This window comes from Bifidobacterium sp. ESL0800 (assembly GCF_029395355.1).
GTDB lineage: Bacteria > Actinomycetota > Actinomycetes > Actinomycetales > Bifidobacteriaceae > Bifidobacterium.
In genome coordinates this window covers 1,441,791-1,499,461 of sequence record NZ_CP113913.1, presented here as the reverse complement: position 1 = coordinate 1,499,461, position 57,671 = coordinate 1,441,791, and the positions used below count along the sequence as shown (strand labels likewise).

48 protein-coding genes, 1 tRNA gene and 2 pseudogenes (2 of these 51 cut by a window edge) are annotated in these 57,671 nt (G+C 57.7%); 28 read left to right on the top strand and 23 right to left on the bottom strand.

What is annotated here, in order from left to right; all coding sequences use genetic code 11:
* Positions 1-680, top strand: partial view of a lysophospholipid acyltransferase family protein gene (locus tag OZX75_RS05905; protein ID WP_277145740.1) — the 3' portion only. It extends 208 nt beyond the left edge of the window; the window shows 680 of its 888 coding nt (coding positions 209-888); its start codon lies off the left edge, out of view; the stop codon is at positions 678-680.
* Positions 681-758: 78 nt separating this feature from the next.
* Here OZX75_RS05905 and OZX75_RS05900 read toward each other — a convergent pair whose 3' ends face one another.
* Positions 759-1,079, bottom strand: coding sequence for a hypothetical protein (locus OZX75_RS05900; protein WP_277145739.1), 321 nt, complete (start codon positions 1,077-1,079; stop codon positions 759-761).
* Between the two features lie 375 nt (positions 1,080-1,454).
* On the opposite strand from OZX75_RS05900, the gene OZX75_RS05895 reads away from it, so the two are divergent.
* The 3 genes from OZX75_RS05895 to OZX75_RS05885 all read left to right on the top strand — a co-directional run bounded on the left by OZX75_RS05895 (position 1,455) and on the right by OZX75_RS05885 (position 4,283).
* Positions 1,455-2,453, top strand: coding sequence for an NAD(P)H-dependent glycerol-3-phosphate dehydrogenase (locus tag OZX75_RS05895; protein WP_277145738.1), 999 nt, complete (start codon positions 1,455-1,457; stop codon positions 2,451-2,453).
* 343 nt (positions 2,454-2,796) lie between these two features.
* Positions 2,797-2,961, top strand: coding sequence for a hypothetical protein (locus OZX75_RS05890; RefSeq protein ID WP_277145737.1), 165 nt, complete (start codon positions 2,797-2,799; stop codon positions 2,959-2,961).
* Between the two features lie 164 nt (positions 2,962-3,125).
* A complete protein-coding gene (locus tag OZX75_RS05885; protein ID WP_277145736.1) occupies positions 3,126-4,283 on the top strand; it encodes a D-alanine--D-alanine ligase family protein in 1,158 nt (385 codons plus the stop codon).
* Between the two features lie 50 nt (positions 4,284-4,333).
* Here OZX75_RS05885 and OZX75_RS05880 read toward each other — a convergent pair whose 3' ends face one another.
* Positions 4,334-5,110, bottom strand: a complete 777-nt coding sequence (locus OZX75_RS05880; RefSeq protein ID WP_277145735.1) for a hypothetical protein — start codon at positions 5,108-5,110, stop codon at positions 4,334-4,336.
* On the opposite strand from OZX75_RS05880, the gene OZX75_RS05875 reads away from it, so the two are divergent.
* Positions 5,098-6,165 (top strand): CPBP family intramembrane glutamic endopeptidase, encoded by a 1,068-nt coding sequence (locus OZX75_RS05875; RefSeq protein WP_277145734.1) that lies wholly within the window; start codon positions 5,098-5,100, stop codon positions 6,163-6,165. The genes OZX75_RS05880 and OZX75_RS05875 overlap by 13 nt on opposite strands.
* Before the next feature lie 398 nt (positions 6,166-6,563).
* Here the strand turns inward: OZX75_RS05875 and OZX75_RS05870 are convergent, their stop codons facing one another.
* Positions 6,564-7,316 carry a mechanosensitive ion channel family protein gene (locus OZX75_RS05870; RefSeq protein WP_277145733.1) on the bottom strand — a complete coding sequence of 251 codons (753 nt, stop codon included), beginning with the start codon at positions 7,314-7,316 and terminating at the stop codon, positions 6,564-6,566.
* A 55-nt stretch (positions 7,317-7,371) separates the two neighbouring features.
* Entirely contained in the window at positions 7,372-8,136 is a 765-nt protein-coding gene (locus OZX75_RS05865) for a TetR/AcrR family transcriptional regulator (protein WP_277145732.1), read from the bottom strand.
* Positions 8,137-8,456: 320 nt separating this feature from the next.
* On the opposite strand from OZX75_RS05865, the gene OZX75_RS05860 reads away from it, so the two are divergent.
* The 11 genes from OZX75_RS05860 to rsmD all read left to right on the top strand — a co-directional run bounded on the left by OZX75_RS05860 (position 8,457) and on the right by rsmD (position 24,769).
* On the top strand, positions 8,457-9,800 hold the full coding sequence (locus tag OZX75_RS05860; RefSeq protein WP_277145731.1) for a lactonase family protein: 1,344 nt from the start codon (positions 8,457-8,459) through the stop codon (positions 9,798-9,800).
* A gap of 735 nt (positions 9,801-10,535) precedes the next feature.
* Positions 10,536-10,730 (top strand): 50S ribosomal protein L28, encoded by a 195-nt coding sequence (gene rpmB, locus OZX75_RS05855; protein WP_277145730.1) that lies wholly within the window; start codon positions 10,536-10,538, stop codon positions 10,728-10,730.
* 326 nt (positions 10,731-11,056) lie between these two features.
* Positions 11,057-11,965, top strand: coding sequence for a glycyl-radical enzyme activating protein (locus OZX75_RS05850; RefSeq protein WP_277145729.1), 909 nt, complete (start codon positions 11,057-11,059; stop codon positions 11,963-11,965).
* A gap of 191 nt (positions 11,966-12,156) precedes the next feature.
* Positions 12,157-12,903: a DeoR/GlpR family DNA-binding transcription regulator gene (locus tag OZX75_RS05845; protein WP_277145728.1), complete on the top strand. Its 747-nt coding sequence runs from the start codon at positions 12,157-12,159 to the stop codon at positions 12,901-12,903.
* A 346-nt stretch (positions 12,904-13,249) separates the two neighbouring features.
* Positions 13,250-15,676 (top strand): glycyl radical protein, encoded by a 2,427-nt coding sequence (locus tag OZX75_RS05840; protein ID WP_277145727.1) that lies wholly within the window; start codon positions 13,250-13,252, stop codon positions 15,674-15,676.
* 51 nt (positions 15,677-15,727) lie between these two features.
* Positions 15,728-16,405, top strand: a complete 678-nt coding sequence (locus OZX75_RS05835; RefSeq protein ID WP_277145726.1) for a transaldolase family protein — start codon at positions 15,728-15,730, stop codon at positions 16,403-16,405.
* Positions 16,406-16,662: 257 nt separating this feature from the next.
* Positions 16,663-17,688 (top strand): ROK family protein, encoded by a 1,026-nt coding sequence (locus OZX75_RS05830; RefSeq protein WP_277145725.1) that lies wholly within the window; start codon positions 16,663-16,665, stop codon positions 17,686-17,688.
* Positions 17,689-17,693: 5 nt separating this feature from the next.
* Positions 17,694-18,899 carry a PTS transporter subunit EIIC gene (locus tag OZX75_RS05825; protein WP_277145724.1) on the top strand — a complete coding sequence of 402 codons (1,206 nt, stop codon included), beginning with the start codon at positions 17,694-17,696 and terminating at the stop codon, positions 18,897-18,899.
* A 417-nt stretch (positions 18,900-19,316) separates the two neighbouring features.
* Complete coding sequence (locus tag OZX75_RS05820) at positions 19,317-20,813, top strand: MFS transporter (protein WP_277145723.1); 1,497 nt, start codon at positions 19,317-19,319, stop codon at positions 20,811-20,813.
* Between the two features lie 273 nt (positions 20,814-21,086).
* A complete protein-coding gene (locus OZX75_RS05815) occupies positions 21,087-23,963 on the top strand; it encodes an ATP-dependent DNA helicase RecG (RefSeq protein ID WP_277145722.1) in 2,877 nt (958 codons plus the stop codon).
* Positions 23,964-24,193: 230 nt separating this feature from the next.
* On the top strand, positions 24,194-24,769 hold the full coding sequence (rsmD, locus tag OZX75_RS05810; RefSeq protein WP_277145721.1) for a 16S rRNA (guanine(966)-N(2))-methyltransferase RsmD: 576 nt from the start codon (positions 24,194-24,196) through the stop codon (positions 24,767-24,769).
* Between the two features lie 33 nt (positions 24,770-24,802).
* Here the strand turns inward: rsmD and trmD are convergent, their stop codons facing one another.
* From trmD to rpsP, 4 genes are all read right to left on the bottom strand, one after another.
* Positions 24,803-25,909 carry a tRNA (guanine(37)-N(1))-methyltransferase gene (trmD, locus tag OZX75_RS05805; RefSeq protein WP_277145720.1) on the bottom strand — a complete coding sequence of 369 codons (1,107 nt, stop codon included), beginning with the start codon at positions 25,907-25,909 and terminating at the stop codon, positions 24,803-24,805.
* 338 nt (positions 25,910-26,247) lie between these two features.
* Positions 26,248-26,898 carry a ribosome maturation factor RimM gene (gene rimM / locus OZX75_RS05800; RefSeq protein WP_277147455.1) on the bottom strand — a complete coding sequence of 217 codons (651 nt, stop codon included), beginning with the start codon at positions 26,896-26,898 and terminating at the stop codon, positions 26,248-26,250.
* 14 nt (positions 26,899-26,912) lie between these two features.
* Positions 26,913-27,146 carry an RNA-binding protein gene (locus OZX75_RS05795; protein ID WP_277145719.1) on the bottom strand — a complete coding sequence of 78 codons (234 nt, stop codon included), beginning with the start codon at positions 27,144-27,146 and terminating at the stop codon, positions 26,913-26,915.
* Positions 27,147-27,148: 2 nt separating this feature from the next.
* Positions 27,149-27,631 carry a 30S ribosomal protein S16 gene (gene rpsP, locus OZX75_RS05790; protein WP_277145718.1) on the bottom strand — a complete coding sequence of 161 codons (483 nt, stop codon included), beginning with the start codon at positions 27,629-27,631 and terminating at the stop codon, positions 27,149-27,151.
* Between the two features lie 276 nt (positions 27,632-27,907).
* Here rpsP and OZX75_RS05785 point away from each other — a divergent pair, with 276 nt between their 5' ends.
* Complete coding sequence (locus tag OZX75_RS05785; protein ID WP_277145717.1) at positions 27,908-29,107, top strand: ADP-ribosylglycohydrolase family protein; 1,200 nt, start codon at positions 27,908-27,910, stop codon at positions 29,105-29,107.
* Positions 29,100-30,071: a PfkB family carbohydrate kinase gene (locus OZX75_RS05780; protein WP_277145716.1), complete on the top strand. Its 972-nt coding sequence runs from the start codon at positions 29,100-29,102 to the stop codon at positions 30,069-30,071. Before OZX75_RS05785 ends, OZX75_RS05780 begins: the two co-directional genes overlap by 8 nt.
* Positions 30,072-30,354: 283 nt before the next feature.
* Here the strand turns inward: OZX75_RS05780 and OZX75_RS05775 are convergent, their stop codons facing one another.
* From OZX75_RS05775 to cysS, 5 genes are all read right to left on the bottom strand, one after another.
* The gene (locus OZX75_RS05775; protein WP_277145715.1) at positions 30,355-30,585 is read right to left on the bottom strand and encodes a type II toxin -antitoxin system TacA 1-like antitoxin; all 231 of its coding nucleotides are present in this window, start codon (positions 30,583-30,585) and stop codon (positions 30,355-30,357) included.
* Between the two features lie 281 nt (positions 30,586-30,866).
* Positions 30,867-32,009, bottom strand: coding sequence for an endonuclease/exonuclease/phosphatase family protein (locus OZX75_RS05770; RefSeq protein ID WP_277145714.1), 1,143 nt, complete (start codon positions 32,007-32,009; stop codon positions 30,867-30,869).
* A gap of 101 nt (positions 32,010-32,110) precedes the next feature.
* A complete protein-coding gene (gene ffh / locus OZX75_RS05765; protein ID WP_277145713.1) occupies positions 32,111-33,772 on the bottom strand; it encodes a signal recognition particle protein in 1,662 nt (553 codons plus the stop codon).
* A 122-nt stretch (positions 33,773-33,894) separates the two neighbouring features.
* A complete protein-coding gene (locus tag OZX75_RS05760; protein ID WP_277145712.1) occupies positions 33,895-35,985 on the bottom strand; it encodes a BspA family leucine-rich repeat surface protein in 2,091 nt (696 codons plus the stop codon).
* Positions 35,986-36,593: 608 nt separating this feature from the next.
* The gene (cysS, locus tag OZX75_RS05755) at positions 36,594-38,579 is read right to left on the bottom strand and encodes a cysteine--tRNA ligase (protein ID WP_277145711.1); all 1,986 of its coding nucleotides are present in this window, start codon (positions 38,577-38,579) and stop codon (positions 36,594-36,596) included.
* A gap of 102 nt (positions 38,580-38,681) precedes the next feature.
* Here cysS and OZX75_RS05750 point away from each other — a divergent pair, with 102 nt between their 5' ends.
* The 3 genes and pseudogenes from OZX75_RS05750 to OZX75_RS08670 form a co-directional block, all read left to right on the top strand.
* Entirely contained in the window at positions 38,682-39,404 is a 723-nt protein-coding gene (locus OZX75_RS05750) for a type 1 glutamine amidotransferase (RefSeq protein ID WP_277145710.1), read from the top strand.
* Between the two features lie 206 nt (positions 39,405-39,610).
* Positions 39,611-40,682, top strand: a pseudogene (locus OZX75_RS08675) (ABC-F family ATP-binding cassette domain-containing protein); the annotation flags it as partial.
* A 95-nt stretch (positions 40,683-40,777) separates the two neighbouring features.
* Positions 40,778-41,863, top strand: a pseudogene (locus tag OZX75_RS08670) (ATP-binding cassette domain-containing protein); the annotation flags it as partial.
* Positions 41,864-42,018: 155 nt separating this feature from the next.
* Here the strand turns inward: OZX75_RS08670 and ilvN are convergent.
* The 7 genes from ilvN to coaD all read right to left on the bottom strand — a co-directional run bounded on the left by ilvN (position 42,019) and on the right by coaD (position 48,117).
* A complete protein-coding gene (gene ilvN, locus OZX75_RS05740) occupies positions 42,019-42,573 on the bottom strand; it encodes an acetolactate synthase small subunit (RefSeq protein WP_277145708.1) in 555 nt (184 codons plus the stop codon).
* A 21-nt stretch (positions 42,574-42,594) separates the two neighbouring features.
* Positions 42,595-44,553, bottom strand: a complete 1,959-nt coding sequence (locus OZX75_RS05735) for an acetolactate synthase large subunit (RefSeq protein WP_277145707.1) — start codon at positions 44,551-44,553, stop codon at positions 42,595-42,597.
* Between the two features lie 220 nt (positions 44,554-44,773).
* A complete protein-coding gene (gene rnc / locus OZX75_RS05730; protein WP_277145706.1) occupies positions 44,774-45,559 on the bottom strand; it encodes a ribonuclease III in 786 nt (261 codons plus the stop codon).
* Between the two features lie 227 nt (positions 45,560-45,786).
* Complete coding sequence (gene rpmF / locus OZX75_RS05725) at positions 45,787-45,981, bottom strand: 50S ribosomal protein L32 (protein WP_277142447.1); 195 nt, start codon at positions 45,979-45,981, stop codon at positions 45,787-45,789.
* A gap of 72 nt (positions 45,982-46,053) precedes the next feature.
* Entirely contained in the window at positions 46,054-46,677 is a 624-nt protein-coding gene (locus tag OZX75_RS05720; RefSeq protein ID WP_277145705.1) for a YceD family protein, read from the bottom strand.
* Positions 46,678-46,735: 58 nt separating this feature from the next.
* Positions 46,736-47,626, bottom strand: a complete 891-nt coding sequence (locus tag OZX75_RS05715) for a cell division protein (protein ID WP_277145704.1) — start codon at positions 47,624-47,626, stop codon at positions 46,736-46,738.
* Complete coding sequence (gene coaD, locus OZX75_RS05710) at positions 47,623-48,117, bottom strand: pantetheine-phosphate adenylyltransferase (protein ID WP_277145703.1); 495 nt, start codon at positions 48,115-48,117, stop codon at positions 47,623-47,625. Before coaD ends, OZX75_RS05715 begins: the two co-directional genes overlap by 4 nt.
* A 287-nt stretch (positions 48,118-48,404) precedes the next feature.
* Here coaD and OZX75_RS05705 point away from each other — a divergent pair, with 287 nt between their 5' ends.
* Positions 48,405-48,683, top strand: coding sequence for a DUF3039 domain-containing protein (locus OZX75_RS05705; RefSeq protein ID WP_277147453.1), 279 nt, complete (start codon positions 48,405-48,407; stop codon positions 48,681-48,683).
* Between the two features lie 307 nt (positions 48,684-48,990).
* On the opposite strand, the gene OZX75_RS05700 is transcribed toward OZX75_RS05705, so the two are convergent.
* The gene (locus OZX75_RS05700) at positions 48,991-50,313 is read right to left on the bottom strand and encodes a nicotinate phosphoribosyltransferase (RefSeq protein WP_277145702.1); all 1,323 of its coding nucleotides are present in this window, start codon (positions 50,311-50,313) and stop codon (positions 48,991-48,993) included.
* Positions 50,314-50,794: 481 nt separating this feature from the next.
* Here OZX75_RS05700 and OZX75_RS05695 point away from each other — a divergent pair, with 481 nt between their 5' ends.
* From OZX75_RS05695 to OZX75_RS05685, 3 genes are all read left to right on the top strand, one after another.
* On the top strand, positions 50,795-51,433 hold the full coding sequence (locus OZX75_RS05695) for a Pr6Pr family membrane protein (protein ID WP_277145701.1): 639 nt from the start codon (positions 50,795-50,797) through the stop codon (positions 51,431-51,433).
* A 220-nt stretch (positions 51,434-51,653) separates the two neighbouring features.
* A complete protein-coding gene (rph, locus tag OZX75_RS05690; RefSeq protein ID WP_277145700.1) occupies positions 51,654-52,418 on the top strand; it encodes a ribonuclease PH in 765 nt (254 codons plus the stop codon).
* Positions 52,419-52,594: 176 nt separating this feature from the next.
* Positions 52,595-53,269, top strand: coding sequence for a non-canonical purine NTP pyrophosphatase (locus tag OZX75_RS05685; protein WP_277145699.1), 675 nt, complete (start codon positions 52,595-52,597; stop codon positions 53,267-53,269).
* 261 nt (positions 53,270-53,530) lie between these two features.
* Here the strand turns inward: OZX75_RS05685 and OZX75_RS05680 are convergent, their stop codons facing one another.
* Complete coding sequence (locus OZX75_RS05680) at positions 53,531-54,532, bottom strand: AEC family transporter (RefSeq protein ID WP_277145698.1); 1,002 nt, start codon at positions 54,530-54,532, stop codon at positions 53,531-53,533.
* A 393-nt stretch (positions 54,533-54,925) separates the two neighbouring features.
* Between OZX75_RS05680 and OZX75_RS05675 the strand changes: the two genes are divergently transcribed.
* From OZX75_RS05675 to OZX75_RS05665, 3 genes are all read left to right on the top strand, one after another.
* Positions 54,926-55,414, top strand: coding sequence for a GNAT family N-acetyltransferase (locus tag OZX75_RS05675; RefSeq protein ID WP_277145697.1), 489 nt, complete (start codon positions 54,926-54,928; stop codon positions 55,412-55,414).
* A gap of 266 nt (positions 55,415-55,680) precedes the next feature.
* Positions 55,681-55,762 (top strand) — tRNA-Leu (locus OZX75_RS05670).
* 355 nt (positions 55,763-56,117) lie between these two features.
* Positions 56,118-56,594 carry a flavodoxin gene (locus OZX75_RS05665; protein ID WP_277145696.1) on the top strand — a complete coding sequence of 159 codons (477 nt, stop codon included), beginning with the start codon at positions 56,118-56,120 and terminating at the stop codon, positions 56,592-56,594.
* Between the two features lie 231 nt (positions 56,595-56,825).
* On the opposite strand, the gene OZX75_RS05660 is transcribed toward OZX75_RS05665, so the two are convergent.
* Positions 56,826-57,671, bottom strand: partial view of a 2,3-butanediol dehydrogenase gene (locus tag OZX75_RS05660; RefSeq protein ID WP_277145695.1) — the 3' portion only. Its footprint extends 219 nt past the window's final position; only the last 846 of its 1,065 coding nucleotides appear in the window; its start codon lies off the right edge, out of view; it ends in the stop codon at positions 56,826-56,828.

The following is a 57,671-nucleotide window of genomic DNA, read 5'->3' as shown; positions in this document are numbered from 1 at the left end:
CGCACAGCAAGGTCTACGCGTGGGGGCTCGAGCGTGTTCCGGAAACCGGCCCGTTCATTACGGCGGCCACGCACGTCACGATGTATGACGTTTTTATTCCGATGGACGCGCTGTTCCATATGGGTCGTCGCCCGCGCTATATGGCCAAGGCCGAGATGGCGCACTGGCCGGTGATCGGGCGTTGGTTCCAGCTGGTGGGTATGCAGCCCGTGCCGCGCCGCAGTGGCAAGGCCATCGAGATCGAAAAGGAATCCATCGACATCATCACCTCGGGCCGTCCGCTCACTGTCTGGCCGGAAGGCACGCTCTCGCGTGACCCGCTCAAATGGCCGATGAGCCTCAAGGACGGCGTCGGCATCATCGCGCTCGAATCCTCGCGCCGGCTCGGCCGCCAGGTGCCGCTCTATTGCGCGGTGACGTGGGGTGCGGCGAGCATCAACCATTGGTGGCCGTGGCCGCGCAAGAACGTAGTGATGTGCTACGACGCCGCGCTGGATTATGGCGACCTGCTCAAGGACGCCGAAACGTGGGGCGCCGAGCCGCCGATGGAGCTGGTCACGGAACTCACCACGCGTATCCGCGAGAGGATGGAGCAGATCATGGCCGAGATTCGCGGCGAGCAGCCGCCGGCCGAGGGCTATTGGGACTTTCGGACGATGAGCCGCAAACCACGTCGCTGATTTCGCAGAGCGTGGTGCTGGCGTATCGTTTCGCGTGCAGGTGCTGTCATGGAATCGCCCGATATGACCGTGATGGCATCAACGTGGTGTATCGGTCGGGCGTAGATGTTGCCAGTAATCTATCAACGTGGTGTATCGGTTCTGTTGCCAATGATGGTGCACCTGTGATGCAGGCGGGCTATTCCCGGTATAAGCAGAGTGCCAGTACTGTGTCTCATTCGTCTCATTCGTCTCGATTGTCTCACCCATCTCACCCACCTCAATCGTCTCACCCATCTCACCCACCTCAATCGTCTCACCCATCTCACCCACCTCAATCGTCTCACCCATCTCACCCACCTCAATCGTCTTAATCACCTCACTCGCCTCAACTGTCTTCATTTCTCCGATATCAGCCATCTTGGTGCCGCCAACCCCTGCCTTTTTTGATGAATTGCCGTCGATTTGCCCTAAAAAGACCCTCTTGGTGCACCAAGAAGGCGAATTTCGATGAATATTTGTGAATTTTGCTTGAAAATGGGTATCTTGGTGCCACCAACATCCCCATCTGAATGAGGAATGAGGGTTGCGCGAAACGGGGAAGGGGCGGTTGCGTGCATATGAAGGAGGAAATGTGGGGTCTGTGGGCCGCGCGAGGTACGGATTGATGAAATTACATGGGTTGCGGCACAATGGTTAGGTTCTTGAAGGCGGTGGCATCCGAAGGATTGGTATGGCCCTTGATAGGTGATTGACGCTATTATGGGTTGCATCGTGGATGCGAAGGAGCAGATTATGAAGACGACAGTACTTGGGGCAGGCGCTTGGGGGACGGCGTTCGGCCAGGTGCTCGCGGATGCGGGCAATGACGTGATGATGTGGGCGCGTGAGCCGGAAATCGTGAAAGGCATACGCGACAACCACTGCAACGAAATGCGCCTTCCCAGCGTCAAGCGACTTCCAGATAGCATGACCGCCACCGGCGATCGGGCGGAAGCAGTGAAGGGCGCCCAGATTGTGGTGGTCGCCATCGCGGCCCAGCACGCGCGTGAGGCACTGGAGCTTTTCGCGCCGCTCATCGACTCCAAGGCCATCGTGGTTTCACTGATGAAGGGGATCGAGCGAACCACTGGCAAGCGTATGGACGAAGTGGTGTGTGAGGCGTTGGGCGACCTGCCGGCTGAGCGTTTCGTCGCGATTTCCGGGCCGAACCTGAGCAAAGAGGTAGCCGACCGCGAGCCCGGTGCCACAGTGGTGGCGTGCGAAAGCATCGACAATGCCAAGATCGTGGCGCAGGCCTGCCAGACCCCCTATTTCAAGGCGTTCGTCACCACGGACGTCATCGGTGTGGAAATGTGCGGATCGCTCAAGAACGTCGTGGCGCTCGCGGTGGGCATGGCCCGAGGTGCGGGATACGGCGAGAACACGGCGGCGATGATCGAGACGCGCGGCCTGGCGGAACTTGCCGCGCTGGGCAAGGCCTCGCATGCCGAGGACAAGACGTTCCACGGCCTTGCCGGCGTTGGCGATCTGATCGCCACCTGCGGATCGCCCTTGAGCCGTAACTACACCTTCGGCGCAAATCTTGGGAAGGGTATGAGCGTCGAGGAGGCCACCAAAGTCAGCAACGGTGTGGCCGAAGGCGTGCCGACAACGGAGGCCGTGGTGCGTATGGGCGCGGAGCTTGGCGTGCCGACCCCGCTCGCCAGCGCGATGAACAAGGTACTCAAACAGGGGCTGACCTGCGAGCAGATGCTGTCCGAGCTCGTCAAGGGTGATATCACGGAAGAGTGACGTCCCGCGCCGCAGAGCGCATAATCAGCTTGAGATAAACCCCGGCCCCGATGCTTACTTGCAAAGCACCGGGGCCTGTGGCATAAACAGAAGGAACCGTAACTGTCCCTTATCGGTTGCAGCCTCATCAAATAAAGCTTTATCGGCCACCAAATTCTGATGAGTCGTCCTGCCACAACCAACACAATCAGTATATCACTGACGAGATATATGTATTGCGCGGTAGGATGAGTTTGTCCTCAAGTTCCCTCGTCCGGATCTTGTGCGACCGTATGGCTTTCCGGCCGTATTGTCCCCGCCGCGCCCATCGTGGCGTGGTATGAAAAGAAAGATAGGTATTACTATGCCTACTCGTAACAAGGGTTTTGACGGCCCTGAAATCATCCAGTCCTTCGCGCTGATTGCAGCTGCGTTGGCGGCCAGGGCGGATAACGTCGTGGCTGATGTGCTGCTCGTGACCTTAACCGGTTGCGTAGTGGTGACATGCTGGAAGCATCGACGGAAATAGTCGTTGAAGCCTGCCTGGCCTGGAGAGATTCGGGCCAGGCGTTTCTGTGTTTGAACCAATATCTGCACCGGGTTTGTGAATGAGAGGCACTGACATCGGAGTGTCGTTTATGCGCCGTGTACGCTTGGGATTCAGATTCGATTTCTTAACAAAAGCGAGGGAATATGCGTAAGCAGCGCGTGGTGGTTTTGTACGGCGGCAGGGCGGATGAACATTCGATTTCCTGCATTTCCACCGCAGGGGTCTTGAAGGCCATGGACACCGAGCGTTTCGAGCCCATTCCCATCGGCATCACCAAAGCCGGCGAATGGGTGATGGGCGGCACTGACCCGCGCGATTTTGACCTTTCCGACGGCGCGATGCCCACCGTCGAAGCGTCCGATGCCGACGGCGCTACCAGCACAGTCAAGCCGGTGGTTCTCGACATGTCCCGTGGCAACAACGGTTTCTACGTGCGCGAATCGGACGGAACCCTGACTTCGCTCGGCTATGTGGACGCGGTATTCCCCGTTTTGCACGGTCCGTACGGCGAGGACGGCACGGTGCAGGGCTTGCTTGAGATGATGGGAGTGCCATACGTCGGCTGTGGCGTCTTCGCCTCGGCCGCCTGCATGGACAAGGCGTTCACGAAGATTGTGCTTTCCCAGGCCGGCATTCCCGTGGCTCCCGGGGTCACGTTCGACACCCGTGATTTCAGCGAGGCCAACGAGTTCAAAGACGACGCCGCCGAGGCGATGAAACGCATCGAGGCCGCCAAGCTGCGCTACCCGTTGTTCGTCAAGCCGTCGCGCGCCGGGTCGAGCTTCGGCGTCACCAAGCTGGAACGCGAGGGAGACGCCGGGGAGCTTGCCGCTGCGCTGTTCGAGGCTTCGCACCACGACTGGAAGGTGCTGGTGGAGCAGGGCATCGACGGGCGCGAGATCGAATGCGCCGTGCTCAATCCCGTGGCCGGCGAGGAGCCGAAGTCGGCGCTGCCCGGTGAGATCGTGCTCGACCATCGTGCCGCCGGCGGCGACCAGTTCTACGATTTCGACAGCAAATACACCGATTCCGAGGCGTCGCACGTCGAGGTCCCGGCGGACCTGCCGCAAGAAACGCTGAAGCGCGCGCAGCAGATTGCGGTTCGTGCGTTCAAGGCCGTCGACGGGGCGGGACTTTCGCGGGTCGATACGTTCGTCACGAAGAGCGGCGAGGTGATGGTCAACGAAATCAACACCATGCCGGGCTTCACGCCGATTTCGATGTATCCGAAGGCTTGGGAGGCGACCGGAGTGGGCTATACCGAGCTGATTACCCGGCTCATCGAAGGCGTGTTGCGGTAAGTCGATACATTATAAATTGATAAATTTGACGTATTTTTGATAGTCTCGTTTCATGAATCTTTCATTATGTCGTTTATATAATGAGGGAACATAGGTAGGTTGGTTAATAATCCGAGAGGGTATGTAACGCAATATGAACGACGATAACCGTTCTGAAGAAGAGACTCCGCAATCGGGAACGCACGAAGAATCCGGTTCGTCGCGGCCTTCGCAATATCAGCCGCAATCGGCTTATCGCGCCTTGAACTCGCAGGCCCCGCAGCCGCAATCTTCTCAATCACAGCAGTACTACCCGCAGGCTCAGGCATCCCAGACATTTCAGGCTCAGCCATCCGCGTCTCAGTATCAAGTTCAGCCTCACGGCCCCGATCTTCAGACCCGGCCGTACCCGCAGGATCAGCCGCAGGCGTACCAGCCATATCAAACGCAAGTTGGCGGCCAGCAATCGCAGTACCAGCCAGATCAAGGTCAGCCTCAGTACCGGCCCGGCCAACAATACCAAGGTTGGCAGGGCCAGCCGTACAATCCTCAAGATCAGCAGTCTCAGCCGCAGTCCGGTTATCAGCAATCCCTGTACCAGATGTATCAAGGCCAGCCTCAGTACCGGCAATCAGGCCAGTATCCTTCGCAACAATACCAGCCGTACCAGCAAGACCGGCCATACCAGCAGCCGCAATATCAGGCCTATCAATACCCCTCGTACCAGCCGCAGCAGTTTGGGCCGCAGCCTCAATACCAACCCCAGTATCAGCAGCAATTCCGACCCTGCACAGGCTACCAATACCCGATGCAGCCTCAAATGCAGCCTCAATATATGCAGCAGCCATCTTCACCGTTCGCGCACCCGGGTTCCAACGGCTATTGGCACCAGCCCAATCCGGCGTGGCAGGCGCCGATGTACCGCTGGATCGGCGTTGTGCGCAAGCGGTTCTCGAATATCGGGTATGCCTTGGATCTGGTCGTTGTGGTCTGGTATGCGATGACGATGATCGTCGGGGAAGTGGCGAGAGCGTTCGTCGACCCGGCGAAGCTGCCCATGTGGGCGCAATTGCTGATGGGCAACGGTCCGCTGTACGCCATCGCGATCCCGCTTTCCCTGCTGGTTTTCCGCACGATACCCAAGGTGAAACGCAAGACGAGCGATATGGGCGTGGGCATGTTCCTGGCGCTGATGGCGATATCGTTCCCGCTGGCGGATATCGGCAATATCATCGGCAACATCCTTTCGGGCCTGCTTTCGCATGATCAGGCGCAAAGCAGCATCAACGAACTCATCGAAAACCTCGACCCGATCAGCATCCTGCTGTTCACGGTGATCATCGCCCCGATTTTCGAAGAATGGCTGTTCCGCCGGCTGCTGATCGACCGGATGCAGCAATATGGCGAGAAAACCGCGATTCTGGTCTCCGCCTTTGCCTTCGGCCTGTTCCACGGCAACCTGTTCCAGTTCTTCTATGCCTTCGGTTTCGGCCTGCTGCTGGCCTACGTCTACGTGCGCACCGGCAAGCTGCGCTATACCATCGCCATGCACATGACGTTCAATTTCTTCGGCGGGTTCCTGCCGCAAGTGACCCTCCTGACGATGAGCAAATCCGTGAGGACCGCCGTCAACGCGGACATCGTCGGTGGAATGAAGAAGGCGTTCGCCTCGGGTCAAGGCGGTGAAGTCACGCCGTTCCTGGCCTATCTGGTATTCGACGTCGTGATGTTCATCCTCGGCATCGTCGTCGCGATTATCGAACGCAAGAAACTCGTGTTTTACCGGGCGCCCGAGGAATTGCCCAGAGGCACCCGAGCCAAGACGGTGCTCGGCAATCCGGGCGTCATCATTTTCATCGTGATCTCGGTACTCCTGATGATCGCGGCGCTGTTCAACGCGTAATCGCAGATTGTGCCCGCGAATGTGCATCTGGTTCGGATATACAGAGATAATCACGAAATGACGTCGAAAAGTGTGATTATCTCTGCGCTTGTTTCGGATATGCAGAGATAATCACGGAATGGTGCCGAAAAGTGTGATTGTCTCTGCATCGGGTTCGTGTATGCAGAGATAATCACGGAATGGTGCCTGAGAGTGTGATTGTCTCTGCACTTGTTTCGGATATGCAGAGGTAATCACGAAATGACGCCTGAGAGTGTGATTATCGGGTTCGTGTATACAGAGATAATCATGAAATAACGTCGAAAAGTGTGATTATCTCTGCGCTTGTTTCGGATATGCAGAGGTAATCACAGAATAACGCTGAAAAGTGTGATTGTCTCTGCATCGCTGTGAGGAGCTCAGATGATGAAATCTTCCTTGGCCAGCGCGCACACGGCGCAATCGCGAACACGTTCCTGATTGATTCCGGGGTTGGCGAAGAGCAGCACTCGGCCTTGTATCCCCTCCGGCGAGAACCCGGTGAAGTTCACTTGCGGCGGATTCCTGCGGTCGGTGAAGTCCGAAGTCGCGGTTTTCAGTATGCTCACCACGCGTTTGGCCGCCACCTTGATATCGGTGCCCGGCCGCAACGTGAAGTCGACGCTTACGCACGCCTCGCCTTCTGGCGTGAGCCGTTCCAGAGAAGAGGTATTGAGCACCGAATTGGGGATGATGAGCTGGTTGCCATTGCGTTCGCGCACCATGGTCTGCCGCCAAGTGATGTCTTCGACCGTTCCTGTGATGCCTTGGATACGCACCTGATCGCCGGGGTGGATGACATGGCCGATCATCAGGCCGAAACCGGAGATGATGTTGGCGATGGTGTCTTTGAGACCCAGCGAAATGGCCAGGCCTCCAATGCCAAGGGCGGTGACGATGGTGGTCGGGTTGATGCCGAAAACCGGCTGCAGCACCATGGCCACGGCAATGATCCAGATTGACACCAATGCGAGATTGACGAAAATCGACGCGTTCGGAATGCCGGAATGATTGAGCAGCTTCTTGAGCCACCGGGAGACTGCTTTTGCGGCCACGAGGGCCACGACAAAGACGATAAGCAGAAATGCGATGCGACTATCATGCACCTTAAGCCAGTCCAGCAATTGTTCCATAAGGCTTTAGCTTACCCCCGTAAGCTTTGGCCGGTTGGATCGACGAAAGCGAACATCAAGCAGTGTGGCCGATGCCGCCCATGAGCGAGGTGTTTCCTCTGAAACCGTCGACATGTTGGTGCTGCATATTTTGAAGGTCTTCAAGCAGGCCATCGACCTCATGCTTGAAATCCCTGTCTTTGCTTTCTGCCTCGGCAATGCTCTTGAGCAACGAGTCGTCGCCTTTCTCCAACGCGCTGCGGAACATCTGCACCCAGAAACCGGGCATGCTGTCGCCGGAGACCGCCAAATAGAGCGTTCTTGCGACCACCGCCGCGTCGAGATTGCTCCACTGCTCGACCGTCGTCTCGCGGGAAAGCTTGGACCACATGCCGGAGACCGCAAGTAGGCCGCCTACCGAAAATTCCAGTAGGACGTCTTGATTGATCGTCATCTCGCGGTCAAGGTGTTGCCATTTGATAAAGCTGTCGCGAATCGCGTCGTGCACGGTGAACAGCAGGAACGGAGAGCTGTGTTTGCCCACGGTCAAAGCGAGGTGGTCGAGGTGTATGCGGTTCGCGGGCACGCCGATGAGCTGCATGACGACGCCGTTCCACGCCTTGGCTGGATCCAGGGTGAATTCAGGCAGTGCACGGTCGATGCCTTCGACGGCGTGCTGGATTGCGGTTTCGGCAAGATTGTTGAGTTTGCAATAGTGGTAGTAGAAAGAGTTACGGTTGACGCCTGCCATGTTGACGATGTCGGTGACGGTGATTTTGGGATAATCGCGTTCCTCAAGCAACTTCCAGAACGCATTCTCCATGCGCGTCGTAGCCGGCAATTGATTTGAGTCTTGTCGGGGTCTAGACATTCTGAGCCTCCTGATGATTGAGAAAAATCTATGTAAAGAATTTCTGTACTGATTCTAAAGGATAACGGTTGACGAGTTTCGTTAAATGATGATTATCGCGTAGAGAAAACTTTTCGTCTTTCTGGCATACATAGGCTTATGTATATTAAACAAGATAAATTTTTTTATAAAGCATAATTTTTTATACGGAAAATTGTATTGTTATAAATTAAAATGTGACGTAAATCACATTAATTAAAAATAAGCTATGAATAATAGGATGAATAGCTAAAGCGCGATAGATTAAAAATATGAATATTCAGATCTATCGGTTATTGGTTGGTGGCTTTGGCGCCATCCATCACGAAAAGAGCAAAGGCGTCGAGCGTCACTTGTTGGTGTTGCCTACCTGTGCGGATGCAAAAGCGTTTGACGTGAAACAGGTTTCGGAAATGCCGACGGACGTCGAAGAAGAACAGCATACAGCGAAAGAAGATATATCGTTGCGTTCGCCGAGAATCGTGCCTGCCGGTGTCGCTTCCGTTGTGCCTTCCCCTTCCTGGCTTTTGCGTGAGGGCGATACGGTTTTTGCGGTTCTTGAGGACACGGACGAAGTGGCAACGTTACGAATCGTGAATAAGGGCACCGGGTCGCCCGCCGCATCGGACGATGCTTTCGACGAAAACGCAGAGATGACGCTAAAGGAAATTTCACGGGTGAAATTGCCTGCCGGGTCCGGACCTACTCATGCGGCGATTGCCGTTGACCGCCAGCTTGGCCACCATCTGATCACCGCCGATTACGCGGACGGCACGGTCTGCGTTCTGCCTATCGGCGAGGGCGATGTGCTGGGGCCGGTGGCGCAGGTGCTTGACGGCGATCGCGACCATCATGGGCCATTGCCGGCGCAAGAAGGGCCGCACGCGCATTGGATTCTTCCCCTGCCCGACGGACGCGTGCTCACGACGGATTTGGGCGCCGACCGCATCTATATTCATCGCTGGATCGGTTCGCGTCTGATTCGCACGGGGTTTGTTCCTCTGTCCCCCGGCACTGGCCCGCGGGATATGCACATCTTGCCGGGGCCGTCCGGTGAGCTGGCGGAAGGCGGCGATTGGCGCATCGCCGTCGTCGATGAATGGGGCTGTACGGTCACCGTCCTTGAACCGAACGGAGGCGACGAGGCGAGGCGAAGCAAGGACGGGAATGAACAAATCGAGGAATTCAGGGTGGCTCAAACCGTCAGTCTCGGCGGCGACAAAGGGAAGAGCCCCGATCAGGCCGCTTCCTTGGCTTTCGTGCCGGAAGCCCGTCATCTTGGCGGCAGCGAAGAAAGCCGTGGGGGCTCGCCGTTTTCACGCGGCTATGTTTACGTGGGGCTGCGGGGCTCCGATCGCATCGTGACGTTGTATTGGGACGGCAGCAGGCTGAGCCGTCTGACCGAAGAAGGCGATCCGGGCTGGAAAGGCCGCGGTGTTTCCAGCGGCGGCGAACGTCCGCGTCACATCCTGGCCGTCGGCAATATGCTCGTCGTGGCCAACGAGGTCAGCGACAACCTGAGCCTTTTCCGCGCGGCCGATGACGGTGAACCCGTGCACCTTGGTGATTATCCTGCCGGGTCGCCGACGGTCGTGCTGCCGCTGACCGGAATCTAGAATGGCATTTCTCGGCGATGGCGTTGATGACGTTATTCGACAAGAAAAGTTGACGAATAACAGACGAATTTTTATTAATTATCGGCTACTGGTTATTCGTAAGGTTCTTTTGTTTCGGCTTTTGATTTGGAACATAAAACAAGCTCTGACGTCAACGCCGAGTCGTACTGTGCGGATTTTTGCCTTGACGCGCGGTACGGTTTATCGTTGCCGTCGTTGTGGGCGGCAAAGGGTGATATCAGTAGTTGAGCGGTTGAATGGAGACGGTGAAATGAAAAGAGTCAGCCGTAAGTGAACAGTCATGCATATTAGCATTCCCGTTGAATGAGTCAACCGTTGGGCTCTGATATTACGCTGTAAGCATTGGAGAAAATCGATTGCATATTTAAGGAATGAAATAGAATTTATACATTGAATAAAATCATGCGACTGTATATTATAAAGGATTCTCTTCTCGAAAATTCGACAGAATATTTTTAAAAAAAGACGTTCATAATATATGCTGCGGGCATAATTTTTCGGATGGGTCCACATGGCTTGTATTCGATGGGATTTTTTATGCTTACGTCATGATAACGACGAATGTTGGGCATGAAAGACCGTGCGTTATTACACTGTCTTTGTCCTTGGTCGGCCCCGGTTGTATACTTGATAAGTTGTGTGTCGCTGTTGTGCGTCAAAACGCAGGATAGGGGCATCAAGACTTGCAAGTCAAAACAGTTTAGGGAGTCCATTATGGCAGCTCGTTGCGCAGTGTGCGGCAAGGGACCGCAGACCGGTTACAGCGTTTCGCATTCACATATCCGCAATAAGCGCACCTTCAGCCCGAACCTGCAGTCGGTTCACACCACTATCGACGGACAGAACGTCCGCGTTCGCGTGTGCGCCAAGTGCCTCAAGGCCGGCAAGGTTCAGCGCGTGGTTGCGTGAAAACGCGGAAAGCAATTTTGAAAACCTCCGTACGTTTCGGCGTCGGAGGTTTTTTCATGCCTTGGCGCAACACGGTTTGTTGGCACGGCGCCGTTTGGCGGATATGTGCAAAAGGTGACAAATAGACAGGCTAATTGTCACTTTTTACACGGCTGACCTCATATCGCGCGCAAGAAGTGACCATTGGCGGGAGCAAGATCAAAAATTCCGGGTTGGATTTAGATAAGTGATTTCAATCTTGCTTTAATTACGAACGTAAGTTATATTAGTTTTGAACGTAATTTTTGGATATGAATTACGTTGCTGCACATCGTTCGAAAGAGGCAATGTTGGAATCCGCGATTGTTTTCAATGTTCAGAAGTTCAGTCTTAACGACGGCCCGGGCATACGAACCGTGGTCTTTCTCAAGGGTTGCCCATTGCGGTGCGGCTGGTGCTCCAATCCGGAGAGTCAGAAGAAGACTCCTGAGATTGAGTGGGATGAGCGTTCTTGCGATGGCTGCGACGCCTCCGATGCTCTCGCCCGTAAAGTCGGTTTCATTAAAACCGGTGCGCGGCGAGGGCCGGACGTGACTCGCCTGCAAATGGGCGACGCGCAGGTCGATGAAGCATTGAAGGATTGCCCCGGTCTCTCTGTTGTCGGAGTGAGGCGCACGAGTGATGACGTGCTTGAGGAATGTCTGCAGGATGAGCCGTTCTACGAGGAAGGCGGGGGAGGCGTCACGCTTTCCGGCGGTGAGCCGTTGGTTTGGGGACATTTCTGTGTCGAGTTGCTCGATAAGCTCAACGCTCATGGCATCGACACCAGTATCGAGACGACTGGCCATGTGCCCGAAAAGGTTTTCAGAGCCGCCATCGGGCATCTCGACCATATTTTCATGGATATGAAGCAGTATGACACGAACCTTCACAAGCGGGGCACCGGTGTCGGCAACGAGCTGATCCTCAAGAACATGGCCTACGCGGTTTCAACGGGTAAAGACCTGTTGATTCGCACTCCTGTCATTCCCGGTTTCAATGATTCGCTTGATGATGCGAGGGGCATGGCCCGCAAACTCAAGGCAATAGGGGTCGATAAGGTGCAGCTGCTGCCGTTCCATAATTTCGGCGAATCGAAGTACGAGTTGCTGGGTCGCGAGGACTATGCGTTCAAAGGCGTGCCCAACACACATCCTGAAGATATTGAGGATTTCAAGCAGGTGTATCTTGACGAGGGTGTGGAGGCCTTCTTATAGGTTTCTCCTTGCGAATGCTTGCTTCCGGCGGTTTCGTGATTACCGTTTTGACAGTATCAACGAAAACAGGGGCTTTAGTTGAGTAAGAGAAAAGCTTTTGTTCGAAAGCCGATCTGTTTGTTATTCCTTGGTATTGGGTGTTAGGCTGGCAGGGTAGACCAAGCGTGAACCTGATTACGGAAGGCGTATCAATGGAAACGAGGACGAATCGTATTCTCGAGTTGCTCACCGAGCACAAACGTATTGAGGTCGCCACGCTTGCCGAGGAACTCGGGGTTTCCGAAGTCACCATGCGTAAGGATCTGAGCGGGCTCGAAAAGCGTGGCATCATCGATCGCGAGCATGGATTCGCCGTGCTCAAAAGCGCCGACAACATGGAAAGCCGGCTTGCCTACCATTACGAGGAGAAGCTGAAAATTGCCAGGCGTGCAGCCGAATGCGTCCACGACGGCGATACGGTGATGATCGAGAACGGCAGCACTTGCGCTCTGTTGGCTGCCGAACTGGTTGCGAGCAAAAACGACCTCACCATCATCACCAACAGCGCGTTTGTCGCCGGATATGTACGTGGCAAATCCCAAAGCCAAATCATTCTCTTAGGTGGGATATACCAGCAGACGGCGCAGGTTATGGTCGGGCCGATGGTCGAGCGCTGTCTGAAAGGCATGTACGTCGATATCCTGTTCGCCGGCACCGACGGTTACAGCGAGGAAACCGGGTTTGCCAACCGTGATTCTCTGCGTGCCGAGACCGTGTGCGATATGGCGCAACACGCCGGCCGTGTGGTCGTGGTCACCGAAAGCAGCAAGTTCTCCCGACGGGGTACCGTGCCTCTTGAATTCGGGGACAAGGATGTCGCCACGTTCACCGATGTCGGCCTTTCGGAGCCGGCCCGGAAGATGCTGGACCGGCACGGTGTTGACATCGTCACGGTCTGATATTTCGTTTTAGGGCAATTTTTTAATTCGGTTTGATTTTTCTGCACGTACGTGGCCTTTGTCTGCCTCGTTTCGGATTTGTGCTATGAGTAGTTATCTGCGACTTCTGATGTCGAAACGGTAAACGATCTTTTATTGTTTTCAAGGTTTGAAACGATATCTCTATGCTTTCTTTTTGATTCGGACATTGGTGAATATACAAGAAATAGAAGTCAAAAAGTCTTAATCGAAAGTTTTTTATTTACGAACAAAAGATAAATCGCTTACGAAATTGACAAAAAAACTTTCTTTCGTTATTCTAAAGCTACGTAAGTGATGTAGCTTACATTTATGAAAGGAAAGTACGATGAGTGATTCACATTTTGGAAAGCTCACTGACAGGATGAACTCTTTCCGCGATCAGCTGTTGGATGCAGTGCCGCAGATCGATGTCGATCGGGCGATGATCACGACCAAGGTCTATCAGGAGCAGCAGGATCAGCCTTTGGCCATCAAGCGTGCCATCATGCTCAAAGAGATTCTTGAGCAGATGCCGATTTTCATTGAGCCCGAGACGGTTATCGCCGGCAACCAAGCCTCGAAGAACAGGTCGGCGCCGATTTTCCCGGAATACGCGATGGACTGGGTGATTGACGAGCTCGACCAGTTTGAAAAGCGCGATGGCGATGTGTTCACCATCACGGAGGAGAACAAGGAAAAGCTGCGTTCCATCTATCCGTTCTGGAAGCACAACACGCTTCAGGACCGTGGGTTGGCGGCCTTCCCTCCCCATTCCAAGCTGTTCTATGACCTCGGCATCATCAAGTCCGAGGGCAATATCACTTCGGGCGACGCCCATTGCGCCGTCAATTATGAGGGATTGTTGAAGCTGGGACTGAAGGACTATGCGCGTCGTGCCCAGGAAAAGCTTGACGCCCTTGATCTGACGGATTACCGCAACATCCATAAGAGCTACTTCTATCGGGCCATTCTCATCGTGGCCGATGCCGTCAAGGAATTCGCCGGTCGATATGCTTCGTTGGCTCGCCAGCAAGCCACACAATGCTCGCAAAAGGGCGACGAACGTCGTGCTTCGGAACTGTGCGGGATGGCTGAAGCGCTGGACCACGTGCCGTATGAGCCGGCACATACCTTGCGCGAAGCGGTGCAATCGGTCTGGCTGATCCACCTCACGCTGCAGCTCGAGTCCAACGGTCATTCGCTTTCGTATGGTCGCATGGACCAATATCTGTGGCCGTACTATGAAAACGATCTGAAAACCGGTCGGATCACGGCTGATGAGGCCGATGAGCTGATGTGCAATCTGTGGCTCAAAACCTTCACCATCAACAAGGTCCGCCCGTGGAGCCACACCCAGTTCTCCGCAGGCTCGCCGCTCTACCAGAATGTCACCGTCGGTGGCCAGAAGCTGGTGGACGGCGAAGCGCGCGACGCCACCAACCCCATGAGCTGGCTGATCCTGAAGTCTGTGGCCCAGTGCCATTTGACCCAGCCGAACCTCACCGTCCGTTATCACGAGAACCTTCCGGACGATTTCATGAACGAGTGCATCGAAGTCGTTCGTTGCGGTTTCGGTATGCCCGCCTTCAACGACGACGAGGTCATCATCCCCAGCTTCATCGAAAAGGGTGTGGCCCGCGAGGATGCCTACAATTACTCCGCCATCGGCTGCGTGGAAACGGCAGTGCCGGGCAAATGGGGCTATCGCTGCACCGGCATGAGCTTCCTCAATTTCCCGAAGGCGCTGCTGATTGCCATGAACAACGGTGTCGACCCGCAAAGCGGCGAGAAGCTCGTTGAGGGCACCGGGCATTTCAAGGACTTCACGAGTTTCGACCAGGTCATGCAGTGCTGGGACAAGGTCATCCGCGAGATGTGCCGTCAGTGCGTCATCATCGACGCGACCTGCGATATGGTGCTTGAACACGATACTGCGGATATTCTCTGCTCCTGCCTGACCGACGACTGCATCGAACGCGGACTGAACATGAAGGAAGGCGGAGCCGTCTACGACTTCATCTCCGATCTGCAGGTGGGCATCGCCAATCTTGCCGATTCTCTCGCCGCCATGAAGAAGGTGGTCTTCGAAGAGAAGAAGGTGACGCCTGAAGAGCTGTGGAACGCCATGCAGGACAATTGGCAGGGCGAAAAGAACGAACATATCCGTGAGCTGATGAAGGCGGCGCCGAAGTACGGCAACGACGATGATTACGTCGATTCGCTGATTCGCCAGGCGTATGACATCTACATCGATGAGATGAAGAAGTACCACAACACCAGGTATGGCCGCGGGCCGATCGGCGGGATCTACTACGCCGGTACCAGCTCGATTTCGGCGAATGTGCCCCAGGGCGCCGGGACGTTGGCCACCCCTGACGGCCGTGCCGCAGGCGAGCCACTCGCCGAAGGTTGCAGCCCTTCGCATTCCGCCGATCAGCACGGCCCGACCGCCGTGTTCAAGTCGGTTTCCAAGCTGCCCACCGATGACATCACCGGAGGTGTGCTGCTCAACCAGAAGATGACCCCGCAGGTGCTTTCGAAGATGGAGAACAGGCAGAAACTCGCTTTGCTGACCCGTGCGTTCTTCGACAAGCTTCACGGCTACCACGTGCAATACAACGTCGTCTCCCGCGAAACGTTGCTTGATGCGCAGGTCCATCCTGAAAAGCATCGTGATCTGATCGTTCGCGTCGCCGGTTACAGCGCGTTCTTCGTGGTGCTGTCCAAGGCGACCCAGGACGACATCATCGAGCGGACGGAACAGACGCTGTAATCCGCGATTCGTGATTGATCGCTGAACTGTTGGCAATGAAAGGAAATAACCATGAAACTCATCATTGATGATGCGGATACCGAGGCCATCAAACGCTTGGTCGAGTATTATCCGATCGATGGTGTGACCACCAACCCCTCGATTCTGGCGAAGGCCGGACGCCCGCCTTTCGAGGTGCTGCACGAGATTCGCTCGATTATCGGGCCGGATCGCGAGCTGCACGCGCAGGTGGTCGCCAGAGACGCCAAAGGCATGGTCGCCGATGCCCATCGGATCGTCAAGGAGCTGGGGGACAACACGTTTCCCAAGGTTCCGAGCGTTCCGGAAGGGTTCAAGGCCATCAAGCAGTTGTCGGGCGAAGGCATCAACGTGACTGCGACCGCGATCTATACGCCTTTGCAGGCGTTCATAGCGGCGAAGGCAGGAGCAGTGTATGCCGCCCCGTACATCAACCGCATCGACAATATGGGTTACGACGGAGTCGGCGTCGCGTGCAAGATTCATGACATCTTCAAGTCCAACAACCTGCATTGCGAAGTCCTCGCGGCGAGCTTCAAGAACTCGCAGCAGGTGCTTGACCTGGCAGTTCATGGTGTGGGCGCTGCGACGATAGCGTCTTCGGTCATCGACTCGCTGACCAAGAACGCTGCAATCGATGCGGCAGTAGATGATTTCGTGGCCGATTTCGAAGGTCTTGTCGGCTCCGGAAAGACTATGGCCACTCTGTAGTCGTAGTCGCCTCGATGGTATGGGGGATGTCTCCTCCATATCATCGTAGTTATCAAGATTGTCGGTTCCGCCGGTGGCTTTAGCCAATGAAGCTGCCGGCAAACCGACGTCAACACAACGAGACGAACATTTCAAGGCGCAATGCGCGGTCGGTGCCGATTTGGCATTGCACCTTCAAAATCAACTTTTTACGAAATTCCGGGGCGTACTGTGCCCTGAAACTCGAATAACAGGTATGGATAACGCAAGGATGCATCATGAAAATTCTGGCCATTGATATCGGCGGAACCAATATCAAATATGCGTATATGTTGGAGAACAGCTCGATTACCTCCCGTGGGTCGATTCCCACCCCGCAGGAAGGTCGTGATGAATTGATTGCGGCGTTGACTCAGCTTTTCAAGCAGGAGCCCGGGGTACAGGGCATTGCCATCTCGATGCCGGGCATCATTGATTCGGACGAGGGATATTGCGCGATGGGCGGAGCGTTGCGCTACAACGACGATTTTTATCTTCGTCATGAGCTGTTCAGCCATTGCCCGGTGCGTATCGTGATGGACAACGACGCGAAGTGCGCGGCCACCGCAGAGGCGACCGTGGGCGCGCTGAAGGATGTGAGCGATGGCTTTGTCCTGCTGTTTGGAACCATGATCGGTGGCGGCATCATCAAGAACCATGTGCTTCATCGTGGCCCGCACTTCTCGGCCGGCGAAGTGAGCTACATCATTACTTCGCGCGATGAAGGGCCGACCCGTGAGGGGGTTTGGGGCAACCAATGTGGAACGCCTGCCCTGTGCGCGAATTATGCGAACATCAAGGGCGTGGATCCGGATTCCATGGATGGCGTGAAATTCTTTGAAGCGGTGAACGCGGGGGAGCCCGAGGCGTTGGATTGTCTGGATCATTATGCCCACGACATCGCGGTGCAGATATTCAATATTCAGAACATCGTCGATCCGGCACGGTTTGCCATCGGTGGTGGCATCTCGGCTCAGCCTGCGTTCATCGAAGCCATACGCGCCAATCTGCAGAAGCTGTATGCGACCTGCCCGTACTTTGTCTCCCAAGCGGATGTGGTCAGCTGCAAATTCCGCAATGACGCCAACCTCGTGGGCGCCTTGCAATGCTATCTGCGCGGCGTCGACGAACGTGAGTACTTCGTCAACAAGGAAGATGTGGACGGGTCGATCGAAAAGTCGAAACAAACGCCCAACGGCGAAAACGACGAAGAGGAAAAGGTGCCTGAAGGCAAGGTGCTGGTCAACAACTTTCAAAGCGAGTGAATGACATGGCCAAGAAAAAGAGTCTTCTGAACATCGTCATCGATGGTATTTCCGGGATTTTCCTGCCGATTGTGAACCTGCTCTCCGCGGCGGGCATCATGAAAGGTGTGCTGATCATCCTCACCAGCTGCAAGGTACTGGACGCTTCCGGCAATACGTATCTAGTGCTTGACGCGATGGCGTCGTGTGTGTTCACCTTCCTGCCCGTCATGCTCGCGTACACGTCCGCCAAGCAATTCAAGACCAATCCGTATATCGCCGTCGTCATCGCCTGCCTGATGCTGTATCCGGCGCTTGTGAAAGTGCAGGAAAAGGGCACTACGCTGTCCTTCTTCGGCATTCCGATGTTGGGCGTCAAATACGCTTCAAGCGTGCTGCCCATCATTCTGGCGATTGGTTTGCTGCGCTTTGTGCAGCAGTGGCTCGACAAGGTCCTGCCGGAAGTGATTCGTGGATTCCTCACGCCGCTTATCTGCGTCTTGTTCGTGGGCTCGGTGACATTGCTGCTGTTCGGACCGTTCGGCAAAGTGGTCGGTGACGGCCTCGCTGCCGGATACGAATGGGTGTATGCGCTTTCGCCGATCGTCGCCGGCTTGCTGCTGGGCGCTGCCGTGCAGCCGATGGTCATCTTCGGTTTCCATTGGAGCCTGATTCTCATCGGCATGAACAATCTGGCGGTTTCCGGGCACGATACGGTACTCGCTCTGATGGGTCCTCCCGTCTTTGCCCAGGCAGGAGCCGCGTTGGCCGTCATGCTCAAAAGTCATGACGCGCCGTTCAAGACGACGTGTATTTCCGCCAGTATCTCGGCTTTGTTCGGCATTACGGAACCGGCTATGTTCGGCGTGAACCTCCCGCGTAAGATGCCTCTTGCCGCGGTGTGCATCGGCGGCGGAGTGGGTGGCGCCATTGCCGGATATTCCGGTGTCCAGGCCCACGCTTTCGCGCTTCCTAGCATCGCCACGTTGCCGGTTTTCTTCGGTCGCGGCTTCGTGACCTACGTGATTTCCTGTGTGGTCGCCATGGTGGTCGCCTTCCTGCTGACGCTCGTGTTCAAGTTCCCTGTGGACAACTTGAACGACGAAAACGACGAGGTTCGCTCCGAGGAAGACCATGAGTTGCTTGGGGAGAGCTCACAGGCCGAAGGTGAAACCTCTGCGAATTCCGAAGTGGGTATCGCCGCTGACGCAATCGCAACGACCAAGTCGTAAACGGGGCTTAGCCGTTTGCCGAGAGGAAAACAATGTTGAAAACCTCCGTACGTTTCAGCGTCGGAGGTTTTTCATGCCTTGGCGCGGCACCGTTTGGCGGATATGTGCAAAAGGTGACAAATAGACAAGCTAATTGTCACTTTTTACACAGCTGACCTCGTATCGCGCGCAAGAAGTGACTATTAGCGGAATACGGCGGCGTGGCGAGGCTCACGTTATGCCGGGCGCTGACGTGGTTGTCCAACGGCACGCTAATAATCAAATTTTGCTTTGGGAATTGAGGGGTTCCTGCCAATAAAGTGGACGCGTTCCTGCGTCACCCTTGCAATGGAAGCGCGCTTCAAGGCGCGATACACGAATGGCCCGTGCAACCGTAAACGGCGATAAGACGCGGGTATGAAATGGAGAAGAACAAACATGGGTTCTACCATGTCGCAGACAGTTGCGCCCGAAAACGGGAAAACGCAGCATAATGAACAGTCGCAGACACCGAAAGGCGCGATGAAGGCGCGCGTGGACGTCAAGCACCCGAACCTGACGATGCTCGGGCTCTACCTCGGGGCGTTCCTGGGGATGCTCAGCGAGACCGCAATGAACATCGCGCTGCCCGACCTGAGCAAGAGCTTCGGCATCGGCCCGGGTACCGCGCAGTGGATGGTGGTGGGCTACATGCTCGTCATCGGCATCGTCCTGCCGTTCACCAGCCTGCTCTTAAAGTGGATTCCGGCCAAGCCGCTGCTGCTCTTCGCGCTGGCGATGTTCTTCATCGGCTCGTTGATTTCCGGCTTCGCACCGACGTCCATGTTCATCGTGCTGCTGATCGGACGTATGATCCAGGGCATCTCGACCGGTCTGGTGCTGCCAATGATGTTCGCCGTCATCCTCGAGGTCTTCCCCTTGAACAAGATCGGCGCCGCGATGGGCATGGCCGGCCTCGTGGTCATGTTCGCCCCGGCCATCGGCCCCACCCTTTCCGGCGCGCTCATCGGCGCGTTCTCCTGGCGCGCGATCTTCTACTTCTTCGCCCTGATCGCGGCGCTCGCGTTCGTTGCCGCCGCCATCTGGATGGTCAACGCCTACGCGCTGACCCGCCCGAAGATCGATCTGATTTCCTGCATCGCCTCCATCTTGGGCTTTGGCGGCTTGGTGCTCGGCGTGAGCCTCATCAGCGACCTCGGCTTCACCTGGCAGGTCATCCTGATTCTCGTCATCGGCGTTCTCGCGGTCGCCTTCTACAGCTACCGCCAGCTGCATATGGCCAACCCGATCATCGATCTGCATGCGCTCGGCATCCGCCAGTTCACCATCGGTGCGCTGATCGTGATGATGAACTTCGGCATCACCCTGGCCACCATGTATCTGATGCCGCAGGAGCTGCAGAACGGCATGGGCGTGAAGGTGGCCATGACCGGCCTGGTGATGCTGCCCGGCGGCGTCGTCAACGCGCTGGTATCCATGCTCTCCGGCCGTCTCTTCGACGTCGTCGGACCGAAGTGGCTTGTGCGCGGCGGCCTGGTGCTCTCCATGATCGGCGTCATCCTGCTGATGCTGGCCGGCCCGACCACCTCCATCGCCTATATCATCTTCGCGCACGTCGTGCTGATGGTCGGCATTCCGATGGCGATGAACCCGGCCCAGTCCTCGGCGCTCGCCTCGCTGCCGCAGCACCTGTCGACCGACGGCTCCACCATTTTGAACACCATGCAGCAGGTTCTCGGCGCGGTCATCACCGCCGTAGCGACCATCCTGCTGGCGGCCGGCCAGGCCTCCTCGCACACCGGCGGCAAGGCGATGGCCTTCGTCACCGGCTCGCGCTGGGGCTTCACCTTCGCGCTGGTGCTGGCCGTCGTAGCGTTCGTGGTCTCCTTCGGCATGGCCCGCCAGACCAAGTCGGACGACGCCTCGAAGCGCTGACGAGTTAGCCAGTGGCGATTGGTAGTCGCCATATAAACGGCTTCATGATCCCGCACGAGTCGGCGGATAGATTTTGTGGTTAGGCCAATATGGCTATATCGCGAAACGTATCTGTCGGCTTGTGCGGGATTTCTGTAGTGAACGGCGGTTTCAGCTAGTTTGTGATACAAATGAATGTATCGGGTTCTTGTTTTTATGCAGTGATGTCGTCGAATGCAAGGCAAGATATGTCAGGTTTTCAAGCCGTTCGTCGGGCTTCAATAGAATGGAACCATGAGCAATACCGTCACCCTGAACACCCCGATTTCCTCGCTGATCGCCAACAAACGGCGGGTCAGTGCGCTCAAAGGGCTCGGGGTGGTGAGCGTGGGCGACGCGTTGACCTACTATCCGTTCCGTGTCACCGAGCCGGTGCCGGGGCGTTCCATCCGTGAGGCCAAGGCCGGCATGCCGATGGCGTTTGCGGCGGTGGTGCGCTTTGCGCGGGTCATCCCGATGGGTGGACGTAGGGGATTTCGGTTGGAAGCCGTCGTCGATGACGGTGCGTTCGCCGCGAGCCGGCAGGTGGCCGGGTCGAGTTGCCGGCTCGTCTTTTTCTCGCATAAAAAGCAGTATATGGACTGGATGAGCGGTCGTCTGCATTCCGGAGCCGACGTTGTGCTCGCCGGCACACCCACCGAATTCAACGGCCAGCTGCAATTCACCCACCCTGAAGTGCTTACGGTGATGCCGGAAGGTGCAAACGTTTTCGCTGGTCCGGCCGCGATGCCGGGTTCCGTAAGTGCTGGCGAACTTTCTTTCGATGATATTTCCAACCAAGCCGATGGAAGTCGAAATGCCGATGCCGTTGCTGCCGGCTCTGGCGTTTTAGCTTCGCATTCCCAGCCGACGTCGAACGCGCAGGCTGCCGGTTCGTCCGCTTCTGCTGGTGCGCGCTCAGGCGTTGCCGGCAGTGCACGTTTGTCTTCCGCCGCTGCGGCCGCGCGTGCCAATGTCAATGTCAATGCTCTGAGATTCGACGCCTCGACCGCCTACGAGGCCCTGCAGCACGTCTGCCGGCCGCGGCCGGTCTACCATGCCACTTCCCGCATTTCGAGCGAGCACATTCATGAGTCCATTGTTGCGATGCTCGATGCCTTGCGTGCCAGCGGTGAGGCGAAACTTCAGGAAACCGGCGGTGTCGAAGGTGGTTCTGTCACGCGTAATATTATGTCGTCGACAAGTGTGGGCGATGATGACGCTGTCGATAATACAGTGGCTGATGACGCCGTTGCCGATAACGCTGGCAAGGCTGATAACATTGCCGATAATCAAGCCGCCGATAGCAAGTCGAAAACCCTTGCCTTACGCGCTGCAATCCCCGATATTTTGCCGCAGGACGTCATCGCAGAAAAGCATTTGATGCACCGGGCCGACGCGTTCGCTGCCATCCACGACCCGCAGTCGACGAAAGCGTTCCATAAGGCGCTGGCGACGCTGCGCTATGAAGAGGCGTTCGTCTCGCAGGTCTCCGTGCTGCAGAACCGTGAAAACGCTCGCAAGGCCGAGACTTTCGAATGCGAGGATTCTGGGTTACGTAGCCGGTTCGTTGACTCGCTGCCGTTCACGCTCACCGGCGGCCAGCAAGACGTCATCGACACCATCTGCGAGGACATGGGCCGCGCGTATCCGATGCAGCGGCTGCTGCAGGGCGAGGTCGGCAGCGGCAAGACCGTGGTGGCGCTCGCAGCCATGCTGCAGGCCGTCGGGTCCGGCAATCAGGCCGTGTTGGTCGCGCCGACACAGGTGCTCGCCGAGCAGCATTTCGAAACTATCAGCGGTATGGTTGCCAAGCTTGCCGACGGCGGTTCCGGTAAGTCGGCAAAAGGCGCTGATCACGATGACGGCAACGGGGACGTCGATGGCAAGAAAAATAATACAGATAAATCTGAAAGCGATTCCTCGGCCATCCCGGTGACGCTGCTGACCGGAGGCATGAAACTGGCGGCCCGACGCAGAGCGCTCGCGACCGCGGCCAGCGGCGAGCCGGGCATCATCATCGCCACGCACGCCGCGTTCTCCAAGATGTTCCAGGCGCCGAACCTGGCGTTGGTGGTCATCGACGAACAGCATCGTTTCGGCGTCGAGCAGCGCGAGATATTGCGTGAGAAGGGCGAGAAGACGCCGCATCTGCTGGTGATGACGGCCACCCCGATTCCGCGCACCGCCGCGATGACGTGGTTCGGCGACCTCGATATTTCGTGGCTCACCGAGTTGCCTGGCGGTCGCAAGCCGATTCGCACGTTCATCGTGCCCGAGGCCGACGGGCGCACGATGGGCCAGATGTTCGTGCACATCCGCCGCCGCATCGACGCGGGGGAGCGGGCGTATATCGTCTGCCCGCGCATCGATGCCGACGAAGCGCAGAACGAAGCTTCAACGGGTGGCTCGAAGGCGGCAAGGTCTGGCCGTGCGGAGGAAGAAAACAGGGACGACTTCGTGGAGATTGACGATTATGGCGACGAAAACGGTGATGGCACGCCGCACGAGCCGAAACCGCCGCTGCACGCTGTCGATGAGATCGCAGACCGGCTTTCGAGCCTGCCGCAGTTCAAGGGCATCGCATTCGCGACACTGACCGGGCGTGACGACGATGAAACCAAGCGGCAGGTGATGGCCGATTTCGAGTCGGGCAAGACGCCGATTCTCGTCGCGACCACGGTCATCGAGGTGGGCGTGGACGTGCCGCAGGCGAGTTGCATCACTATTTTCGACGCCGACCGCTACGGCCTCTCCCAGCTGCACCAGCTGCGTGGACGCGTCGGCCGCGGCGGCACGGATTCCTGGGCGTTCCTCGTCTCGCGCGGCGAGCCGGGCAGCATCGCCGAGCAGCGGCTGAAGGTCATCGAAGGTTCGCTCGACGGCGCCGAAATCGCACAGGCCGACCTTGAGCTGCGCGGTGCCGGTGACGTGTTGGGTGACGCCCAGTCCGGCGGCAAGTCCGGCCTGAAGCTGCTGCGCGTGGTCAAGGATGCCAAGATCATCGCCGACGCACGAGAGGCTGCCGAAGTGCTGCTCAAGCGTGACCCGACGCTGGGCGACCAACCTCAACTTGCCGGTGCCGTCCTCGACTTCACCCGTGGCGGCGAGTCGGAGATCCTCAGCAACTGATGCGACGTGTGCCGCTCCTGCGTTCATGTGTAAAAAGTGCGAATTGCCGTTTCTAATTGGCACTTTTTGCACTTGCATGTGCGAAAGGTGCGAGTTGATGGTGCCAGTTGGCACTTTTTGCGCTTGCGTGTGCGAAAGGTGCTGTTTAGGTTGCTTAATTCGCACTTTTTGCACTTGAGTGATGTGGGCTTGCAACGCAGCTATCGCCGTGACAGGCTACGATGGCGAATATGCGTGTGATTGCGGGACGATTCAAAGGGTTCGAGCTGGCGAAGGCCAAGCCGGGCACCCGACCGACGACCGACCGGACCAAAGAGGCCATCTTCTCGAAACTCGAGGCCTGGGGGATACTCGACGGCGGGCGCGTGCTCGACCTCTTCGCCGGAACCGGTGCGCTGGGCATCGAGGCGCTTTCGCGAGGCGCCGACGAGCTGGTGGCCGTGGAATCGGCCGGCCCAGCCGCCTCGTTGATCGACAAGACGCTGGGCAATCTCAAGCGCAACCGGTCTTGGGGCGCCCGCACGATGAAGGCCCGTGTGATGCGCAAACGCGCCGAGCGCTTCGCCCCTGGCTACGACGGCCCGGTTTTCGACGTCATCTTCGCCGATCCGCCCTACGCCCTCACCACGGAGGAATGCAACCAGCTCATCGCCGACCTGGCCGCGTCCCCGGCCACAGACGAGCGCACGCTTATCGTTTTCGAGCGCTCCACCCGCTCCGACCCATTGACGCTTCCGGAAGGCTGGCACACCGCCGACCAGCGTGATTACGGCGAAACCGCGGTCTACTACATCGAGCGCGAGTAAGTGACGTCGGATTACCATTGCTTTTGAGGAGCATTAGGCATCTAGCTTACGTGGGTGAGGGCCGGAGACCTCCCAGCCCAGCGCCATCAGGGTTTTGCGGTCGGCCTTGTCCAGCGCCGTGCAGTCGAGTTGCTCGATGAGGTCGGGGCGGAGGCTGTCGGTGTGGACGATGGCCTCGTCACGGCGGAAACGGTCGACCTTGCCGTGGTCGCCGCTGGTCAGCACGTCGGGCACTCCCATGCCGCGCCAGACGGCCGGTTTCGTGTACTGGTAGTGTTCCAAAAGCGCGTTCGAGCCGGTGTAGGACTCCTCGACGATGGAGTCGGGATTGCCCATGAATCCGGGCATCAAGCGGGTGATGGCCTCGAGCATTACCGAGACGGCCACTTCGCCGCCGTTCAGCACGTAGTCGCCGATGGAGTATTCGCGCACGTCGACGCCCTGGGCCCGGTAATAGCGGGGGATTCGTGCGTCATAACCCTCGTAGCGTCCGCAACCGAAGAGCAGGTGCCCGGCCCGCGAAAGCTCGGTCGCGTCGCGCTGTGTGAACAGCGGGGCCGAAGGGTTCGGGAAAATAAGAATTGGTTTGCTGTGTTCTTGCTGTGTCGCACTCGGAGCCGGCGAGCCGTCTTCCGGATTGTTTTTAACCGTGGCGGCAGAGGTTCCGGTGGCCGGCGACGATATCGTGATGTTGTCTACGATTGTTCCCGCTGTTTCGTCGTTTGCGGTTAAATTCAATCTGTTGGTGGGTTCAATTCCGTCGCGATCGATCGAGCGGGATTGGTTTATTGCCTTGTCGATATCGTCCGAGCTCGTCGATGTTGCCGATACTTTTCCGTGACCATCATCTTTGGCCGTGATGGTGGTGGATGGTCTTGCCGCAGTGTCATTATCCGCGATATCAACTGGTTCCATCCCAAGCAGATCATCCAGGCATTCGGCCCAGACCTCTGGCTTCATCACCATGCCGGCGCCGCCGCCGACCGGGGTGTCATCGACGGAATGGTGCACATCGTGGGTCCAGTCGCGCAGATCGTGCGTCTTCACGTCAAGTAGTCCGCGCTCGATGGCTTTGCCAAACAGGCCGACGTTGAGGGCTTCGAAATATTCGGGAAACACGGACACGATATCGATTTTCATGTCTTCAACCATATCGCATGCCCATCCGTCGGCGAGCATGAAGAGATCAGAGCTCGAATAAGCGGTCCATGATGTTTCATGGTGGTCTTATTGTTGCGCCACGCATCGTCTATTGTGTGAAAACACTCATTTAGAGGGTTCTTGGTGCACCAAGTACCCCAAAAAAATGAGATTGAGACTTCATTCTTGTGATTGAGGGGGTACTTGGTGCACCAAGACCCCTCTAAATCGCAGAAATGTGCATGATTTTAGAGAAAAACCGTTGCTTGGTGGCACCAAGAGAGGATAAAATGACGAATTCAAAACTGATGGCGGAGATTGGACGCGATTGACGGCGCTCAAAGCAGGGGAATCAGACCGATTGGCGGATCGATGGTGATGCGGTTGCTATGAAGATCGATGTCCGGCACGAGTTCATCGACGAATGGGACCAAAGCGGTGTTGATGTTTTTCTCGTTGTCTTCCTCGTCGGTTTCGGGGGCTGATGCGGCACTAAAACTTCCGTCTTTCTGCTCGATAACGGGGTTCGTCAAGCGTATTTTCAGCAGCGATTGTGCAGGGCCATCGATGACGTCCACGACCTTGCCGATAATCTGTCCGGCTTTTGCCGCACTGATTCCGTTGGCCGGATTGTCCACGACGCGTGCCTCGAGTCCGATAAGGTCCTTGGGATACCAGGCGTCCTCTTCGGCCATTTCCTCGGGATCGTCGGCCTCGACGTACAGTTCCAAACCGTTCAGGGCCTCGGAAGCGTCGCGGTTGCTGACGCCTTCGAAATGCAGAATCCATCGATCCTTGAACGTGCGTGAGTGGGCGACGGTGTAGGTTCGCTCGCCGTCTTTGGTGGTCAACACCGACCCGGCGGCAAACCGGCGTTCCGGTTCGTCGGTAAACGTGCGAACGTTGACTTCGCCTTTGAGCCCCTGCGCACGCCCGATACGGCAGACCCTCAACAGTTCACGCTGCTGAGGGTCTGCCTGCTGCGAAATGGTTTCGTCGCGATTCACCGGCGTACATCCATGATGTCGACGCGCACCTTGTGGTCGGACAGAGCCTGCACCACAGAGCGGATGGCATTGGCGGTGCGGCCGGAGCGGCCGATCACGCGTCCGATGTCTTCAGGGTTCACACGCACCCGCAACAGTTCGCCGCGGGCGTTTTCGTGGGACTTCACCGACACATCATCGGGGAAGTCGACGATATTGGAAATGAGATGTTCCACAGCTTGCGCGAGCATGATTACTCAGCCTTCTCGGTCTCTTCGGCGGCAGCTTCTTCAGCACCGGCCTCGTCGGCCTTCGCCTCATCAGCCTTGGCGGCTTCGGCGGCCTTCTCGGCCTCGGCCTTAGCCTTGGCTTCGGACTGCTTGGCCTTGCGCTTCTGCGCGTCAGCCTCAGCGGCCTCGACGCGAGCGGCGGCATCCGGGCCGGCTTCGGCGGTCTTCAGCGTGCCCTCGGCGCCCGGCAGACCCTTGAACTTCTGCCAGTCACCGGTGATCTTCAGCAGGTTCAGCACAGGTTCGCTCGGCTGCGCGCCGACGCCGAGCCAATACTGAGCGCGCTCAGAATCAATCTTGATCAGCGAAGGCTGCTGGTTCGGATCATACTGTCCGATCTCCTCGATCGACTTGCCATCACGCTTCTTGCGCGAATCCATGATGACGATGCGGTAGACAGCGTGGAACTTCTTGCCCATGCGCTTCAGACGAATCTTGGTAGCCATTGTGGCTCTCCTTGTAGGTATCATTGCGGTTTCGCACTCGTATGTGGGGCATACTTGCTTGAATCCGCGTTGTCCCTCACGGCCTGCGGGAATGAGAGGGCCCCGCACCCGTGAATAACTTATCAACTATAGCTCGCCCGCTGGATAGATATCTTTGCTCGCATTCCGGCTCGGAATCTTGCTTGAGCGTGGCTGGAGCTTGAGTTATGGTCAGAATGACTAAATTTTATGACTAGATTTATAGTTCGTTAATGAGAATCAGTCGGAGGCAATGACATGGAGGTCGGTTCAGATATCTGGCAAGACCAAGCGCTGGGGGCTTTGCGGGGGCTTTCGCTCGGTGACGCCATCGGTATGCCGACGCAGAGCATGAGCCACGAATGGATTGGGGCGGCCTACGGCAAGGTGACAGGGCTGGTGGACGCGATAGCCGACCAGCCGATCGCCCCCGGTATGGCCGCAGGCTCGGTGACCGACGATACCGAACAGGCGCTTCTGGTGGCGGGCCTTATCACGCAGGGACGCGGCCATATCGATCCCGCGTGTCTGGCTGCCAAGCTGTTGGCTTGGGAGGACGATATGAAACGTCGCGGTTCCCTCGATCTGCTTGGGCCTTCCACGAAACTGGCGCTAGAGCAGGTCAGGAACGGCGCGGATATCAGCAAGACCGGCCGCACGGGCACGACGAACGGCGCGGCGATGCGCGTGGCGCCGGTGGGTATCGCCCACGATGCGGGCCGGCCGTCGTTCGCCGATTACGTCTATGAATCCTGCCGGGTGACGCATAACACCGTTCCGGGTTTCCAAGGCGCGCTGTTGGTCGCCGCCGCCGTCAGCTTCGGCGTTTCCGGAGAAACGCCGCGAATCTCGCTGGATCTCGCGTTGAGGCTGGCCGAAAACGCCTCTTATGAGAAGGCCGCTTGGAGTCCGAAGGCCAGCGTCGTTGCACGTGCAAAATCCGCTATCAAGGCCGCGCAGAGTATCGGCGACGACGATGAGTTCGTCGAGCGGCTGCGCTTGGAATTCGGCACGTCGGTCGAAGCCGATGAGTCGGTTGCCGTGGCTTTCGCGCTGGCATATCGCTATGCAGGCGAACCGTTGAAGGCATTGCTTACCGCGGCCAATATCGGCGGGGACACCGACACGATCGGCGCCATTTGTGGAGCCATGCTCGGCGCTGCGCTCGGGGCGGACACGTTCCCGGAAAAGCTGACCGGGCAAGTCGCCGCCGTCTCGCATCTTGAGCTTGCGAAATCGGTGAAACCGTTGCTTCGGATCCGTGCGTACGAAGCAAAGGAAACGAAACAGTCCGTGGGCAGAGTAGCGCCGGGCGGGCCTGGAACGCAACGAGATACGTCTGAAACAGAGCCGGGTAGGCCCGGAACGCAACGGAATACGTCTGAAACAGAGCCGGGCGGGCCTGGAACGCAACGGAATACGCTGCAAACAGATCAGAAAGAGGTCGAACATGCGTGAACCTGAATTGCTTCATCTGGCTCAGGTGTGTGTGGACCTGACGCTGTCCGTCGATCATCTGCCCGAACGCGGGGGAGACATCTTCGCGACCAATCAGGCGATGAGCGCCGGCGGTGGTTACAACGTGCTATACGCCGCCCGGCAGATGGGGGCGCGTGCGTCGTATCTGGGTGCCGTCGGTACCGGTCCGATGGCGGATGTAGCTCGCAGGGCTTTGTCTTCGATCGGTGTCGGCATGGATGGGGCTCAATTGCCGGACATCGACACCGGTTACAGCATCGCGATGACCGAACCCGACGGCGAACGCACGTTTGTGTCGACCAGAGGCGCCGAGACGCAAGTGCCGGAAGATTCCTACGAGAATATCGAGCTTGTTGCCGGAGATGTGGTCTATCTGAGCGGATATTCGTTCTGCCATAAAAAGAACGCCGAGGCGACACGAAGGTTTGCCGCGAAAAACGCGGGATGGAGCAAGGGCTATGTCGTATTTGACACCAGCCCCATGATTGCCGATATCGACGATGAATCTTTGCGGAGTCTACGCGGTCTGCATCCGATATGGACGATGAATGAGCGCGAGACTGCGATTCTCTGTTCGCGTTTCGGCGTTGATGCGGGTTGTGGGGACAGGGATTACGCAGGGCAGTGCCGCTCGCTTGCCCGGTATTTCGGCGATCCCGTTATCGTGCGTGTCGGCGCTTTGGGCGCATGGTATTGCGATGGACGTGACGACCGCAAACAAGATGTCATACATATTCCGGCGCTAGAAGTCAATGCCGTGGATACGAACGGTGCCGGGGATACCCATGCAGGGGTCTTGTGTGCGGCTCTGCTTGAATCGGACGATATCGTCCAGGCATTGAAGCTTGCCAACTGTGCTGCTGCACTGTCGACAAGACATACGGGGCCGGCCACATGCCCGTCAAGGTCCGAAATCGAAGCGGCGGCAAAACGCCTGCATTAAGCGGGCTGTGGGTAACGGCGCGTCGACAGTAATCTGAATAGTCGCGTCTGAAGCAGATTAGGCGAAACGACAGCAGAAAGAAAAACGCTTAAAGGACTCAAAAAGATGGTTTTTACGCGGTAACCATGCAAATCCGGTGTTCCGATTTATAACCCGTCTTGCGCAATAGGGTATCAAAGAGGGTGGCATCCTGTGGAAAAAGGATGCCACCCTCAACAAATCAACTATCAACGGTTCTTTGAAACCGTCTGTAACTCATCTATTGGAGGAATATCCGCTCGTATCAGACGTTCGCGGGGACCTCGAAAGTCGCGAGGATCTTGTCGAATTCCTCGTTGACCTCCTGAAGCGTCACCTCCTGCTCCACGCTCTGGTCGGCGGCCTCGAGCAGCTTGTCCGCCGCCCAGTCCGCAACTGGTCTCTCCTCAAGTGCCGCAGCCCGTTTCATAAGTGCGAGCTGGTCTTTGCTAACGGAGATATTGAATTGAATGTCTGCATTTTGTGTGTCGTTCATAATATCCTTCTTTGCATTCGACATTGAATTCATACTTTTAGTATCGTTTCAAGTCGTCTGCATAGCAACCAAAAGGACAGCATATGGACACTCTCGTATAAAGTCAATAGACAGATACGGTATGTCTAGTTTTATACGCTTTCGGAGGATGTCTCAGGACAAAGATTCAACCGATAAAAGCCGCATATTGCTTGGGTCTAGCGATGCATCCGCATCCGGGAAAGCGGCTCGTAATATTGTCGGATAAGGCTCGCGTTTTGCTACTAGCAAACATGGAGCGGCTATATGCGGCGTAGCTGGGCGAGCAGTGCGAAATGATCGCTTCCGGGGATGGCCAGGGTACGTACCTGCGACGATTGGATGCCTGAGGTAGTCAGGATATGGTCAAGTTCCAGGCGTGGCCAAACCAGCCATTGCGGGAAACTCGCGGCGTGGGCGTGCGAGGCGGCGAGACCCGCGTCGCACAGCCCCGCGTCGAGCAGCTCTCGGAAGCTGGGGTGGTCGATGTTGGAGTTGAGGTCGCCCATGATGACGGTTTCGGGCTTTCGCGCCGTCTCGCTTTGCGGGCCGGGCTGTGGGCTATCGGTCTGTTCCGCCGTTTTGGCTCGGTGCATTTGGCTGTTTGCAAGGCTCTCGCCGTTGCTTGTGTCCAGGGGCGTGTATGCGCTGTCACTGGACGTTTGGGAGGTCAGCGTTGCAAGATTGATGATGCCTTTGGCCCATTGACTGCAGCCGCGCATCGGGGATTTGGGATGCGCGCTGTACACGGTCACTCCCTCGATTGCACAGCACGGCACGTCGGCTGCGGCGATGTCGACGGTGCGCTCGGTTTGTGCACTCGGCTTGGCCGCCGAGAAAATGCCGTTGAAGCCGCCGTTGTCGCTTTTCTGCGCACGCCCGAGCTGACGGTAGGGGAGCAGTTCGTTGATGCCCGCCTTATCGAGCGCGGAGACGAGGTCTTGCGTGAGTTCCTGCAGGGCCAATACGGATACGTCATTGCCGCGTATAGCGTCGACGATGGCCTGTGGGTCGGCGAGACCGTAACGGCAGTTCAGCGTCATGACGGTAAAGGAACCGTCGCCGTTCGGGTGTTCCAGCGGTTCGTGTTGCTGTGATTGCTCCTGAGATTGTGATTGCTCCTGCGTTCGAGCTTGGATTTGTCGGGCGAAATAATGATTCTTGACTCTGTACCAAGGCGAGGCGAACAGGCCGGTGAGCAAGGTTACTATCGCGGCGCAGACGGCGACGGCCCAATGCTGGAGTGCAAGCGCTGCCGCCAGAATGATCACCGACGGTATCCAGAGAAAGCGGACGAACGCGATGAGATACGGCAGCGGGCCGTGCCCGTCGGCGCCGGCCGGCAGAAAGCGCAACGCCCACCACAGGGAGACAATGACGAGCAGCACCGACAGTGCGATGGACATGGACCCTCCTTCAAGGCTTGATAGGGAATGCGCCATGCCTGTCCGCCGGCGACGAAAAAGGAAATGCGCGGCCGGCGCAAGCCGACCGCAGTCAGAGTGGTTCAGCCAAGCAGGCCGGATAGGCCGCCGCCGAAGTTCGGCGGGAGATTCGGGGTGCCGTTCTCGTCGCTGCCGGCCGCTTGCATGGCTTCCTGCAGGCCTGCCGGGAGGGCGGGGTTCTGCGGTTTCTTGGCGAAAGCGGAACCGCCGGAGTTCTTCTTGCCGGCGAGTTTTTGACGCAACGCTTTTTCTTCGGCCTCGCGCTTCATCGGGTTGCCCGACTTGGACTTGCCCTTCTTCTTGCCTTTCTTGTTCTTCTTACCGCCGTAGCCGCCGCCCATGGCGGGGCCGCCGAAGCCGGGGATACCGCCGCCGACCTTGTTGGTCATACGCTTCATCATCTTCGCCGCCTGCTCAAAGCGCTGCAACAGGCCATTGACTGCCGAGACGGTGTTGCCGGAACCGTATGCGATGCGGGCGCGACGGGAGCCGTCGATGATGGAGGGATCGCGGCGTTCGGCCGGGGTCATCGAGTGAATGATGGCTTCGGTGCGGTCGATCTCGTGCTCGTCGAGGGCCTCGAGCTCCTTGCGATGTGCGGCCATGCCGGGAATCATGCCCAAGAGGCTTTTCATTGAGCCAAGCTTGCGCACCTGCTCGAGCTGTTCCATGAAGTCGTCGAGGCCATAGGTGCCTTTCGCCATCTTCTGGGCGGACTCCATCGCTTCCTGCTCGTCGAACTCCTTCTGCGCCTGCTCGATCAAGGTGAGGATATCGCCCATGTCGAGGATGCGGGAGGCCATGCGGTCGGGGTGGAAAACTTCGAAGTCCTTCAGGCCCTCACCGTTGGAGACGAAGAGAATCGGCTTGCCGGTGACCGTCGCGACGGAAAGCGCCGCACCGCCTCGTGCGTCACCGTCGAGCTTGGAGAGCACCACGCCGGTAAAGTCCACGCCTTTGTTGAAGGCCTCGGCGGTCTGCACCGCGTCCTGGCCGATCATCGCGTCGATGACGAAGAGGATCTCGTTGGGGTTGACGGCGTCGCGGATATCGCGGGCCTGGGCCATCAGCTCCTCGTCAACGCCCAAACGACCTGCAGTATCGATGATGACCGTGTCGTAGAGCTTGTCTTTGGCGTACGCAATTGAGTCGCGGGCGACCTTCACCGGGTCTCCGGTGGTCTGTCCTGGAGCCGCAACGGCCTCGCCGCCGTCGGACTGCACGCCCTTTTCGGGAGCGTAGACCGGTACATCGGCACGCTCGCCAACCACTTGCAGCTGGGTGACCGCGTTCGGCCGCTGCAAGTCGGCCGCGACCAGCAGCGGGGTGTGGCCCGCGTCCTTGAGCCAATAGCCGAGCTTGCCTGCCAGCGTCGTCTTGCCGGCGCCCTGAAGGCCCGCCAGCATGATGATGGTCGGTGGGTTCTTCGCGAAGGCAAGCGGACGGTCGACGCCGGCGCCGAGGATCTGCGTGAGCTCCTCGTTGACGATCTTCACCACCTGCTGCGCCGGGTTCAGGGCCTTGGAGACCTCTTCGCCGAGCGCGCGCTCGCGGATGCGGGAAGTAAAGGAACGCACCACGTCGAGCGCCACATCGGCGTCCAGCAGGGCGCGGCGAATCTCGCGGATGGTGCCGTCGATATCCGCTTCGGTGAGTTTGCCTTTGCTCTTGAGGTGCTTGAACGCGCCCGAGAGCCTGTCTGTCAAAGAACTGAATGCTGCCATAATGAGCCCTATTCTACCGGTTCGTAAGGAGAAATAAAGGAATCTTCCTGGCAGCTGTTCGCTTGCCAGGAAGATTCCTTTTATATCTTTATATATCGCTGTCTTTCAGGCAGACAGCTGGTTTAGTGCTGCACGTCTTCATGGTGACGGGCAATCAACAGATTGTTCTGGCGCATGAAGATACCTGCGAACATCGCCAAAGCAATCAGCATGGCCAGCATTGCTATGCCAACGGCCGGATTGCTCCGTGCGGCCGTAGGAGACACAGTCGCTGTTGCGTTGGCATTGCCTTCAGCGCTGCACTGGACGTATGCAGCAGGCGAAACCAGTCCGTTCTGCAGATAGGCTGCTGCACATGCACGTTTCTTCTGGTCGTTCTTCTCGCCGATGACGTTCGGAGCGGAGTCTGCGTTCTGGTCGGGTGCGGCTTGTTGGGGCGCAACCTGAGGAACAGCGCGCTGGATGCGACTCTGCGGAGCGGCCGGCGCATTGGTGACCATCGGCAGGGAAACCGGCGAAGTGGCAATCGGGATTGCCGGAGCATTGGGCCTCACCGTATTGGTAGGTTGCTTCGTAGCGTCAGCGGCTGGGCTCTTGGAAGGAGTCTTGTCGATCTTGTCGGGCTTGGACTCGGACGGAGTCTGCTCACCATCGCTAGGTGCAGGCTTGGTCGGCTTGGAAGTACCGGGAGTCGGCTTTGTGGGCTCGGTAGGTTGGGCCGGTTCGCTTGGCGTCGTCGGCGGTACGACCGGTGCAGGCTTAGGCACCAGCTTCCATACGGCGTACAGGGTGACATCACTGTTCAGCAAGTCGACGGTGTCACCGCTCTTGACTGTCGCGGTGGTAGACGCAGGGCCCTCGCTCCAACCTTCGAACGTGTATTCGTCAGAGGTGCCTTCGTTCGCCTTGAGCGTGAACGGATCGGCAGGAACTGCGGGATTGCTGGACATAATGTTGTGCGAGATGTTGTGGTTGGTCATGTTACCGTCAGCGTCGTAGGTCGGCATCGGCACGCCCTGTGCGTTGGTCATGGGGAAGACTCGCGTCAGGTTGCCGTTGGCATCGGCGGTAAAGCCTTCCGCGGTGGCATCGGCCGTATAGCCTTGCGGCAGATTCGCGTTGAGGGTGAAAGTGCGGTTCGTGACCGCGCCCACGGTGTAGGTGCCGGCGCGGTTGACATCGCTGAGTATCTTGTTACGCAGATTCCACTTTGTAATCGTGGTTGTGTCACCGGTTGCTTCGGTCACGCCGCTGGTGCCGTCCGACAGCTTCGTCACCCTGGTGGGATTGCCGCCCCACTGGTTGTAGATGAGATCGAGCCTGGTCTTGGGCCCGAGGGTGAGGGTGTGGATGTGCGTGCCGAAGAACATCTCATTCGTGTCGATGACTTTGCTGGTGTCCCAGCCGCTCAGGTCCAGCGACTCGATGGAATTGAGATTGTAGAACAGATGGTTCATGTCGGTGACGTTGCTGACGTCCAAGCCACTCAGGTCGAGCGACTTCATCGAGGTGTTGTCGAACATCGACCTCATGGTCTGCAGGCTGCTGGTGTCCCAGCCGCTGAGGTCCAGGTCGCTCAGGTCGTGGTCGGACTGGAACAGCCCCTCCATGTTCTTCACTTCGCTGGTGTCGACGTGGTTGTTGCTCTTGAACGATACCAATGAACTCCCTGGCTCCCAACCGCCATCGCCCCAGTTCCAGTCGCCGAACAGGAATCTCGAGTTCTCCGGCAGCTTCGTCTTGTTCACGCCGTCGAAGACGATGTGCTTGACGCGCTGGAACTGCGGAGTGCGAGTATAAATGTGTGCGTAGGGGGAGTCGGGGCTGTCGGACTTGAAGCTGGTGAAGTCGTTCTCGACGTTCGGATCCGTGGCGGTGAAGGTGAGCGTGCACTCGCCGTTGTATTCGGCGCTGTGGGACACCGTCCACTTGCCATGGCTCATCGCACCGGTTGCGTCGGTGCAGTCGCTTTTGCTCTGCGTGTTCGACGTTGAAGGGGCACTTGCTGTTGAAGGCGCACCTAGCGTCGAAGGTGTACCTATCGTTGAGGGCGTCGCCGCTGCGGAAGCATCGTTGCCTGCAGTTTGCGTAGCTAGAATGTCGCCTTGCCCGGCGGGGTCGGGTTCTGGATTGGCGGCCTGCGAGATAACGGGAACGCTCAGCATCGCGGCGGCAATCACCGTCCCGAGCACCACTTTAAGATTCTTACGCATTTCATCAGCTCTTTTCGTATGCAAGCCGTGTGAGTGTAACCTTTATGGCGGCTCCACATCAACGGCAACATTTTACGTTTGTCTCAAGTGTAACACATAATTCGGATAAATACTATATTTCTCGTCCTGCAAAATATGATTATTGATAGGTGAAAAGTATTGGAATTCCTATATTTGTTCGGCTATTTACTTTTATTTGTCTAATTAAGTATTGCTGTAACGAATGCTTATCGAGAGCTATGTCAAAATTTGACGTTTAAACGTATCTGCCTTTATTTAACACCAACACGCGATTCTCGCCTTATAAGCCGCGAAAATCAGAGGTTGTTCGATTTTTCGTATATGAAGGCTGACGGAAGATATAAAATGCGCAGGTGTTACGTGCAACGTTCGCCGTTGCTTCGAAGTTTCTTGGGGTTGGCGAGTGTGATTGAGCTTAAAGCCGATAAAACGCGAATCCCCTTCCTTCGCCGAATAAAGAGGGGAGGGAAGGGGATGCTCGTGACGAAATGTCGACATGTTGCCGGTGGCTTGGCGCTATATTTTTGCCATTATTGTATTACGTTTCACGGAATATGAGCAGGGTTTTCAAGGCGCCCGGTTGCCGATTACTTCAGCGACCAGGCGGAACCGGACGGCTTGTCTTCAACCGTGATGCCCAGTTCACCCAGGCTGTCGCGTATCTTGTCGGCGACCGCGAAATCCTTGGCCTTGCGGGCGGCGTTACGTGCGTCAAGCTGGTGCGCGATCAGCTGATTAAGCAGGCGGTGTTCGGCTTGGGCGTCGGTGTTTTGGGTGTTGGCACCGCTTGCCGGTGTAGTCGTATTCCAAGGCTCGGCCAACGGGTCCAGACCCAAGGTGTCGAGCATCGCGCGCACACCGATCAGGGTTTCGCCCAGTTTTTGTTCTTCCGTGCGTTGTAGGTCGCCAAGGCTCTTGATGTCCGAATTTTCTTGGGGATAAGCCGTATCGTAAAAGACGTAGAAGAGGTTATCGGGAAGCCTTGCAGGCATGGAATTCTTGCCCGTATGTTGTTGAAGTATCTCTTTTGCAGGCTGGTTGAAGCATGATACGGCTTTTTCCCGGAGCTGTTTCCCGCTGAGTTGCGGTTCCGTCCTGCCCAATTCGGAGACGATGTCCGTCATCCGGCTCAGAAGTTCTTGCTCTGCAGCTTCGGGTTGGTCCGTTTTCTCTGTCAGGAATTTTCGTACTGCCTTGATGTTGGAAAGGTACCCCGATAATGAATTGCCTTTTTTAATATCAACGAAAATCGCCGCCAAGGCACCGGAAACATTGATGTCGTTGTTCATCGCCGAGGTGAAGTCCTCCGGCAATGCATCCGCGTTGATGCGCTTGAAGCATTCGCTGTTTGGCTGGCCATTATCTTCAATTCCGGGCAATGTTTCAGAGAGACGATTCTCTTTCTTGAGTGCTCTTCCGGCACCATTGATGAAGTTCATGATGCGTTTGTAGGCGGCGTTGGCTTCGGCGAGCGTCTGGTCGCTCCACTCGAGCATGGAACGGTATTGCACGCCGCCCAACGCGTAGCGCACCACCCAGGCCGAGTTCTGCGCGAGCACGCTCGGCACGGAAAGCCCGTTGCCCAGCGACTTCGACATCTTCTCGCCCTTGGCCGTCACCCAGGCCGAATGCATCCACACGTTGGCGGATTCGTAGCCGGCAGCGCGGGTCTGCGCCATCTCGTTTTCGTGGTGGGGGAAGCGCAGGTCGAGGCCGCCGCCGTGGATGTCGAACATGCCGTCGAGGTAGCGGTGGCTCATCGCGGAGCATTCGATATGCCAGCCCGGACGGCCGGTGCCGAACGGCGTCTTCCAACGGGCGGTTTCCGGATCGCTTTCCTTCGAGGCCTTCCACAGTGCGAAATCGCGGGGATCGTGCTTGGCCGGGTCGTAATCGGCGGGGTCGACTGGGTTGTATTTGTCATCGCCGGACTGGTCGACGCTGGGACCCATGTTGTCGCTGACCTCGCTTGCGGCATCGTGGGTCTCGCCGGCGCCCTGCTTCTGGTGGGTCAGCTCGCCGTAATGCGGCCAGCTGGCCACGTCGAAGAACACGTTGCCGGTGGGTTTGCCGTTTTTGTCGGTGATGACGTAGGCGTGGCCGCGGTCGATCAAACGTTGGATCAGGTCGACCATATCTCCGATATGACCGGTGGCGCGGGGCTCGTAGGTCGGGGGCAACACGCCGAGCGTGTCGTAGGCACGGGTGAATTCGCGCTCGTAATAATAGGCGCGTGCCCACCACTGCTGGCCGGCGGCCGCGGCTTTGTCCAAAATCTTGTCGTCGATATCGGTGACATTGCGGATGAACGTGACCTCAAACCCAAGTTTTTCCAGCCAGCGACGGACGATGTCGAAGGCCACCGCCGCGCGGATATGGCCGATATGCGGCGAACTTTGCACGGTCGCGCCGCAGACGTAGATGCCGACCTTGCCGGGCACGATCGAAGTGAACGCGGACACCTCGTGCGTGGCCGTGTTATACAGCTTCAGGTCGGCGGCGGCCTTCGAACGCCCCTGCGGCGTTGATGCTTGCGAAAGGTTGGAATTCTGCGGTTTTGTGGCGTTTCCCATAAATTACAAGACTATTGGCTTTTGCCGACAAAACGGATTCGCGGCGTTCGCTTGAAGTCAACCGGCGAAAATTTTGGGGTGACGAAATGCCACAATGGAACCATGACGATGCCGAAAGTGCTTATTCTGCAACATGTCTCCTGTGAGAAGCCAGGACGAATCCTTGATAACCTTGATGATCTCGGCATGCCCAGCGAAGCGTTCAACATCGCCGCGCAGGCCGATCCCGATCTGCCGAAAAGCGAGGAGATCGCCGGGATCGTCATTATGGGCGGGCCGATGGGGGCCCAGGATTATAAGGAATATCCGGGGCTCAAGACCGAGGCGAAGCTGGTGCGCAAGGCCGTGAAGGCCGGCAAACCGGTGCTCGGCATCTGCCTGGGCCACCAGATCATCGCTACCGCGCTCGGCGGCAAGCTGCAGAGCGGCAAGTGCTCCGAAGTCGGGTTCGCGCCGATCAAGCGCGTCGCCAAAAGCGATTGGTTCCCGATGTGGACCGATCAGATGAACGTGCTCAACTGGCATAACGACGTCGTCTCCGTGCCCGTTGGTGGTCAGCTTCTCGCGTCGTCGAAATACACCGAAAACCAGGCGTTCAGCTACAAAAGCGCGTTAGGATTGCAATTCCACCTCGAGGTCACGCCCACGCTGCTGGACGAATGGCTCACTGAGCCGAGCATGATCGAGGGCATGAAGAAAAGCCAGATCGCGAAGATCCGTGAGGACTTCAAGCGCTATGACGTCGAGCTGCAGCCGCTTGCCGAGCAGGTCTTCTCCGCGTTTGCCGTGCGTTGCTCCGCCAGCGCCCGCGCATTGAGTGCGTGATGCAGAGATAATCACAAAATCAGGCTAGGAAATGTGATTATCGTCGTATGTTCGGTGATTATGCAGAGATAATCACAGAATTGGGCCGGGAAATGTGATTATCGTCGTATGTTCGGCGATTATGCAGAGATAATCACAAAAAGGCATGAGGCTATATTCGGTCACGGCGCAAGAGTGTTGATAGGCGGCGGTACCATCGAATCACTATGCCGACTTATGACTTGGGACTTGAACACGTTTCGCTCGATTTCGCCACTAAAAATATTTTCACCGATGTGACGCAGGGCGTCTTCGAAGGCGACCGCATCGGCATCGTCGGCAAGAATGGCGACGGTAAATCCACACTGTTGCATCTGCTGAAGGGCACTCAGAAGCCGGATTCCGGGCGCGTGACCGTACGCAACGGTCTGACCTTCGGTATGCTCGACCAGCGCGATCCGCTCGATGACAACGCCACCTTGCGCCAGGCCGCGCTTGAGGGGCGCGAGGATTATCAGTGGGCTTCCGACACCCGTTCGCGCGAGGTCGTGGAAGCGTTGCTCGGCGGCCTGAGCCTTGACGCGAAGATCGGCTCGCTTTCCGGCGGGCAGCGTCGCCGGGCCGATCTGACACGGCTTTTGCTCAAGGATTGGGACATTCTGGCCCTCGACGAGCCTACGAACCATTTGGATATCGTCACCATCCACTGGCTTGCGGAACACCTCAAGAACCGTTGGGCCTCCGGTCAGGGCGCGCTGCTTTTGGTCACCCACGACCGTTGGTTCCTCGACGAGGTCTGCGAGTCGATGTGGGAGGTTCATGACGGGGTGATCGACCCGTTCGAAGGCGGCTACAGCGCCTACATGCTTCAGCGCGTCGAACGTGATCGGCAGGCCGACATCCGCGAGGAGCGCCGGCGCAACCTGGCCCGCAAGGAGCTGGCGTGGCTGACCCGCGGCGCTCGTGCCCGCGCCACCAAGCAGAAGTTCCACGTGAAACAGGCGCACGAATTGATCGATGACGTACCGCCATTGCGTAATACGTTACAGCTCAAGCAGATGGCGACTTCTCGGCTCGGTAAGCAGGTCGTCGACCTCAATGACGTCACGCAGATTTTCGAACATCCGCAAGGTGTAGCTCCAAATTCACCTACTGCTTCGAACGATATTTCGGGCGATGAATCCGCTTCTCGCGTCGATATCGTCCCGGCCCTGTACGAGGAACCGAAAGTCATGGGTTCCGTCGAGTTGGCCGTCGACGACTTGGACGACGACCGGCTGGTCGATGCCAAGGCGGCGAACGCTGCGGCCGGGGAAACGCCGGTTGCTGTGGAAACAAACGAAGCCGAAGTGTCTGCCGATCAGGCAAACAGTGCAGCTGATAAGCGGGCAACAGATGCCGGCGAGACAGACGGCGGTGAACCGGATACCGAGGACGCGCCCGCAGTGACTTCGTCGGCGCAGCGAGTGACGGTCAGCGGTCGCAAGATTCTCGACGACGTCACCTGGCTGATCGGCCCAGGCGACCGGTTCGGCATCGTGGGCGCGAACGGCGCCGGCAAGTCGACCCTGCTGAAGATTATCGATGGCACGTTGACGCCGACCAAAGGACACGTGAAAATCGGCAAAACCGTGAAATTCGCGGTGCTTTCGCAGCGTCTTGACGAGCTTGAAAAACTCGGCAAATACAAGATCAAGGAAGTGCTGAGCCGCTACAAGCCGACCTACGTGGTCGACGGCAAAGAGGTTTCGACCAGTCAGCTGATGGAACGGCTCGGTTTCTCGGCCGCGCAGCTGATGACGCCGATCGCCGATCTTTCCGGTGGCCAGAAGCGTCGTATGCAGTTGCTGCTGATTCTCTTGGATGAGCCGAACGTGCTCATTCTCGACGAGCCCGGCAACGATCTTGACACCGATATGCTGGCCGTGATGGAGGATCTACTGGATTCGTGGCCGGGCACTTTGATTGTGGTTTCCCACGACCGTTACTTGCTTGAACGGGTGACCGACGAGCAGTTCGCGCTGATTGGCGGCAAGGTCCGTCACCTTCCCGGCGGCGTCGACGATTACCTCGAAATGGTGCGCAAGATCGAGAACGGCGCCACGCTTGATGAGATTGCCGGTGACAATCGCGGTGGTAAGTCATCGCGCAAGGGTTCGGCTTCGAGCAGCGGTACATCTGAATCCCAGTCATCGAATGCGAATGGGCGCAGCGATAATGACGAAGGTTCCGATTCGCGATCCAGCGAGCCGAAGCTGACCGGCAAGGCCTTCCACGACGCCACCCGTCGGCTTTCGGCCATCGAGCGCAAGCTGGCCAAACTCGAAACCGAAAAGTCGAAGATCGAGCAGCAGATGGCGGAACATGACCCGGCCGATTACGAGGGTCTGGGCAAACTCAACGAGCAGTTGAACGCCAACTCCGACGAAAAGGACACGCTGGAAGCCGAATGGATGGATCTCTCCGAGCAGGTCGAATAGGCCGATTTGCCATCCCTCGTATTCGTGGAGACCAGCAGATATGTTTGTAATACGTTATGTTGCTGAGATTGTTGAAGATCGTTGAAAACAAAGGGCGGATATGACTCGGAAGCCATATCCGCCCGACAAATAAGCGATATCGAAACGCTATGCCGTCAGCGCCCTCGAATCTCGCTGCCGACCACTTTTTCGCTCAGTGCGTGGGGGCCGCGGGTCACGGCGACGGCACCGGAACGAACCAGCTCGATGATGCCGTAATCGTGCAAAAGACCGAGCAACGCGTCGATCTTGCCCTCGGCGCCGGTGGCCTCGATAGTCAGGGACTCGGGGTGCACATCGACCACGCGCACGCGGAAGAGGCGCACGATCTCAAGCACGTCGGAACGGTTCGTCTCGTTGGCGGCGACTTTGATGAGCACCAGTTCACGCTCGACGGCGTCGGTGTTGTCAAGGTCGACGATTTTCAGCACATGAAGCAACTTGTTGAGTTGCTTGATGATTTGCTCCAGCGGCACCTGCTCGACGTCGGCGGTCACGGTAACGCGCGAAATGTCGGGGCGCTCGGTGGGGGAGACGGAAAGCGAGTTGATGTTAAAGGCGCGGCGGGCGAAGAGGCCTGCTATACGTGCCAGTACGCCGGGGCGGTTCTCGACCAGAACGGACAGGGTGTGGCGCTCGCTGTGCGGAGTGGATGCGGGATAGATTGCCATGATGTTCCTTTCGCCTTGTCCTTATTCTTTCGATTGTTCAGCAGCCGTAGCGCCATCGGCAACGGCTGCATGGTCGGTATCGTTCTGGGGCTCGTCGGCACCCGAATCTGAGCCCGAATCCGTGGTGTCGTTGTGCAACAGCGGCTGCACGCCCGGTTTGTAGGTGACGGTGTCGTTGGACTGTCCGGCGGCCACCATCGGCCAGACCATGGCATCTTTATAGACGCGGAAGTCGATCAACACTGGTCGGTCATTGATCTCATTGGCGCGTTTGATCGCGGCTTTCGCCTCGTCCTGCGTCGTGGCGCGAATGCCGACGCAGCTATACGCCTCGGCGAGCTTCACGAAATCGGGGACATTGACGATATCCTCGGTATTCTCGCCATCCTGGATGCTGGTCTGCGAATAGTGCTTGTCGTAGAAAAGCGTCTGCCACTGACGGACCATGCCGTAGACCGAATTGTTCAGAATCGCGATTTTCACCGGTGCATTGTCGATGAACGCGGCTGCGAGCTCCTCGGACGTCATCTGGAAGCTGCCGTCACCGTCAATCAGCCAGACCGGCTTTTTGCCGCCGAAATCACGGGCCGAACCGACGCGGGCGCCGATGGCCGCGGGCAGGCCGAAGCCCATGGTGCCCAAGCCGCCCGAGGAAATCCAGGAATGCGGGTTCTCGAAATCGATCAGCTGCGAGGCCCACATCTGGTGCTGGCCCACGCCGGAAACCCAGATGGTGGAAGGCGCGGCCTGACGCGAAAGCTCCTCGACGACCCACTGCGGCGAAAGCGTGCCGTCGGGGGTCTCTTCGTCATACTTCATGGGGTACTTTTCGCGCCACGAGTTGATGAGATTCCACCACGGCTTGAGATTCGTAGCGCCGCGTATGGCCTGTCCGCGCTTGATTTCGGCGTTCAGAGCGTCGAGCACTTCCGCGACGTCGCCGACGATCGGCACATCCGGCTGGCGGCGTTTGCCGATTTCGGCCGGGTCGATGTCGATGTGAATAACGCGGGCGGCGGGGGCGAACGCGTCCATCTTGCCGGTCACACGGTCGTCGAAGCGTGCGCCGATGGCCACCAGCAAGTCGCATTTCTGCGTCGCAGCCGTCGCCGCCAACGTGCCGTGCATCCCCAGCATTCCCAGCACCTTCGGGTCGGAATCCGGCACGATGCCGCGTGCGGGCAGGGTGGTGACGATGGGAGAATCGGTTAGATCGGCAAGTTCCTTGACCTGCGCGCCCGCGTTGGAACGCATGGCGCCGCCGCCGACGTAGAGCACCGGACGATAGGACTGCTCGAAGAGTTTTGCGGCCTCGCGCAGGACATGGCCGTGAGGTTTGGTCGTGGGATTATAGCCGGGAAGTATCATTTTTTGCGGCCAGGAATAATACATCTCGCCGACCTGTGCGGTTTTCGAAACGTCGACGACCACAGGGCCAGGGCGACCCGAACGTGCGATATAGTGCGCTTCGGCGAGTACGCGCGGAATGTCCTGCGCGTCGGTGACGAGATAGGAATGCTTGACCACCGGATAGGTGATACCCACGGTGTCGGCCTCCTGGAAGGCGTCGGTGCCGATCGAATCGATGCCGACCTGCCCGGAGATGACGACGAGCGGAACCGAATCCATATTCGCGTCGGCGATCGGGGTGACCATGTTCGTGGCGCCTGGGCCGGAGGTCACGATGCACACGCCCACGCGCCCGGTGGCGACGGCGTATCCTTCGGCCGCGTGTCCCGCGCCCTGCTCATGGCGCATCAGCACGAAACGGAACTTGGTGTCGTCGTGAATCTGGTGATAAACCGGCAGGATAGCGCCGCCCGGAATGCCGAAAACGTCCTGCACGCCCAGATCTTCCAGCGCGCGGATCAGCGCCTGTGCGCCGGTCATCTTCTCGCCGTCGACGAGAGTCTGTTTGCTTGTCTTCGTCGGTGCTTTCTGCACCCCGCTGAATGCCTGTAAAGGCGTTGGTGACACCATCGTTCCTCTTATCTCTTCGGGTTTGTAGGAATTGTCTTCTGACCTGCTGCGTATGGTGTACGTCTGCATGGTAATGACGCTCGGTGTTCGCTCGCCCGTTCGTGGCAGGCTGTGACGCTATGCCGATGTGCTCAATATCATAGCGCCTTGTATGTGCGGAAAACGCTTATTGCCCAAATATTGGCGGGGTGTCGCAAGTCTGTGGGGATTCGAGGATTCGCTATTGTCGCTGCGATTTTCCATCGTTGTGATGATGGTGCTTTTTAGCCTGATGGCGGCTCGGATTCGTGTCCAACTCCGTCCATGCGGCTTTTGCCGCGGCGAGCTGGGCCTTGCGTTTGCTGGAACCGGTGCCGACTCCGAGTACTTCGTCATCGTTTCCGACGACGGCGCGAGCGGTGAAGACCTGCGCGTATTCCGGCCCGGAGACGGCCATGCGGTAGCGCGGATCCTCAAGCCCCATGCCGTGTGCTTTGACGGTCAGTGAGGTCTTCCAGTCCAGCGCAGGCCCTTCCGTGGCCACTTTTTTGAGCTCGTCGTCGACCAGATGGTGCACGACCTTACGAGCCTCATCAATGCCGTGTTCCACGAACGTCGCGCCGATCAGGGATTCGACGATATCGCAGAGGATCGAGCTTTTCTCGGCTCCGCCTGATTCCGCTTCGCCGTGGCCGAGCAGGATATAGGGCCCGACCTGGAGCTTTTCGCGCGCGATCTGCGAAAGCGCCTTTTCCGAGACGGCCATCGCCCGCATCTTCGCCAGCTGGCCTTCGTTCATGTCGGGATGGACACGATACAGGGTTTCGGTGGAGACGAACTCGAGCACCGCGTCGCCCAGGAATTCCAAGCGTTCGTAATTCGGCGCGCCCTCGTGCTCGTGCGAGAAGGAGCGGTGGGTGAGCGCCATCACCAGCATATCCGGCGAAAGCGTGGTGCCCAGCCGGTCGAGCAGCTCTTGCTGCGGGGTGGTGGATTTGGTATTTTCGTTATGTTGTGAATCGGTCATGATGGTCCTTTTATACGGATATGACCCCGACGAACATATTGCGGGCACCAAGCCGGTTGATGGCGAATACTGCGATATCGAATATCGTCAGGTATAGCCGAACCGTATTGGTTACTGTAATACATCTGCGTGGCGGTGTAATGGTTTTTTTAGATTAAAGCCAAGCGTAAGCAGAGATGCAAAAGCCCCGCCACCCGTCGATGGCAGGGCTTTTATCTGCTAGCGTTTCACTTGCTCAGCGACTTGCTGATAGCCTCGCGATACACGCGGCCGCGGAACGAACCGCAGCTCGGGCAAGCCATATGCGGCAGGGTCGGCGCACCACAATTGGGGCAGGCTACGGTCTTGGCCGCGCTGGCCTTCCAGTTGGAGCGGCGCGAATGCGTATTGGCTCGCGAAGTCTTGTACTTTGGCAGTGCCATGGTATTCCTCTATTTCGTTCGAACAAATTGAGCTTAAGCGTAGACAAGTCTAACGCAATCTCGGTACAAGCTCTACTTGCCTTGTTTCGCTTCCTTTTCCAGCTGGGCCTTGAGGCCGGCCAAAGCCGCGAAACGGTTGTCGACCACGTCGTGATGGTGATCGGGGTTGTCGTTCAGGTTGATGCCGCACTGCGAGCACAGCCCCTTGCAGTCCGGCCTGCACAACGGCTGCAACGGCAGGTTCTCGACCAAGGTGTCGCGCAGGAGCGCTTCGAGGTCGGCGTAGTTGCAATCCGGGCTCAGCGGGTAGGTGTCTTCCGACTCGTCCTCGCCGGCGATGATATCGATATCTTCGTCGTGCTTGCCGTGCCCGTTATCGGCGTTGACGCTCGCTTTGGCGGAATCAAAGGGGAAGAACGCGGTGACATCCATGCCCCAGTCGCGTTTGAGAGGTGTGAGGCATCGTACGCATTCGGCGTGGACCGGCGCGTCGAAATGGCCGGTGAAAATCAGCCCGTCGACGATGGAGTCGAAAGAACCGTTCACCTTTACCGGTGCGCCTTCCTTGACACCGATGATGTTGTCGCCGATGCCGCTCGGTGCCGGGTAATCGGCGTCAATGGTTTTGCTCTGGCCGGGTCGCGAGATGATCTGCCCCACACAGACGGCCCATTGCGAATCTTCAGGTCTGCTCATATGTGTTTATCGTTCTTTCGGATCTTCAAGATTCCATGATCTTGTCTGTACTATAGTGCTATTCGGTTTTCTTCGCTGACGCCTGGCTTTGGGCCATCGCGTCGGCTTCGGTGGTTTGAAGCTGTTGGGCCGCCTCGCGCTGGCGTTTGTCGATGACGTCGATGCCGTTGCGAATGTCGCGGTCGTAGGTGGAGACCTGCTCTTTCAGAGCTTTCATCACGTCGGCGCAATAGGCGTTGGCTCCTTGTACCAGCTTGGTCGACCTGGTCTGAGCGCTGTCGACGATAGCGCGTGCCTTTTGCTGCGCCAGATCCACGACACGCTCCTGGCCGGCGAGAATCTGCGCCTGCTCCTCGGCGTTCTGCTTGATCTGCGCGGCTTGGCTCTGCGCCTTGGTAACGATGGCCTGCGCCTGGCTCTGCGCGTTCTGCAGCCTACGTTCGGCCTCGCGCATCAGCGAGGAGGCACGTTCAAGCTGGACGGGCAGCATGGCTTTGAGCTGTTCAAGCTGGTCGAGGAACTCGTCACGGTCGAGGCGCACCATGCCGGGGGTGAAAATGCTCGGCTTGGTCTCCTCGATGGAGGAAGTCATCTGATCGATGATGTCATAAACCGTGGTGAATTCGTCATGGCTTTTGCTTTCGGCGTTATCTTCTGTGGCCGATTCGGAATCGGATCCAGCATCATAGCCGGAATCTTCGCTGCGATGTTCCCGCAGGTCAGGAAGGTCGGCAGGCGAGGCGAAAAGCGGCTTGGTGGCTTTCACAGAGGGCGCATCGTCGTTGTCGGCAATGTCGGAATCGTCGGCATCGTAAGTTTCCTCGTGCTCAACGGAGCTTTCGGCTTCACTGTCCTTTACGCTGTGGTTCGGCGAAAGGTCGTCGATCGGAATGACCTTGGAAAGGGTATCGTCTTCCTCGTCGTTGAGGTCTTTTTCGTCCACCATCATTGACTCTTTTCTTTTTGAAGTTGTTCGGCGAGCATACCGACCACGCAATTGGGCACCATACCGGTGACGTCGCCACCGTGGCGCGCCACATCCTTGACGATGGTGCTGGAGATATGCTCAAGAATCGGGTTGGCAGGCAGGAACATCGTCTCGACGCCGGAAAGTTTGCGGTTCACCAGCGCCATGCCGAGCTCGGCCTCGTAGTCGCCGTTCTGCCGCAGACCCTTGATGATGACCGATGCTCCGACTTTGGTGCAATAATCGGTGATCAGCCCGTCGGTGGAGGCGACGACGACGTTGGGGTATCCGTCTTTTACCAAGGCCCGCCTGATGACGTCCACGCGGGTCTCTTCGGAAAACATCGGGGTTTTCGCGCAGTTCACAGCCACGACGACATGTACCGTCTCGAAAATGCGCGCACTGCGTTCGATAACATCCAAATGCCCTGCCGTGACTGGATCATACGAGCCTGGGCACACTGCAATAGTCATACTCCCAAGAATAACGCCTGACGCTGATTTCCGCTGTTGCCCGGGTCTTCAAGGTGCCGGTGATTGTTGTCTTTTGATGTTTTCGCTCTTGATAAACGCAACATCGAATCGCTGTGATGCCTAGAGATGAATGACATGTTCATCGTTGCTTACGGTAAACGCCGGACGTTATGATATAGGCGGTATTGCGGTGATTGACATGTGACTGTATAGCCGAATAAGGAGACGTGATGACTGGCTTTTTCGAAATGTTGGATAGTGATGGGCGGCCGAACGATTGGCTCGATATGGCGGGGTTCGAGAATCCTTCCGAAGATCCGGATTCGGGCGCGGGGACGGCGGTGCTTGAGCGTCCGGAAACCAAGGAGGAGCGCAAGCTCGACGACAACGGTGATGCCGATCGCTTTGCGCATTACGTTTCGCGTGACCGTATGCGCGAGTCTCAGCTCACCGGACGGCCCGTGGTGGCGCTGTGCGGCAAGATCTGGGTGCCGAAACACGATCCGTCACAATATCCGGTCTGCCCGGACTGCAAACGTATCTACGAGGAAATGACCGACAAGTAAAGTCAGGTTTCTTGCGCGGAGACGATTATTGTTTCGCCGTTTACATAACAAAGGCTGGGCATACCAGAAATCGACGGTATGCACAGCATTTTGCTTTATTTTGTACCTCTTGGTGCGCCAAGAGGGCGACTATATAAAGAATTGAGTGATATTCGTCAAATTTGGGGGCTCTTGGCGCACCAAGAACCCCGTTTTCTGAAGAATTCACCCCAAAGCGTCGTATTTGGGGGTACTTGGTGCACCAAGAACCCCCAAAATGAGCAAATTGATGCCGGGGCAGCAGATTATGATGCTGCGATTACGTTCTTTAGAGCACGTCGATCTGCGTGGGGATTGAAGGATCGCCCTTCATCAGCGACTGCGCGGTGATCGGCAGTTCGGCCAGGGCCTTCGCGTGGTAGTCGTGCGCGGCGGTGATGGCGTCGTGGCCCTGATACTGCTTGTCGGCCTCGCCGTGGTCCATGTAGGTGACCATCAGATCCTTCCAGCCGTCTTCGGGCTGGAAGGCGGCGAGCTTTTCCTCGGAGCCCGAAATGACGTGTTCGGCGGTGGCCAGGCCATATTCATAGGAGCGGAAGGCAAGCTTGCGGCCGGGGACGGTGGCCTTGTTCTCGGAATGCTTGGCGACGGGAACCATTTCGCCGCCTTCGCCTTCGCGTTCGGTGAGCTTGTAGACCATCGCGCAGGTCGGGGCGCCGGAGCCGGTCACCAGCATCGTGCCGACGCCGTAGGAGTCGACCGGGGCAGATTGCAGGGCGGCCAGCGCATACTCGTCGAGGTCGTTGGTCACCGTGATCTTCGTGTTCTTGGCGCCCAAGGCGTCGAGCTGGTTGCGGGTCTGCTGGGCCAGTTCGGCGAGGTCGCCGGAATCGATGCGCACGCAGCCGAGCTCGGGGCCGGCCACCTCGACGGCGGTCTTGATGGCTTCCTTGATGTCATATGTATCGACCAGAAGCGTGGTGTTCGCGCTCATCGCCTTGACCTGCGAGGCGAAGGCGTCGCGCTCGGAATCGTGGACGAGGGTGAAGCAGTGGGCCGAGGTGCCGATGGCCTTGAGGCCGTAAAGCTGGGCGGCGAGCAGGTTCGCGGTGCCTTGGAACCCGCCGACCACGGCAGCCCTGGCGGCGGCGACGGCGGCCCATTCGTTGGCGCGGCGCCCGCCCATGTCCATGCACGGGCGATTGCCGGCGGCGCTGGACATACGTGAAGCCGCAGCAGCTACTGCGGAATCATAATTCAGAATAGAAAGCAGCAGCGTTTCGAGCAGCGTGCACTCGCCGAACGTGCCTTCGACCTCCAGGATCGGGGAGTCGGGGAAATACATTTCGCCTTCGCGATAGCCCTTGATCGAGCCGGTGAACTTGAAGTTTTTGAGCCATTCGATGGTCTTGGGGCTCACCACCTTGCGGTCGGAGAGGAACTTGAGGTCGTCGTCGTTCAGATGGAAGCGTTCGAGCGCGTCGAGGATGCGGCCGGTGCCGGCGACGACGCCGTAACGACGGCCTACGGGCAGGTGGCGCGTAAAGATCTCGAAAACGCACTTGCGGTTCGCCGTGCCGTCGCGCAGAGCCGCGTCCAACATCGTGTATTCGTACATATCGGTCATCAAAGCCGGTGAATAATCCAGCATCACATGCCTCCCTGAGGTGTGCTTTTCGCGCCCTTTGCGTTGTCGGCGTTGCCGACAGAGCGCGAGATTTGCGTCGCCGGGCTGACCGGCCGCGTTGCTTTTCCACCTCGATTCTAACCCGACACGGCGATTAATAGTAATAATGACTATAAGTAGACATTTCGGCGCGGTTTGCTCGGTGTCGGCTCTCGGCGCGCTCCGTGAATCGCACCTACGATTTGTTGTTTTAGCGTTGGAAGTATGGGGATCCGACCGGCATCTCGACATAATGATTGATTGCTGATGGATGCTTTCACAGCTGTGGATTGATGCACTCTAAGTGTGCTGGAGGTTTCGGTATCCTTCGGTGCTGAACATCGGATTCAAGATTCTCAAAGGTGCAAAAGCCGTCGATGTCGATGGTGTAGGTGGGCTGAATCCGTGTCGTGGCTGGCCTTGATGCAAGACTGTGTTTTCTCGGCTTATCCCTAAACTGGCCGTCATGAAATATTTTGTCGGAATCTACCGTCTCATCATCGCGTTCCTGTGTCTCGCCTGGACGAGCGTGGCGTGGGGCGAACCCAGCTATTGGGTCTACTTTACCTACGAAACCAACTTCCTGCTCGGCCTGGTGATGCTGTGGGCCGGCGTCGCGTGCCTGATCGACGGCAAGCAGCCTCCCGCCTGGCTCAAGGGCATCCTGACGCTCTACATTCTGATCACCGGCATCGTCGCGGCCACGCTGCTGCCGCCGGCCAACCCGCTCACCTCGAAGTACGTGTTCGGCATCATGACCAACGTCATCCTGCACAAGGCCGCACCGATCCTCGCGACCATCGACTTCATTCTCTTCGACGCTCACAAGCGCTTCAAGTGGCATTACGTGCTCACCTGGCTCATCTACTTCCCGTTCTACCTGGCGTTCGTGCTCATCCGCGCGCAGCTTTGGCCGCATTCCGGTCCGGAGGCGCACGGCAATCCGTATCCGTACGGGTTCATCGATGTCAACAAGATCGGCTGGAACCAGATGTGGATCAATATCGTCTTCTGCATCATCGGTTTCGCCATTCTCGGCCTGGTGCTGTTCCTGATCGACAAGGTGATGCCGAAGAAGCCGCTGCTCGGCACCGTTCGCAACTGAGCGGATGTGCTTTTCCGGTTTCCTCATAACTGGTGTCGGAAAACGCGTAATTTTGCGTTGTTTCCAGCATTTTGCACACATTTGTGCTGGAAACAACCTAATTGGAAACTTTAAATGCGTTGTTTCCAGCATAAAAGTGTGTGAGCTGCTGGAAACAACGCATTTGAACGAATATTGAACGTTGCGCAATGACGTGACCGCCTGATGGTAGGTTGGCGGTATGGCTCAAATCAAGGATTTACTGAACGATAACACTGTGGTGCGTCCGGACGGACGTGCCGTCGACGAGCTGCGCCCCGTCAAGATCACCCGTCATTTCACCGACGCTCCGGAAGGTTCCGTGCTCATCGAATGCGGCAACACCCGCGTGATGTGCACCGCGACGTTCGCCCCGGGCGTGCCGCGTTGGCGCAAGGATTCCGGGCTCGGCTGGGTCACTGCGGAGTATGCGATGCTGCCGCGCGCCACTTCCGAACGCACCCCGCGCGAATCCGTGAGGGGCAAGGTCGGCGGGCGTACACAGGAGATCAGCCGCTTGGTCGGCCGCTGCCTGCGCGGTGTCATCGATATGAAGGCGCTGGGTGAGAACCAGGTGCAGCTGGACTGCGACGTATTGCAGGCAGATGGCGGCACCCGTACGGCTTCCGTGACCGGTGCATATGTGGCTTTGGTCGACGCGCTGCATTGGGCCGAGAAGCACAAGCACATCCGTTCGGCGCAAAAAGCGATCAAGGACCAGATCTCCGCGGTTTCCGTGGGGATTATCAACGGTACACCGATGCTGGACCTGCCCTATATCGAGGACAGCCAGGCCATGACCGACATGAACGTCGCCATGACCGGCTCCGGCAAGTTCATCGAGATCCAGGGCACCGCCGAGCACCGTCCTTTCACCCGTGATGAGCTCAACGTGCTGCTCGAGCTGGCCGAAAAGGGCAACAAGGAGCTGCAGCGTGCGCAGAACGAGGCGCTCGCCAAGGACTGAGGAAGTTCGCAGGGTTTTGAGCGTCGCAATGCGCCATTGGCTGAGGCTGATAGGAGATTTGCGACGCCAATAGCGTAATGGACGTCGTAAAAGTGCTGCTAGTCGAAGTTGACCGAGAGTTTGCGACGTATACACGCTGAAACGAGTAGGAAACAGACAAGGGCTGGGAATCTATCATGAAAATCGTCGTCGCTACACATAATGAAGGCAAGCTGCCGGAGATCCGCACCATCATCGAGGAGGAGCTCGGAGAGGCGGTACAACACGTCGAGCTGGTTTCCGCCGGTTCGATGAATCTGCCGGATCCTGTTGAAACCGGTGTCACCTTCGAAGAGAACGCGCTGCTCAAGGCACGCGACGTGGCGCGGCGAACCGGATTGCCGGCGCTCGCCGACGACAGTGGGCTGATCGTCGATGTGCTGGGCGCTGCTCCGGGCATCCTCTCGGCGCGCTGGTCGGGTGTGCACGGCGACGACGAGGCCAACATCGATCTGCTGCTCGCCCAGATCGCGGATATTCCGGACGCCAAGCGCGGCGCACGGTTCTGCTGCGATGCCGCTCTGGTGGTGCCGGAACAGTGCGTCGAGCGTCGTGCGGATGGCTCGGTGCCGCAGGCGCAGGAGACGACCAAACTCGGCGAGATGCACGGCGTCATCATTCGCGCACGCCGGGGCGGCAACGGTTTCGGCTACGATCCGATCTTCGTGCCGAACGATCAGCCCGGACGGTTGAACGACGACGGTGAAAAACTGACCAGTGCGGAAATGACCGCTGAGGAAAAGAATGCGATTTCGCACCGACACAAGGCATTCGTCGCGTTGGCCCCGGCAATCAGGCAGCTCATCGGCTGATGCAGGTAGGCACGCGAAAACGTTGATGCCATAATGTTGCGGCTTCGAACGTTATATGGTTTCGGCTGCGTTGCATTCATGACAGAAGCGCGGCACCCTGCTTCCTGAACTTATGAGCTGACGATGGAAGAAGCTATAGGGGCGGAACCGTGTGGTCGTCCTCTAAGCGTTTTGTAATGTTACGTTATGATTGGATTTGATACGTTATAAGGCTTTCTGGCGAGCCGATTGGCGGGTATCGGCTCATGTTCGAGTGTGCCGCTACATGTGGATGATGAAATGTGCGGCGGTCATCAGAATTGTGCCGATCACGGCGGTCAGGCAGAGGATGAAGCCGGCTAGTTTGGCGTTGCCGAGCACCTTGTCGGTGAACATCGTCGAGAAGATGGCGGTCGGTGCGAGGCAGCACATCACCGCGGTCTCGCGAATGAGCGGGCTGAACGGCAGGATATACCACGCCAGCAACGCGAGAATAATCGCGCAGGGCAGGCGCCAGGCCATGACCTCGCCGACGAATTTGAGGTCGCGCAAGGAGGCGGGCAGATCGGTCAGCATGCCCACCATCACCATCGAGCAGAAGGCGTTGGCCGCGGAGAACGGCTGGCAGACCTGCGCGATCCAGTGCGGGAAGCGGAAGTTGAAGAACATCAATACCAGCATCAGGATATAGGTGTCGAACGCCGGCGAGGTGACGAAGCCTTTGACGACATTGCGGATCAATGCCCGGCGTTGCAGGCGGCGTGCGTCGCGGTCGGTGGCTTTGATGCGGGGCAAGGTCGGGGCGTCTCCGGCATTCTGCTCGGCCAGGGTTTTGCCGGGGACGATGTGCAGGAGATTTTGCGTCATCACGTTCGTTCCGGCGGCGACCATGATGTCATTGCCGATGTCGAACATGGCGGCGGGGACCAAAGCGGCGGGGCCCAGAAAAGCCTGGACCATCGGGAAGCAGAAGCAGCCGACGTTGAACCCGCTTCCGTTGAGCATCAGGAACGCGCGGTCGGCGACCGGTCGGTGACGCGTGGACACGAAGATGAGCAGCGGCGGAATCAAGGATGCGAAAAACGAGAAGCAGGAAAGCAGCAGAAGGTTGAGCTGGTGCGGGTTGGTGGCGAAAGAATAGGTGATGGCGCCGGGCAGGATGATGTCGAATTCCAGCACCTGCACCACGCGGTAGTCCTTCGCGCCTAAAATGCCGGTCCGTTTGAACAGGTACCCGAGCAGGATGATGAGCAGCAGTGTCGCCGGTTGAATGAGTGCTGACATGGACTTGGTTTCTCTCTTTTCGCTGGTGTTGCTGTGGACGTTGATTCGCTCTACCGTGTCATATCATAGACTTCGGCACTGCCTATAACGCAATAAAGTCCCCATAGATGGCCTTTGATACCGATATTTGGGATGTTCGACGCTATCTTGTGATGGTTCTCATGTGCACAGATACAGGTCGAAAATACGATGAATCTGCCCTATGCGTTGCTGTGAATGGAATCCCAGGATTTTGCAAGCTGAAAGTCGGCCGAGACTCTACAATATCGAAGAGCGAAACGGGGTGATAATCTGATGGCCAATCAGACGAATGCTGCGAATCCGATGAATACGGTAAATCCGGACTCAAAGGTTGCGGGAGTTATCAGGAAATGTGGTGTTAGCGATGCCCAGATGCTGCACAAACTGAGCGTCGAAACGTACTTCGATACCTTTGACGGCACGAGCTCGGACGCCGATATGCGTAAATTCCTCGAAGAGTCTTACGCCGTGCCCGTGCTGCGCGATGAACTGGCCAATCCCGATTCGATGTTTTTCGTCATTTTACTGTCTTCTGGAGCGCAAAACGGAACGCCCGCAGGCTATATGAAGCTGAATTTTGGCTCGGCGCAGCTTGAGGATATGGGGCCTGGCGCGATGGAGCTCCAACGGCTTTACATCCGAAAGGCGTTCAAAGGCTGCGGACTCGGCACCCGGCTGATGAACCTGGCGCTGCAAACGGCTCGTGAACGCGACCTCGACAAGGTGTGGCTCGGCGTGTGGGAACACAACGAGCCCGCGAAACGCTTCTATACCGGCAAAGGCTTCGTGCGCGTCGGTCAGCACGCGTTCTGGCAGGGCGATGACAAGCAGACCGACTACCTGATGGCGCGCGAGGTGTGATGGTCTGGCTTTAGTGACGCGCCAATGCCAGCCGATATGAGTGACAAGTGAAGGGTGCGGAGATAATCACAAAAATCGCCTCGTTTCTGTGATTATCGTTGCAAATGATGTTCTGGTGCGGAGATAATCACGATTATCGCCACTTTTTTGTGATTATCTCCGCGGCCTGGGAATAATGGCCGGCGAATGAGCGGAAGTCGTGCCGGCTGTTGGTGGCGTTTGGGCTGCGAGCTTGTGTGGGACGTCTGCTAGATTGGTGTCGTTACGCGCGCATGGCGGAATTGGTAGACGCGCAGGATTTAGGTTCCTGTGACGCAAGTCGTGAGGGTTCGAGTCCCTTTGCGCGCACCTTGAGAACGGGAATCAAGATAACATGTCGGGGTGCATTGAAGTTATCGGGTTCTTGAATACTCCTTGTCAGTTCGAATGACTTCGGCTTTCGTTGGCCGACACGAGATTTCGGGTTGAAGAGAACCGTCCTGCCTCAGAGCTCAATCGGTGTGATCGTATAGCCATTGAGGTCGCAGAATTTCTGCAGATCCGTATAACCGGCAACCAACGTCTCGATATTTGTTGATGTCCAATGTAATAAGAAACGATGAAGCTTGTGAGATATGTCACTTTTGGGTGGGCCCGGCTTACACTGTGTCTTGATGTCATTGAGTTCAGAAAAGTCAATGATTATCAGGAGGAAGGGAACTTCATGGCTGACAAAACATTGGTAACGTATTTTTCCGTGTCCGGCAACACTCGCGCCGTGGCGCAAAAACTGGCTGGTGCCGCCAACGCCGATATCGAGGAGATCAAGCCGTCGATGCCGTATATCGCCTCCGATCTCAAGGCCGATGACGAGAAATGCCGGGCGAACGTGGAGCATGTCGTCGATGCGCGCCCGAAGATGGCGTCCTCCATTGACGTCAGTGCCTATGACGTGGTGTTCGTCGGCTATCCGCTTTGGTACGGCGTCGCGCCGCAGATCGTGCGTACGTTCCTCGAAAGCCAGGACTTCTCCGGCAAGACCATCGTCACCTTCGCCACCTCCGGCGGCAGCCTGGACGGTGCGAACGGCGAGCATCTGCACGTTTGCGCGCCCAAGGCGACATGGAAGACGGGTCGTCGCTTCACCTCCGACGACAGCGAGGATACCTTGGCTCAATGGGTCAAGGAGCTCGGCCTGTAAGCCGGCGAAACGAATCGTTCGTCTGAAACCGACGATTCGTCTGAAACGAGTCTTTGAGATCAAGCCGTTCGTCTGAAACGAGCCACCTGTTTGGCCCAAGCTAAACTGAAGGTTCGGTGGAGAAAGCGCATGGAAACGGGCCGCTACCAAAAGGCGACGGCCCGATTGTTGGCAATGTGATCTCGGAATAAGACCGAGAAGGCTATTGGCTCTTTAGGGTTGCAGAGCTCCTCAGAGCTGGACGAGGATCTTGACGTGGTGCTCGCCGTCGTGGCGCAGCTTCTCGAAGCCGTCCTTGACGATGTCCTCCGCCTTGATCTTGTCGGTGATGAACGGCGAGAGGTCGATGCCCTTCTCGCGCACCATCTCGATGACCTTCGCGTGGTCGTTGGCGTAGCCGAGCGATGCCTGGATGTCGCGTTCGGCGAAGGTCAGCTCGTTGGTGACGTTGATTTCGAGCGGCTTGACGTGCACCGCGACGATTTCCAGCTTGCCTTCCTGCTTGAGGCACGACAGCAGCTGGTGGACCACGACGCCGACGCCCGCGCAATCGAAGGCGATATCCGCGCCCTTGCCGTTGGTTTCCTTGCGCACACGTTCGTTGAGGTCTTCCTTGCTCGGGTCGACGACGATGTCTGCGGCTCCGGATTCCAAGGCCTTGTTCTTGCGGGCTTCGGAAAGCTCGGAGATGATGACCTTGGCGCCCTTGGCCTTGAGCACGGTGCCGACGAGCAGACCGATGGGGCCTGCGCCTCCGACCACTACGGTGTCTCCCGCCTTGACGTCGGTGCGACGAACGGCGTGGTAGGCCACCGAAAGCGGCTCGATGAGCGCGGCCTGGTCGAGCGGCATGTCGCCGACGGGGAAGACACGCTTGGCCTCGACGACGATATGTTCGCTCATGCCGCCGCCACCGCCGTTGATGCCAATGAAGCCCAGCTTCTCGCAGACGTTGTAGTTGCCGGTTTTGCAGGCGTCGCATTCGCCGCAGACCATGACCGGTTCCACGACCACGCGGTCGCCGACCTTCAGATCGGTGTCGACGTCATCGGCGATGGCCTCGACGGTGCCGGAGAA

Coding starts and splice junctions, on each gene's coding strand:
- OZX75_RS05900 (WP_277145739.1), bottom strand. CDS start 1,079: ATGGCTGATATCGGAGAAATGAAGACAGTTGAGGCGAGTGAGGTGATT.
- OZX75_RS05895 (WP_277145738.1), top strand. CDS start 1,455: ATGAAGACGACAGTACTTGGGGCAGGCGCTTGGGGGACGGCGTTCGGC.
- OZX75_RS05890 (WP_277145737.1), top strand. CDS start 2,797: ATGCCTACTCGTAACAAGGGTTTTGACGGCCCTGAAATCATCCAGTCC.
- OZX75_RS05885 (WP_277145736.1), top strand. CDS start 3,126: ATGCGTAAGCAGCGCGTGGTGGTTTTGTACGGCGGCAGGGCGGATGAA.
- OZX75_RS05875 (WP_277145734.1), top strand. CDS start 5,098: ATGCAGCAGCCATCTTCACCGTTCGCGCACCCGGGTTCCAACGGCTAT.
- OZX75_RS05880 (WP_277145735.1), bottom strand. CDS start 5,110: ATGGCTGCTGCATATATTGAGGCTGCATTTGAGGCTGCATCGGGTATT.
- OZX75_RS05870 (WP_277145733.1), bottom strand. CDS start 7,316: ATGGAACAATTGCTGGACTGGCTTAAGGTGCATGATAGTCGCATCGCA.
- OZX75_RS05860 (WP_277145731.1), top strand. CDS start 8,457: ATGAATATTCAGATCTATCGGTTATTGGTTGGTGGCTTTGGCGCCATC.
- rpmB (WP_277145730.1), top strand. CDS start 10,536: ATGGCAGCTCGTTGCGCAGTGTGCGGCAAGGGACCGCAGACCGGTTAC.
- OZX75_RS05850 (WP_277145729.1), top strand. CDS start 11,057: ATGTTGGAATCCGCGATTGTTTTCAATGTTCAGAAGTTCAGTCTTAAC.
- OZX75_RS05845 (WP_277145728.1), top strand. CDS start 12,157: ATGGAAACGAGGACGAATCGTATTCTCGAGTTGCTCACCGAGCACAAA.
- OZX75_RS05840 (WP_277145727.1), top strand. CDS start 13,250: ATGAGTGATTCACATTTTGGAAAGCTCACTGACAGGATGAACTCTTTC.
- OZX75_RS05835 (WP_277145726.1), top strand. CDS start 15,728: ATGAAACTCATCATTGATGATGCGGATACCGAGGCCATCAAACGCTTG.
- OZX75_RS05830 (WP_277145725.1), top strand. CDS start 16,663: ATGAAAATTCTGGCCATTGATATCGGCGGAACCAATATCAAATATGCG.
- OZX75_RS05825 (WP_277145724.1), top strand. CDS start 17,694: ATGGCCAAGAAAAAGAGTCTTCTGAACATCGTCATCGATGGTATTTCC.
- OZX75_RS05820 (WP_277145723.1), top strand. CDS start 19,317: ATGGGTTCTACCATGTCGCAGACAGTTGCGCCCGAAAACGGGAAAACG.
- OZX75_RS05815 (WP_277145722.1), top strand. CDS start 21,087: ATGAGCAATACCGTCACCCTGAACACCCCGATTTCCTCGCTGATCGCC.
- rsmD (WP_277145721.1), top strand. CDS start 24,194: ATGCGTGTGATTGCGGGACGATTCAAAGGGTTCGAGCTGGCGAAGGCC.
- trmD (WP_277145720.1), bottom strand. CDS start 25,909: ATGAAAATCGATATCGTGTCCGTGTTTCCCGAATATTTCGAAGCCCTC.
- OZX75_RS05795 (WP_277145719.1), bottom strand. CDS start 27,146: ATGCTCGCGCAAGCTGTGGAACATCTCATTTCCAATATCGTCGACTTC.
- rpsP (WP_277145718.1), bottom strand. CDS start 27,631: ATGGCTACCAAGATTCGTCTGAAGCGCATGGGCAAGAAGTTCCACGCT.
- OZX75_RS05785 (WP_277145717.1), top strand. CDS start 27,908: ATGGAGGTCGGTTCAGATATCTGGCAAGACCAAGCGCTGGGGGCTTTG.
- OZX75_RS05780 (WP_277145716.1), top strand. CDS start 29,100: ATGCGTGAACCTGAATTGCTTCATCTGGCTCAGGTGTGTGTGGACCTG.
- OZX75_RS05775 (WP_277145715.1), bottom strand. CDS start 30,585: ATGAACGACACACAAAATGCAGACATTCAATTCAATATCTCCGTTAGC.
- OZX75_RS05770 (WP_277145714.1), bottom strand. CDS start 32,009: ATGTCCATCGCACTGTCGGTGCTGCTCGTCATTGTCTCCCTGTGGTGG.
- ffh (WP_277145713.1), bottom strand. CDS start 33,772: ATGGCAGCATTCAGTTCTTTGACAGACAGGCTCTCGGGCGCGTTCAAG.
- OZX75_RS05760 (WP_277145712.1), bottom strand. CDS start 35,985: ATGCGTAAGAATCTTAAAGTGGTGCTCGGGACGGTGATTGCCGCCGCG.
- cysS (WP_277145711.1), bottom strand. CDS start 38,579: ATGGGAAACGCCACAAAACCGCAGAATTCCAACCTTTCGCAAGCATCA.
- OZX75_RS05750 (WP_277145710.1), top strand. CDS start 38,682: ATGACGATGCCGAAAGTGCTTATTCTGCAACATGTCTCCTGTGAGAAG.
- ilvN (WP_277145708.1), bottom strand. CDS start 42,573: ATGGCAATCTATCCCGCATCCACTCCGCACAGCGAGCGCCACACCCTG.
- OZX75_RS05735 (WP_277145707.1), bottom strand. CDS start 44,553: ATGGTGTCACCAACGCCTTTACAGGCATTCAGCGGGGTGCAGAAAGCA.
- rnc (WP_277145706.1), bottom strand. CDS start 45,559: ATGACCGATTCACAACATAACGAAAATACCAAATCCACCACCCCGCAG.
- rpmF (WP_277142447.1), bottom strand. CDS start 45,981: ATGGCACTGCCAAAGTACAAGACTTCGCGAGCCAATACGCATTCGCGC.
- OZX75_RS05720 (WP_277145705.1), bottom strand. CDS start 46,677: ATGAGCAGACCTGAAGATTCGCAATGGGCCGTCTGTGTGGGGCAGATC.
- OZX75_RS05715 (WP_277145704.1), bottom strand. CDS start 47,626: ATGATGGTGGACGAAAAAGACCTCAACGACGAGGAAGACGATACCCTT.
- coaD (WP_277145703.1), bottom strand. CDS start 48,117: ATGACTATTGCAGTGTGCCCAGGCTCGTATGATCCAGTCACGGCAGGG.
- OZX75_RS05705 (WP_277147453.1), top strand. CDS start 48,405: ATGGCGGGGTTCGAGAATCCTTCCGAAGATCCGGATTCGGGCGCGGGG.
- OZX75_RS05700 (WP_277145702.1), bottom strand. CDS start 50,313: ATGCTGGATTATTCACCGGCTTTGATGACCGATATGTACGAATACACG.
- OZX75_RS05695 (WP_277145701.1), top strand. CDS start 50,795: ATGAAATATTTTGTCGGAATCTACCGTCTCATCATCGCGTTCCTGTGT.
- rph (WP_277145700.1), top strand. CDS start 51,654: ATGGCTCAAATCAAGGATTTACTGAACGATAACACTGTGGTGCGTCCG.
- OZX75_RS05685 (WP_277145699.1), top strand. CDS start 52,595: ATGAAAATCGTCGTCGCTACACATAATGAAGGCAAGCTGCCGGAGATC.
- OZX75_RS05680 (WP_277145698.1), bottom strand. CDS start 54,532: ATGTCAGCACTCATTCAACCGGCGACACTGCTGCTCATCATCCTGCTC.
- OZX75_RS05675 (WP_277145697.1), top strand. CDS start 54,926: ATGCTGCACAAACTGAGCGTCGAAACGTACTTCGATACCTTTGACGGC.
- OZX75_RS05665 (WP_277145696.1), top strand. CDS start 56,118: ATGGCTGACAAAACATTGGTAACGTATTTTTCCGTGTCCGGCAACACT.